Below are 57,671 nucleotides of genomic sequence, written 5' to 3' on the forward strand. Positions count from 1 at the left end.
TAGACTCGAAGAGATTCGGGTCTTTTTATGTTATAAAAGAATGCATCTAACCAAAAACTAAATAAAATCATTTGCACTGATTTGTTGGAGGAAGAAGAGATGCCATATATAACAGGTACGAATCAGACCCAAATCTACTATGAAACCCATGGTGAAGGGAAACCAATTGTTTTCATTCACCCTCCTGGAATGGGACATGTAACCTTTAAACTGCAACAACCCCTTTCAAAAAAATTTCAAGTTATTACATTTGATCTACGTGGAAATGGGAATAGTGCTCCAGGAACTGAGGATATCACCATTTCATTATTAGCAACTGATATTCTGCAACTGATAGATCAACTAGCTCTCGAAAAAGTCGTTGTATGCGGTTATTCCAATGGCGGATCCATTGCATTGGAATTTGCCCTTTCCAATCCCGAACGTGTTGAAGGCATCATATTAATTGGTGGTTTTTCAGAGGTGAACACATTTTTATTACGGTCTGAATTCAAGCTTGGAATTTCCACCGTTAAAATGAAAGGATTATCTGTTTTAGCAAAGGTATTAGGGAAGGCACATGGTACAACAAAAGAATATAAAAAGGAAATTGAACAATATGTAAAAAAAGCAAATGTAAATATTCTCTATCAAATGTACATAAGAGGACTCGAATATAATTGTTCACATCGATTAAAAGATATAAAAGTCCCTGTTCTATTAGTTGATGGTTCCTTCGATTTCTACATGCACTCCTATCAACGTTTTTTAGAGAAGGAAATTCCAAATGCAGAGAGAGTCTTTGTTAATAAAGCTAGACATCAAGTACCGACGAGACATGCACATACATTCAATCAATTAATTGAGACATTCATAGAAAAACTATAATCGTTCGTTCATTTTATACCGTAAGATAACACATACTAATAATCGAACAAAAATTTAAATAAGGGGGTCAACATAATGGCTAAAAAAGGAAGACAAAATAAGGTAAGCCAAGAAGTGGCAAACCCAACTGTCTCACATAACGAAGAATTTGGCGAAGAAATTAGCGGAACACCTAAAAAACAGAAAAAGAAGAAAAAATAAGCAACATGAAAAAAGAACCTGGACACCCAGGTTCTTCTTCTTTCATTTCAACTTCTTTAACGATTTAATCTTCTCTTTTAGGTTCTGGACGATCTCCTCACAAGCCTTGTTTTCCTCATCGGTTAATACTTCATCCCCGTAACGTACTCTCTCATAGAGTTCAACAAGTCGGAAGTCAAGGAAATGGGTTCTTCCTAACCATTCTGATACACTTTCATGATGGTATCGTCCAAATCCATGCTTTGCTGAGAGCACCTCAAGTTCAAGGATAAGCTTTCGTACCTTTACTTGTGGTGTCTGTCGTTTTGAACGTCTCCATTTTGCAGTAGGGCTTGTAACCCCTTCTGTAATCGTTGCATATTGGTATACGTCGCCAACCACAGCAGCTTCTTTTACAAATCTCTTTTTTGCTAGTAAGAAAAGAATCACTGCTAATAGGAGTAGACCAAGAATGGATAAATATAACCAAATATCAAAGCTGCCAAGCAACTCAAAGAATGTATTTTTCTTTTCTGTTTCTTCCCAGTTCAAAGTTCCAACACTTTCACCTTGAGAACTTCTATAGGAATCGATATTTTCGACAGCATTAAAAAGTGGCTTTGAAACCCAGTAAAAGCCCGTTCCGATAATGGATGTAATCAAAGACAAACCCTTAACAAGAACGATTGGAAAAATAACCGCGACACCAATAGCACCCACAAACAAGCCACTAAACAGCCCGACAACGGACCAGGAGTTCTGTTTTGTAGCGATTGTTTTCTTCACGAGTGAACTTGTACTTACACTGTTTAGTATTTTTCCAATCATAAAGAAAAGCAATTGAGTCACAAGTAAATATAAGATAAGGTCACTGTGGACATACCCTTGGACCTTTGCAGCAAAATAAGTTAACCCACCAAATACTAAACTACCATTTAAAATCATAGCTTCCGTCAGCTTAGGATTCTTGTGATAATGGATAATGATTCGATAACAAACAACAGCCGCAATCACAATGCTTTGACCAAACGATAGCCTTATTTCACTGCTAACAAGTGCAAGCAATGGAACGATTAACATAATGAAAAAATACGGGGTATTTGATTTCATCAGTGATAACAGGAATGCAATGATGACTGCTCCGACGCCCGTTAGAAACAGAAATGGTATAATGGGCGGCAAATAGTCTGTGTGAATATAGAACAACATTAGTAAAATATAGAGAAGGATCATCTCCATTACGTATTGATACGACTTCAGTAAAGACTGACTATATCGCATGGGATTTCCCCCTCCTCATTGCCAAGGATGCCTTCTGTAATAAGATGGAGTCATTATTCTCAATTAGTTTAAAACAATCGACACCTTTTCTTGCAAACCTACTGAGAATCAGTTCCTCATTTTCTTCTATTTCACCTATCATAATGACGTAAGGTGAAAGTTGTTGCTGTCTTTCGATAGCGTGAATCATAAAATGAAATGGTATTGTTACACTATGCTTACTGAGACGAGCAATTAATTCCAGTGCTTTCGCTAAATGTTCCTTTCCTTTTCCTACTGGTAGGTGGATAAAAGGGGTTCTCCCTGCCCTTCTGACATTTACATACACTTCAAATGGAATGTTTTTTAACGTAGCTGCTTCAAGCATATACGTTAACCCGCTTAAATACTCTTCTAGTTTTCGTTCGCGCACATTAATGATAATAGTCCAAGAGAATTGAGCTGTTTTATCATAAATCTTCGTTTGTAATTGATTCGTACGAGCACTCGCTTTCCAATGCACCCGGTTAAATGGATCTGTTGGCACATAACCTCTCGTTCCGATTATTTGTGTCATGTTTTCAAAAAACGAACTCCGAATTGGGTACTCTCCTTGATTTTTCGGAACAATTTTTTCAATCCCTCCAACCGTTTCCGGGGAAGAATAAATAATCGTTTCAAAGGCAACCGGTTTCGTATATTGAAGATATGCCTCACCAATGCCAAATAAATGAGGAATTCTTAGCTCAAGCGTACGGATTTTCGCAACTCCCCTTTGCTTCCCTTCAAAAGGCAACATTGTGGTTTGAGCCTGTCTTCCTATTAGAGTAAGTGGTAGTGATAGTTCGATTTGTTCTGTCTCTAGTATTTTTCTTTCATTCTGAAATCCTACTACGTGATCCACAGTTAGCCGAATTTGGCCATTTATGATTGGTAAACGACCTTCTTGCTTTAATGTTAGTGAAAAATCACCATCTTCCCCTTTAAAGAGCTTTACGGTTTCTTTATCGATCGAAACGTTGATTTTATTTCCTACATGTTTTAAATAATATTTGTTCACAAATACATATAAAAGAAACAATACCCCTACAAAAAGAAGCAAAAACACCTGTGAAAGAATCCCTACAAATATAAAAACAGAAGAAAGAAAAGACATATACGACAATTCATTTCCAATGGATATTTGTCGTTTCCAGTCCATTACTTCACTGCTCCGGCTTCCACCGGGACAGAAACCGTTGATAACAGTTCATGTATAACCTGGCGATTCGTTTTCTTAAGTGACCCCTCCATCGTAAGCACAAGGCGATGGGAAATAACATATGGAGCTATATATTTAATATCCTCTGGGGTTACAAACATACGCCCATCCAAATACGCTTTTCCTTGAGCAGCCTTCATAAGTGCTAGAGTCCCCCTTGGACTGACTCCAACTTCAACATCCGTATGCTTTCTTGTTGCGTGTACGATTCTAAGTAAATAGTCTTCTACTTCATCGGAAAGCTTCACTTGCCCGACCTCAGCTTGCATCGATATAATCTCTTCTTTTGTAAGGACCTCCAAAATTTCCTCAATCGGATTATTTTGACGATAGGTTCTCATAATTTGCTTTTCCTCTTCAAAGCTTGGATAACCCAAATCAATTTGGACAAAGAAACGGTCCATTTGCGCCTCTGGTAATGGAAAAGTCCCCTGTTGTGACTCAATTGGATTTTGAGTTGCGATTACTACAAACGGTGATGGAAGTTTTAAAGTTTCTCCATCGATCGTCACCTGACGCTCCTCCATGACCTCAAGCAAACTCGATTGAGTCCTAGGAGTTGCACGGTTAATTTCATCGGCTAATAGAATATGAGTCATTACCGGACCCGGGCGCAGTTGAAATTCCTGCTCTTTCGGATTAAAAAATTGAATCCCAGTAATATCACTAGGTAGCACGTCCGGTGTAAATTGAATGCGCTTAAAATTACCACTAATAGACTTTGCAAAACTCTTAGCAAGCATCGTTTTCCCCGTACCAGGCACACTTTCTAGTAAAATATGACCTTTATTAATAAGGGAATTTAGGACAAGTTCTATCACCTCGTCCTTCCCGATGATGACTTTCCCAATATTCTCTTTGATTTTTAAAACATTCTCTTTTGCAGACATAATTGCCCCCTGTTTTTATTGAATTGGTAATCATGTGACAATTTAAATTTATCAAATAAATAGATGTTTTCCAACATAAATAATTATTTTGGACTATAAATAAAAACAGACAGACCCCTAGAATTAACAATGGTCTGCCTGTTGCATTCATTATCCTTTTGTAATCTCGATGATATTTTCTTCAGAAAGATTAATGTTACCTTGCTTTTTAAGAACGATTTCTTCTCCCTCTGCAAGGTTTGTAAAGACAATCGGTGTAATAATGGACGTTGCATTTTTCTTAATAAAGTCTAAATCAACTTTTAAAAGTTGTTGACCTTTTTCGACCTTATCATTTTCACTCACAAACGTTTCAAACCCTTGTCCTTTAAGATTAACTGTATCAATCCCAACATGAATCAGAATTTCTCGGCCTGAATCAGATAGAATACCAATCGCATGTTTTGTGGGGAACAAGTTGATTACTTTTCCATCAACAGGTGAAACAATGACACCTTCAGATGGTACAATTGCAAACCCATCACCCATCATTTTACCAGAAAACACAGCATCAGGAACTTCCGTAATTGGCTTTATTTCACCTTTAATAGGCGAATTAAAATGATCAGCACCTTGTTGTTCATTACTTACTATATTTGGATTTGTTTTTTCAATTTGGTTCGTTTCTAATTCACGGGGTTTTTTCCCGCTCATTACGTCTTGCATTTGGCTTTTAATGGTTTCAGAACGTGGTCCAAAGATGGCTTGAATATTATTTCCAACTTCTAGTACACCAGCTGCACCTAGTTTTTTCAATTCATCTTTATCGACATTTTTAATATCGTTCACAGAAACACGTAGTCGGGTGATACATGCATCAAGATGGGCAATATTTTCTTGTCCGCCCATTGCATTTAGAATGTTATAAGCGAGATCTCCAGCCTGCCCTTTCTTTTCCTCTTCACCTTTTACTTCGCGTCCAGGTGTCATGAGATTAAACTTCTTTATTGCAAAACGGAAAACAAAATAATAAATAACTGCAAAAACGAGACCTAATAATATTGCGATCCACCAAGGCTCTCTACCTGGCAATATACCAAATAAGAAAAAGTCAATTCCTCCACCGGAGAAAGTGTAGCCTATATTAACACTCAACGCTGTCATTAAAACAAATGATAATCCATCTAGCACTGCATGGATTAAGAAAAGAATAGGTGACACAAACATAAATGAAAATTCAAGTGGCTCTGTGATACCCGTTAAGAACGATGTTAGGGCACCTGAACCTAATAAACCGGCTACAAGTTTTTTATTTTCCGGACGTGCAGCATGATACATAGCAAGCGCAGCAGCCGGTAAACCAAACATCATAATTGGAAATTCACCAGCCATAAAGTTACCAGCGGTAATTTCCACTCCATCTTTCAATTGTGAAAAAAAGATCGTCATATCTCCCCGGACGACTTGGCCAGATGCGGTTGTATAAGAACCGAATTCATACCAGAACGGCGCATGGAAAATATGATGTAAACCAAACGGAATTAATAATCTCTTTATAAATCCAAAGAAAAACACAGCAAAATACGTACCTTCTTCTATCAGCCAAAGTGATGCACTATTCATTGCATCTTGTACTGGTGGCCATACGAACAATAATAAAAGACCGGCTATAAAAGAAAACGCGGCAGTTGCAATCGGAACAAATCGTTTCCCTGCAAAAAATCCAAGAAACGAAGGCATTTCAATGTCATGAAAGCGGTTATAAGCAAAAGCAGCTATAAGACCAACTATAATTCCGCCAAATACACCTGTTTGTAATGTAGGAATTCCTAATACAGATGCAAAAGCAGGATTATCAGTAAGCATATCAGGAGTAACTCCCTGCCATGAACTCATTACCTGATTTAGAACTAAATATCCGACTAAAGCAGCTAGTGCTGCTGCACCGTCTCCAGCTAAACCAATCGCTACCCCAACTGCAAAGAGAAGGGCTAGATTACTAAATATAATCCCCCCAGCATCCTCCATCACCGAAGCAATAAGTTGAATCCAATCTGCTTCCAGGAATGGAAGATATTGAAGCATCGTTTCTTGCTGCATCGCATTTCCTATTCCAAGTAAAAGACCTGCTGCTGGTAAAAGAGCTACAGGTAACATAAGCGCTTTACCAATCTTTTGCAGGACACCAAAAACTTTTTTAAACACGGTTCAAAACCCCCTACTAATTTTTCATTCTCATGAGGTAATCGCATAAACATAAAAAAGGCATGAGAAAGAGGATAATCGAAAGAAGTTACATGAATAATATTCTCCCAATAAAGGGCGCAATATATCCTGTTAAACTTACTTCAATCATTCTCTTTACTCATGCCTGATCGAATCAGTAACACGTTAAAAACAATGTATACTATTTAATTTTCTTCTGAAGCCTTTGCAGATGCATCGTTATATAGACTGCTTCTGCGTCAAAAACTGGTTTCTTCAGCGCTTGCTGTATTACCTTAATGAGTTTCCACGAGAGATTATAACATAATGGATATTCTTCTTTCAAGAGTGAAGTGATTTTTTCTGGTTCTTCTACTTTCTCTCCCACTTTTACACGTTCAATAACGAATCTCAGATGTCGTACAAGTCTCATATAATCAATGCTCTGTTTGTCAATCACCATTTTCAACTGTTCCTCTACCAATTGAACTAATTTTGTCATTAGTTGAGAATGCTGATTTACTTCAGATAAATCTTTATTGGTTATTGCACTGTGGATGTGAAGAGCAATAAAACCAGCTTCTCCCTCTGGCAAGTGTATATTACATTCTACTTTAAATAAATTCATTACTTCCTTTGCTAAATCGTATTCCCTAGGATACATGGTTTTCGTTTCTATTAAAAAGGGATTTCGGATTTCTAACCCTTGTGAAACCCTGGCAACAGTAGTCATCAAGTGATCGGTCAAGGCTACATGGATATGTTCATTCAACGAAGCATCTGTCCTGCTTTTGATTAACTCAATGGCAGAAATAATCACTCTCTGTAAGTCATCTTCTAAATATGGTAGAAGCTTAATATAGTTAGTTTGTATTTTTTCATTTTTAAGGACGAACACCTTTTCTACGCTAGTCGCATCGAGCACTTCTTTCTGCCTTCGGTTAAAGCCGATGCCCTTTCCTATTAAAACGACCTCCCCATAATCGGAGTGATCTGCAATGACGACATTATTATTCAACACTTTAGATATAGTAATGACAGGCATCTTAATTCCCCACTTTTTATCTTAGACATACAATTCATATCGTATATGAGCAAGAAAAAGAAATCAATAATTTTACCTTTTAATGAATTGTGTAAGTCATAAGAAGACAAAGTGTACGAATAAAAAAAGGAGTTTAATTCAACTATCCTTTTTGTGATGTCTGACAGGTAAAGTAATGACGACTTTTGTTCCGAACCCAACCTTACTTTTAATTTCAAATATTCCTTTATGGTCTTGGATAATTTTGTTACTCATCGTGAGCCCAAGTCCCATTCCTTTTTCTTTTAATGTGAAAAATGGTTCTCCAATTTTTTCAAGGCGCTCTTTAGGGATACCTACCCCTGTGTCGATTACTTCAATTTGAACTTTGTCCTCTATTCTTTTAGTACGAATTTTTGTTCTTCCTCCATTTGGCATCGCATCAATTGAATTTTTAATGACATTGACAAACACTTGGATTAGTTCATTCATATCTCCATAAAGAACTGCATGATCTGCATCATTTTCAATGATAATCTTGACATTATAAAGGGTAGCTTCGTGTGATGTGAGCTTGATGACATAATCGAGTAATTCTTTTAATTCAAATTCCTTTAAAATTTTACTTTGCGGCTTGGAAAATACGAGTAATTCACTAACAATCTGATTAATCCGATCAAGTTCAGAAAGGATAATATTAGAAATTTGAGATGTTGATTCATTCTTTTCCTTTTGCAATTGAACAAAGCCTTTAATCGTTGTCAGTGGATTGCGGATTTCATGGGCTATTCCTGCTGCCAATTCCCCCACTACAGAAAGTTTTTCCCTTCTAAGCGCAAGCTCTTCAGCGGCTTTTAAGTTCGAAATATCCCTTCCAATTAGCACTAGCCCCGTTCTTTGTCCCTCTTCAAATAAAGGTACTCGTATGACATCAAAAGTCTTATGTTCCTCACTTGGGATCATGATGGTTTGCTCTACCCTGGTCTTTATCCCTTTTTGCCAAGCCTCTTCATCTAATTGTGCATTCTCAATTAGATATTTCTCAAACCTTGGATACATTTTAGCCATTTCAAAATCCGTTTTGTTTTTATAAATTTCAAAGTCAAGTTGGAATAGTTCTTTTGCATACCGATTCACTCGAATCCATCTGCCCTTCCCATCTTTGAAACAGACAAAATCAGGCATCGCATTAATAAGTGTCGACAATTCATTCTGTTCTTCTAATGCATGAACATATGCATCATTCTTCTCAATAATAAGATGAATTAGTATGGTCGTGAAAGCGACAAAAATTAACCCCTTCCCAATTTGATAGTAATTAGCATATTCAGAGGGAAAACGATCAATTACGTATTCAGAGAAAGTTATCCATATTAGGCTTGCCAAGAAATAGATAAGCAACAATCTCTTCTTGAAAAGTGTTTTTACAGACATGACAAGCACCCCATTATCATTTGACAACAAGAATATTTTTCTGTATAATAAAAATTTGTTCCCTATTAACTTTAACATAATTATTATATATAGATATAGATAAATTTAATTTTACGTTTTATCTTTTACATTTGAGAAAGACTTATTCACACTGGACCGGCTTCGGAGCCGAAAGGACGAAAGAGAGGTAGGGCTTTCGTTGTTTAAGATTTTCAAATCTACCGCGGCATGTATGTATCATCAATTATGTATCTAAAGTTTTATTACGCCCAAAAAGTGAGAACCAACCCGTGTATTTATGGTTGGTTCTTTTTATTTTACATTAAATACTTAGCGCCATGTAGAATAATCGCCCTTGTTGCTTTTGGTTCTATCCCAACTAGAAAAGGGCGTTCCCCTCTCGGATGGTCCTTAAAGCTAAAATACACATCAATTGTGTCAAAATGGACCTTAAATGCTTTTTGTTCAGTGCCAGGTAGTGTTGAAATGTGGACTTTACCATTTAATACTTTCGCCCATATGTCTGCGAGATTTTCCGGTTGTTTCACAGCGTATGCAATGAAGGAAATGGATTTTGAGTCTGGAACATAAACCCCTATTTCATTAAGCTCTTGTTCCCTAATTCTATCAACACCTTTCCACTCAATAAAAAATGGCATTGGTCGGGTATGATCAATGAAGAGCATCGACCATTTGAGAATAGTCCCATCTGGACGTTTTCTGGAGCCTGGTAAGGGTCCAATTGTTTTGATTCCTTTTTGTGTAAGCTCTTGGTTGGTTTTATCGATTGAGTTGGTCCGGAAGGCAATTTGTGATAGTCCTTCTCCTCGTTTGTAATCCTCATATAAATGACGACTAAATGGGTGGCTACCTTCTTTTGTAACCTCTAGATTGTTAATCCCAATCCACTCGATATAAGTAAGATTCTTAAAATAACATAACGTATTATAGGTACCCCAATTCTCGTGATTACCACCTTTTGCCGTATGGAAACCAAGAAGTTTAAACGCTGTCATTGCCTCAAATGGATCATTTACATAATGGACAACATGGTCAAAACGTATATCCAACAAATCTTCCCCCTAGCGGATTTTTATTATATTTTACCAAAAAAATAAGACCCTTATAATCAGGGTCTTATTTTCGTTTCTGTTATGCACCTAGTTGTTGAGTTGGGTTTGTATAGGTTTCAGTGTCAAGTTCTTTTGTTACTTTACTTGTAAGAACACCTGCTGTCATACTACCGCTAACGTTAAGTGCTGTACGTCCCATGTCAATTAAAGGTTCAACAGATATTAATAAACCTGCTAATGCTACTGGAAGGTCAAGTGCTGATAATACGAGGATGGCAGCAAAAGTTGCTCCTCCTCCAACACCAGCAACACCGAAGGAACTAATCGCTACAATCACTACCACTGTTAAGATAAAACTTGGATCCAACGGATTAATACCCACTGTTGGTGCAATCATTATCGCGAGCATCGCAGGGTACACACCTGCACATCCGTTTTGTCCAATGGAAAGTCCAAATGAACCTGCGAAGTTTGCAATTCCTTCTGGAACACCTAAATCATTTGTTTGTGCTTTAATGTTAAGTGGCAATGTACCTGCACTACTACGAGATGTAAACGCGAAAGTTAATACAGGAAAAGCCTTTTTAACATACGTAATTGGATTCAATCCGGCTAATGTAATTAACAATAAGTGAATCGCAAACACAATCAATAACGCAACATATGATGCTACAACAAATTTACCAAGCTTATAAATCGCACCATAATCACTCGTAGCTGTCACTCGTGTCATAATCGCAAGAACTCCATATGGAGTTAAACGTAAAATTAACGTTACAACGCGCATGATAACCGAGTAAAGTGCATCAATAATTTTCGCAAACAATTCTGCATTCTCAGGATCTTTACGACGAACTCCAAGGAATGCAATTCCTATGAAAGCTGCAAAGATAACAATAGCAATAGTCGATGTGGAACGTGCACCAGTAAAATCTAAGAATGGATTTGCAGGCAATAAGTCAACAATCTGTTCTGGGAATGTTTTATCTTGAATACCCGCATATCGTTCCTCCAACGATGCTCCTCTATCTTGTTCTGCTTCTCCAGCTTCAATTTGAATAGCTTCTAAGTCAAATGCAACCGTTGTTCCAATTGCAACAAGTGCTGAAAGTGCAGTTGTTCCCACTAAAATTCCAAGGATTAAAACACTAATTTTTCCGATGTTATTTGCCATCTTCATTTTTGTAAAAGCTGATACGATGGAAATAAACACTAGTGGCATAACTATCATTTGTAAAAACTTCACATAACCATTTCCGACGATATTAAACCAACTAATTGACTCGGAAATAATTTCTGAATCAACACCATAAATGAGTTGTAGGACGAGACCAAAGACAATCCCTAGTCCTAGTGCTGCAAATACACGTTTTGAAAATGAGACATGTTTTTTCTGCATATAAAACAATAATAGTAATAATAAGACCATCAAAACGATATTTACAATACCAAGTAAACTCATATGTATTACCCCCTTTTTATTTACTAATGTATTAAAATATAATTGCTTACTCACGATACGTCAAGTACAAAATTGCCTAAGTAAAAATATAAAAGGATTTTCTCTCAAAAACTAATACGTCTAGAATCAATTGATGATTCTAGACGCCATCCAATCTTTATGCAACTTTTATAGCCTTTCCAAACGGGACTTTTGGTACATAATCATCCGGAACAAGCCAAAGCACTTCAGCTTTTACATCTAACTCATCGTAAAAATAACCGGTAACATCGGTTATATAAAAAAGAGTATCAATTTTCTCTTCGTCCGCCCATTCCAGCACTTCAGTATAGGAGGACTTGCCATGCGTATAATATTTAATGGTAGGGTTTTGAATCGGTGTGATGGTTCTTATTTTAAAATCAGCTTGGACAAGCTGAGTTTCCGGGATCATTTCACCAAAAAACTTTATGATATTGTTAATTAAAACTGAACGGACCTGATTTGTTGATGTATCAATTGCTAATGCTATTTTTTTACCTTTACGGTCCTTAAGTAAACCCATAAGTGACCTTTGCCATCTCACGCATCCTCAACTCCTCATGCATAATAACCAAAGGATGATTACTTGTCTAGTTTAAGCGACTAGAAACTAAAGAAATTTTAACTCCTCGAAAAGAGGCAAAAGGCGCCTCTCTGTCGGGATCTCCGACGCACAGGAATGTTAGTGCCGAATTTGCTACAGGACCTGGAGCCTTTATCGGCCAATTTTCTCATTTCTGGGCGAGTCGCTTTCAGTTTTCTTCCTTGGCTCCACTATTTTGTCACGTTTTTCGACTAAATATGAACAGTTTAAATAACAATACTTGGATTGGTTATAGGCGTACATAAAGGTAAAACTATCAATAATTGGGGGAATGAAAAATGAAAACTTCGAAACAAGAGTTAGTCCAAAAACTTGAATTAAATAATGGATATGGATTTGTTGAATTAAATGGGGTACTTCATGAAATTAGACTCCTTGCTGGAAATCAAATCGCTTTTTCAGGTGCATGTTGGAGATGGGAACAAACAGAGATGCCATCAGCCAATGGGGACTATAACGTGGTAACAGATGTACTTATAGAAGGGGAACCGGTTATACCAAGTTTTCCTACTAAGGATTCCTATGAATTCTACGAAACGGTTTCAGACTTTTCATAAGCATCTTTGTGGTTAGATTTTCCTTTTTCATTTATAGTAAATTTAAACAAATCATATTTGGAGGAGGAGCACATAATGACAAACTTAAAACCATGGTTTGAAAAAGGCATGAACCAATACGAATACATTAACAGCATGCAAGTTCACAAGGAGAACCTATTAAAAGTATATAATGGGTTTCAATTAGACGAAGCTGACAAGGAATTACTGCATCTGCTTCAAGAAAAAGAGTTAAAAGCAATCATTTTAGCAGCTGATTGGTGCGGAGATGCAATGGTCAATCTCCCAATTTTAATGAGAATTGCGGACGAGGCTTTACTTGAAACTCGCTATCTAATCCGTGATGAGAATTTAGAGTTGATGGATCAATACCTTACAAATGGAAAAGCCCGTTCGATTCCAATCATCATTTTCGTTAATAAAGAGTTTGAAGAGGTTGGTAAATGGGGACCTAGATCTCCAGAGGCACAAGCTGTTGCTGATGAATTAAAGGCAAATATACCTGATAAAGATTCTCCTCAATACGACGCGGCTTTCAAAGCATTTATTAAATCGTTCACAGAACGTATCACTACAGACGAAGTGCTTTGGAGAGATATTAAAAATAGCATAATTGCTACAATAAAAAACGCATAATTATTGAACACTAAAACATATACTATATTTGAGACCGTCCACCACTTCCAACTTCGCATCGTTGCGGGACTAACCAGAACGGAAATGCGGGCGGTCTCTTTATGTGTTTAAATGGGTAAAAATAAATGCACCATAAAGAGAATAGTAAAAAGAAAAGCCGATGTATAATGAAACTTCCGGCGAAAACCGGAGGATTTTTTATGACGTAGATATCCCGCAAAAAGAGTAATTGCTAATAATAGAATAGCTAACATCCCGCTCATAATCTTTGGATTTACATACCCTATTAGCTCCCCTAACTTTACGAGCATGATTCCTCCATGAAACAGTATTAATATCGTACCGATGATTGCAAGCTTGATATGAGATTTCATCATTTGTCGTGACATTTTCGCAAGTGTTATTTTGAATTTCCGTACCTTCGTCCTGCGGATGACAAGAAAGATAAAATACATATTCACATTTATGATAAATAGGATGATTGCGATTTGAGCGAAAACCTGCCCTAGTGTGATGATTTGCGAGTCATGCAACCTAAAAATCCATATATATATAATTGTACTAATCACAAGTAGCGCATTTATAATAATCCAAATATAATAGGCCATTTCTTACCTCCCCTTCTATCTAGTTCCCATTTTATCAGATAGTAAGAAAACTAGTTGTGTGTGATGTCACTAGATGTACTTGTAGTACAGGAGCAAATTCTTCTATTTTTTTGCATCTGTGGGGGATTATAGATTTGGTTTGATGGTTAATCTCCCCTAAATTCTTTCGAGTGCTAGGATGTTAACCAGGTTTGCTGGTTCGCTCTCTCCTAATTTCATCCCAGTGGCTACTCATTTGCTGTATATTAGTTTCTATCATCCTAATCTACTTTCATACGTGCTAAAATTAATATAGAAATAAGTAAAATGGAGGGAATTTGATGTCTACATGTAATATCGATCATTCAAAAGATGACGTTGTTAAAAAGCTCCAGAGCCAGGAAAGCTTTTTGCCCAAAGAGCTCTATCACAAGGCTGCTCAGTTTTTAGAGCATGGGCAAACACAACTAACATTAAATGAATTGTTTCACCTATTAAAGAAATATGATTTAATGTCTGAAGAAGAACAACAAAAGCGTAATCTTGCAATGGTGGAACTATTCCAAGCATAATGAAAGGCACCACAACTTACTGTGGTGCCTTTTGTCTATATTTTATTTAACCACTGCACTTTTCTCCTCAACGTACTTGCGAATCACAGAAAGGAAATCCTCCCCGTAACGTTCCAGTTTTGTCTTAGCAACGCCTTTAATTTCAAGCAACTCTTTTTCATCAATCGGCGCCACTTCACTCATTTCACGTAATGTACTATCCGAAAAGACGATATATGGTGGCACTTGATCTCGACTAGAGATTTCTTTTCTGACCTCTCGAAGAATTTCAAATAATGTATTATCAGTAACAATCTGTTTTTTCGTCACCTGTTCCTTCTTATAAATTTTTACTTCCCCTTTAAGGACAGGAAGTGCTTTTGCATCAAGAATCAGCACTGGATACTGAGAGTTTGTCAATTTGACATATCCTTCGGCAGCTAAATAGTCGATTAAACCCACAATTTGTTTTTCGGAATACTGCTTGAGCAGGCCATATGTGGTTAATGTTGTAAATCCTAATTCAAGGATTTTTTTGTTTCTTGATCCTTTCAGCACCTGAGCAACTAACGTCTTTCCAAATCGTTCTTTCATTCGTTTAATACAGGAAAACACCATTAGCGCTTCTGTGGTTACATCTATTTTTTCACGGTTATCGGTACAGTTAAAACATCTACCACATTCGGGACTTTCGTTCTCTCCGAAGTATTCTAAAATATAGGTTTGTAGGCATTTTTCTGTATGACAATAATCAATCATTTGCTGTAGCTTGTAATATTCTTGCTCTTTTTTACCTTCATCCATTGTTGATTGCTCAATCAGGAACTTTTGTAGTTGGATATCCTGTGAAGCAAATAATAGATAACAATCACTTTTTTCACCATCACGCCCGGCTCGTCCCGCTTCCTGGTAATACGCTTCAATATTCTTCGGAAGGTTATAGTGAATGACAAATCTTACGTTGCTTTTGTCAATCCCCATCCCAAACGCATTTGTTGCAATCATAACATTAACAGTATCAAATAAGAAATCCTCTTGAGCCCTTTTTCGCTCTTCATCGGAAAGGCCTGCATGGTATTTTCCTACTGAATGTCCTTCTTTTTCTAAAAACGAATGAAGTTCATTAACTTCACGACGCGTTGCAGCATACACAATTCCGGATTGGTTATTATTTTCTTTTAAAAAACTTTTGACAAAATCTCTCTTATTTTCACCTTTTAGGATATTAAATGTTAAATTTTCTCTTGCAAACCCGGTAATAAAAACAGCAGATGGGGTAATTTGCAATTGGCTGCAAATATCATCCTTAACTTCAACAGTAGCGGTTGCAGTCAATGCCGCAACAACGGGCTTTTTCGGTAATTCTGCAATCATATATTGGATGTTTCGATAACTAGGCCTGAAATCATGTCCCCACTGAGAAATACAATGCGCTTCATCAACAGCAATCATTGAAATTGGGATAGAAGATAATAGGGATCGAAATTGAGAGGATTCGAGTCGTTCAGGAGCAATATAAATAATTTTAAAACGGCCAAGCCTTGCATCCTGCAGTCTTTCCTGTATTTCCTGCAAAGAAATACTACTATTGATATAAGTTGCAGCAATTCCAACTCCGAGCAAAGTGTCTACCTGGTCCTTCATCAATGAGATCAAAGGAGAAATGACGATTGTTACTCCATCAAAAATCAAGGCTGGAATTTGATAGCATAAAGACTTCCCGCCTCCAGTTGGCATAATCGCAAGCGTATCGTTTCCTTCTAAAATGTTCTCTATAATGGATTCCTGCCCAGGTCTAAAGGAAGAATATCCAAAATACGACTGTAATACCTGTTTTGCTTGTTCAATCATAAAAAAACACCTTTTTAATTTTATTTTTCTAATTTCTGCAAAAATGTGCGTTTGACGTAGTGTACTACCCCACATGTCCGCATGACCTTGTGCATACTATACAGTGTGGTGTTAGCTCCTTATTCTTTATCTGTTCGTGTTAGGAAGTGAGTATTCACTTCCTCTTTTTTGTTCCAACGATATGGGTCACAAAGAAGTTGTATTATTAGACATTCATCTTATCTAAATTATAAAGGAAGAACTTTAAGGTGTGAAGGGTGTCCACGATATGGTAAGATAAAACTTATTATATATATTGAGGGATGGAACACGTGGGTAATGCAAATCTACAAGTATCACAAACTTACGAAAAAAGATCTTTTTTGTTAGAGCACACACAATCACTCCGAAATAAGCTTCCTGGTGTAGCTCTCGTTTTTATTATAGGCGTTTTGGCGAACTCATTAGGTAAGGATTTTCCGTTGATTGGTGGAGCTGTAATTGCAATCATCATCGGAATCATGATCCGAAACTTTTTGGGAATACCGACTGTTTTTTTGGAAGGAATTTCCTATACGTTAAAAATGTTACTTAAGACTGCGATTGTTCTTCTTGGTTTTGGTCTTAGTTATGCCAGTATTTTTCAACTAGGGTATGAAGCAATTCTATTAGTTGTTGTAGCGGTTTTAGCAGGAATTCTTTTTACATTTTTATTGGCCAAACTCTTTAAGTTGAGTGGAAATATTCCAATTCTGGTTTCTCTAGGAACAGCAATATGCGGTGCAACAGCTATTGTTACATCAAGCCCAATTGTTCGTGCAAAAGAGGAAGAAACAGCTTATGCGATTAATACCATCTTTGCTTTTAATGTATTGGCGGTGTTATTCTACCCATTAATAGGACAACTTTTTTCCATGCCAGACCATATTTTTGGAATATGGGCAGGGGTCGCAATACACGATACATCATCGGTAGTAGCTGCTGGATATAGCTATAGCAATGCTGCTGGCGATACTTCTGTCATCATCAAGTTGATCCGAACACTCATGCTAGTGCCTGTTACTCTCATTCTATCTATCATTATTTCTATAAAATCAAAGGGAGCCGCGGGCAGCAAAGTGAAGATAAGTAAGGTATTTCCGATTTTTATCTTATTTTTCGCTGGAGCGGTGGCGGTCAATACCATCTTCTCGCTTCCAACATCGATTACAAGCATAACAGATGGGGTTGCCAAATTTCTAATCCTTATGGTCATGGCAAGTGTGGGTCTTGGTACTGATTTCAAAAAAATCAAATCAGTTGGCCTTCGTCCATTATTTCTAGGTTTACTATCATCTGTCATGATGGGACTGTTAACTCTAACCATAATTCAACTTCTCTATTAGGAAAGAAAGTGAGGTTTTCCTTCGGAGGAGTACGTTAATAAGTGATATTCTGGTTAAAAAAATGCGTGTCACCTTTTAATTAGGTTGACATGCTTTTTTATGTTCTTTACGAAGCATTTTAATTAAACCCAGTTTCTATTATTACTTTATCGTAGGGATTGTGGGGTAATTTTGCCTTATATAGAATAGTTTCGATGTTGGTTGTCAGAGTTCCTCCCTGATATCGACTCTACTTGATTAATTCAGACGTTGACTGTCAGAATAACTTGCTGATTCGGACTCTACTCGATTAATTCAGACGTTGGTTGTCAGAATTCCTCCCTGATATCGACTCTACTTGATTAATTCAGGCGTTGGCTGTCAGAATCACTCGCTGATTCGGACTATACTTGATTAATTCAGACGTTGGTTGTCAGAATTCCTCCCTGATATCGACTCTACTTGATTAATTCAGGCGTTGGCTGTCAGAATCCATGGCTGATTCAGACTCTACTTCATAAGTTCCGGGGATTGTTGTCAGAATCCCTAGCCAATTCAGACTCTACTTGATTAATTCAAACGTTGACTGTTCGAATCACTCGCTGATTCAACTCTACTTGTTAATTTCCTGCAACGACTGTCAAAATCTATAGACTTTTTGACTTACCCTTCTGAATTTCGTGTTAGATCTTATCTATTTGTTCCTGATAAAAATAACCAAGCATCGTGTATTACCAAATTTTTTATCTAGTCTGTTTCCCAACTTCTTTTCGTTCCTCCAAGATGTCACTAATCATTTGGATGTGAAAGGAAGCCCATGCTTTTTCACGAAAATGAAGAATTACACTAAAGAAAAGCAAAGCAAAATAAATGATACTAAATAGGATTAAATACAAGTAGCCTTTTCCAAACAAAAACTTTTGCAATTGGCTTGCAAAAAGAAACAAAAACCAAGGGATTGCCGTAATTAAAATGGGAATGATGCCAGAACCATTTTGCTCTTTTAACATGCGGTAATGAATGATTTGTAACGTGTTTGAATCAATTTTTTCATAAAAGGACTTAATATCTCGAACTTCTACCATTTCTTTAACATGGTGGAAGGTGGAATCATGATTAATATTCTTTTTTAGCCTAAGGTAAATTTTATGTGCATCTCCACGAAACGAAATCAACTGTAACATCCCTTCATTTAATCAGAATATATTGTTAGCCATTCCCAGTTTTGCACATGAAAATGCCCCCAATTTTGGCTTGGGGGCAACAGTTTTATGCTGGAGGATCAATATTTAAATCATCCGCGATTTCTTTTTCTTGATATTCTGTATCTTTTCGTGCATTGAAACGCTCTGCTTTTTCAACATACACCGCAATATTGTAATCGGGAATACCGGCAAATTTTTCATAACGTCCTCGTGGTAATAAAAAGTTCCCTTCTGGGAAGTGAACGCCTAGATTTTTTCTGGCGATATCAGCAAATTTGGCTTTTCCTTGGAAGACTCCAAAACCATTGTGGACAACGATTGCTTCCCCGTCTGTAACACGAAGCTCCTTCGCATCCATTGGATTGATCAGCACATCATAACGGCCGGCACCATTGAATGGATCAACTTCTTTATAAATCATAGAATTAAATTGCTTTCCACGGCGAGTCGTGAGTACGAATTGTTCTTCTTTCTTACCGAAATCAGGGATATCAACAGGAATTAAATTACCCCTTCCATCCGGGGTCGGGCATACTCCACCTTCGCAAAGCCATGCACCTCCCCATTGGAATACATCCCCTTTTTTCTTAAGGAGCTGTATACCGTTATAGTTCGGATTGGCAATGGCAATTTCATCGCGGATTTCCTGCCCGCTTTTAAAATCAATTAAATGTGCGTGTTCAGGTTTCACCCGCTTGGCCAAGTCTACATAGATTTTCCACTCAGCGCGAGCTTCAGCAATTTCATTTTTATTTCCTCCAATTTCAGGTGAAAAATAAACCATACGTTCTGTTGATGTTGATGTTCCTCCACCCTCTTGTTCATAACGTGTCTTAGCCGGTAAAACAATGACCGCTTCTTTTGCATCCACAAGTGTTGATGTATTTAAAATAATATCTTGGTGCACACGAATATCGAGTTCAGACAATGCTTTCTCGACAAACTTAGGGTCTGGCATCGTTTCAAGGAAATTGCCACCAGACATATAATAGAGCTTTACCTTTCGTTCATGGTCCTCTGGGAGCACGATATTTTCAAGAGTAACCCCCACAATATCTCCTTGCCATTTTTGAATTTCAAAACCCCAAATTTCTTCCAGGCGCTTCCTATTTTTTTCATCAAATTCGCCACCTGGCAGCACGAATGGATCTGCTCCCATTTCACCAGAACCTTGTACAGAAGAGTGCCCTCGGAATGGCATAAGACCATTATACTTGCGACCTAAGTGGCCACGAAGCAAGGCAAGATTGGCGACTTGTGAAATATTATCTGTTGCAAATGAATGCATTGTTAATCCCATTGCCCATGTGTACACGGCATTTTTACTCTTAGCTAAAAGTTCTGCAAGTCCTCCGATTCTCTCCTTTGATACACCGGATGATTTTTCAATTTCATCCCAACTTTGCGCTTTGGCGTGCGCTTTCAGTTCTTCATACCCATTTACATGTTCCTTCACGAACTTATGATTAATTGCAGAACCTTGTTGCTTTTCCTCCATTTCAAACCAGTGCTTCATAATACCAAACATGAAGGCAATGTCTCCACCAATACTAACTTGGTAAAAATCATCTGCGAGCTTTGTTCCAAATAGGGCAGATTCCATATTTGATGGGATCCAGTATTTATCCATTGCAGGTTCTCTGTGTGGGTTAATTACAATAATTTTTGTACCACGCTTTTTAGCTTCAAGCATGTACTTCGTTGAAACAGGTGAACTGTTTGATGCAACACTTCCCCAGAATACCAATACGTCTGTACCAATCCAATCCTGATAGTTGGCAGTCGATGCCCCAACACCGATAGAACGCTTCATCGCTGTTTTACTAGGCGAATGACAAATACGGGAAGCGTTATCAATATGGTTCGTCCCTAAGAAACGAGAAACCTTAGCAGCCACATAATAAGATTCATTCGTAATCCCTCGGGAAGTCAGGTAAAATGCATACTGCTTCGGGTTCAACTTCTTCATTCTATTTGCAATCGTGTCCATCGCTTCATCCCAGGAGATTCTAGAAAACTTTCTTTCTCCTTTACGACGAATCATCGGATATGGAATTCTGCCAAGCTTTCTTAGTTCCGTGCTATTAAGCTTTCGAAGCTCATCGATATCTGCATGTAGAATATCTGATTGAATCGCCGGCATTGTACTTAAACGCAGTACATTTAATCGTGTCGTACACATATGTGGACCTGTCAATGTTTGATCATAAAGACCTGAAACACCAAGTGCACATCCGTCACAAACACCTTGAGTTAAAATACGTGTCGCATACCCTAGATTGTCCTTGTTTTCCCAAGCAACTTTCATTGTATCTCGTATGTGTTTTGGCTTCACTTTTCCTAAACCAAATGGAATCGGACTTACCCAATGCTTTGGTTGTGGCATTTTTGTTGATTTAATAGGTCCCTGATGCTTTGTTTCTCCCAAATTTAACTCCTCCTTATACACATTCAGTTATAACTATGTCTATGGTCAAAGTTAACATATATTAACTATGCTTTCGGCATTAAACTGCTTAATCCTTCTAAAACTCTAAAATTATAGAAAAAACCACCGAAACATGATTCTACGTTGTTAGAATAATGAACGGTGGTTAGTCTTTAGCAGGGTCGCTACCAAGTGCCAACACATAAGGTTGTTCAAAAATTCGACCTAAAATGACGCATCAAATTTCTGCGTACATTGCTCCGAGAACAGGGTGAATAACCAAGTTATGCGCTTGCGTCTACTCGTTTATTCACGAAGTAAATTCCTCAGCGCAAGGCTGCAATGTAGTTAACTCAAGCAGTTGCCTCGCTCTGGTACTCGGGAGCTCGCGCACCTTGAATTCTCGGTCCTTTTTAACCTTCTTTTGAACACATTATATTGTTATTTAATTTTAAATTTCTTCTCTAGATCTTGATCAAATACAAAGACTGACATTCCGAAGTCTCGATCAATATCAATATCAACAAATAAATCTACTAGATTTGAACCTAAAAATTCTTCCATTTCAACTGGTCTATTTTTTCGGTACATTTCTTTTACCATTTCGGTTCTTGCCGCACGAAGCATTTGTTTTCCTTCATCTGCACCGGCAATAAACTTTTCAACTGGAGATAGATTTCCTTCCATCTCACATATGGCCCAATTTTTACAAAAGGTTGTTGTGATTTTGCTTGGTCCTTTCCCCATGTGCTTTTTACGGAACGACCTTACTAGATTACTAAACTCAGCTTCGTATTTATTCATTTTATGTCTACCCTTTACTAGTAACTTCATTAACCTTAAGTTAATCAAACTACCAATGATTGTCAACTAGCAAGCTCAGACCCTTTTCCGGATTGCTGCTTACGTAGTTTTTTTATATCCAAACGAATTAAAAGGGAAACCGCTAGTGCCACCGCAAAGAGCGCAGTAAATACCGTTAAGCTTTGTGTATAGCTTCCAGTTGTGTCCCGAATCCAAGATGCAAACATTGGACCAGCAAGACCTGCTGCTGCCCATGCTGTTAAAATATAGCCGTGGATTGCACCTAGTTGTTTTGTTCCAAACAAGTCCCCAATGTATGCTGGGATTGCAGAGAAACCACCACCGTAACATGTATAAATAAGGGCTAGTAATACTTGGAATAACACTGGGTTCGACACATGTGGCAGTAATGGAAACGCAATTAATTGGATAACAAAAAATACTGTATATGTATTGGGCCTTCCTAAATAATCAGACACCGACGCCCAACCAATACGACCAAGCCCGTTAAAAGCACCTAAAACTCCTACTAACGCAGCAGCTGCAACTGGAGATAAGCCTACACTCTCCTGTGCAAGTGGAGAAGCAGCAGAAATAATTGCTATTCCGCACGTAACGTTGATAAAGAGCATCAGCCATAAATAATAAAAACGTTTTGTCTTTATCGCTTGGTTTGCCGTTAATTGTGATAAATCCTGTTTTACCTTTTTAGCTCCACTCGAGACCTTCTCTTTAAATCCTGCTGGCATCCAACCTGCTTCAGGTGGGGCAAGATATAGTGATGAAATTATCATAATGGCAAAATAAGAAACTCCTAAAATAAAAAACGTATTTGCTATTCCAACAGAAACGATGAGTTTTTGCATGATAGGACTACTGATTAATGACGCAAATCCAAAACCCATGATTGCAAGGCCCGTTGCCATGCCACGTCTGTCAGGAAACCATTTTACAAGTGTCGATACTGGAGCAATGTATCCAACACCTAAACCAATTCCACCTAACGCACCATAGAATAAATACAATAATGGCAATGATTCTAGGTTAATCGCAAGACCAGATCCTGTGATACCGACGCCAAAGAATATGGCAGCAAGAATTCCAGATGCTCGAGGGCCATATTTTTCAACGAAATGCCCCAGGAAAGCTGCCGATAATCCTAAGAAAAGAATCGCGATACTAAACGTCATGCTGATGTCAGTTAAATCCCATCCGAATTCTGATTGTAGTGGTTTTGTAAATACACTCCAAGCGTAAACAGAACCGATTGATAAGTGAATTCCAACGGCAGAGGCAGCAATGAGCCAACGATTTTTTGTTTTTTCCATTTCTTCTCTCCTTTATTATGAAATGATAGGTTATATTTTGCAGTAGTTGTAAAAACAAAAAACCGCCAGCAGCCCAATGCTTAAATAAGCATAAAAAGGGTGATGACGGTTAATTTACCTAGCAGGATCGCTACTACAAAATTAACAGTTATCGTTTCCAATACTGCACCTTTAGCAGCAGAGACAGGTACGCTATCCTGTGACAAAAGTGTGTCAATATTGTGAACTATATAATAAAATATTACCAAAGCTAGCAAAATAAAACAATAACTTTTATTTAACTATTTCGAGTAGTGAAAAATTTTTATTGTTGTCCTTCCAATAAAAGTATGATTATATATTTAGTAACTAGATGCGTTATATAGATTTTTTAGGAGAGTGAGGTGTATAGATGGTGGATTCCATTACTGTTAGAAAAGGGATTATCAAATTTGAAGATGGTCAGCTTTTTGACGAGGAAGATCAAATTGTGACCGAATTTCCTTTGACGATTGTCTTGAACCAACAGGAATTTGCAACGATGGTTTGTACCCCTTCAGAGCTTGATGAACTGGTAATTGGCTTTTTAGCTTCAGAAGGAGTCATCCGTTTTAGAGACGAAATTAAAAGTCTCCATATCGACGAAGGCCAGGGCTATGCGTATGTCGATACGATGACTGAAGTAACAACTAGCCAGGAATATTATTCAAAGCGTTTTATCGGTTCGTGTTGTGGAAAAGGCAGGCAATTCTATTTTGTGAATGACTCGAAAACAGCCAAAACCTCAACATCAACCATTACCCTCACACCTGAAGAATGCATTGCCTTAATGAACGAAATGCAGCAAAAAAGTATTGTCTTTAAAGATACAGGCGGTGTGCACAATGCAGCACTTTGCACACCAAACGATATGATTATCAATCGGACCGATATTGGCCGACATAATGCCCTCGATAAAATCTATGGATACTGCTTAAATCATAAAATTCCTGTTCGTGATAAAGTGATTGTGTTTAGTGGTAGGATTTCTTCAGAGGTATTGTTAAAGGCGGCGAAAATTGGAGTTGGGATTGTTTTATCAAAATCTGCACCAACTGATTTGGCCATTAAGATGGCTGAAGAACTGAATATAACGGCCGTTGGTTTCATCCGTGGAGGTAAGCTGAATGTCTATTCACATCCAGAAAGAATTGTTCAGGAATCGTTTGAAGCTACTAGATAAACAGAAAAGAGATTAGTAGGTTTCCTCCTACTAATCTTTTTTCGTTACTAATTTTACCTATTGGCTATATTTTTTGAGTATCAGCCATATTTTTACGATATCAGCCATAAATTTAAATTATTAGCCATATTTTTCAATTATCGGAAAGACCACTCATTTACGTGTGTTGAAACAGCTCTTTTACGTTTTTCATGAACTCCTCAGACTGTTTATTGCTTGACCCTTTCATCAAAAGCTCCCCAATTGAGGCTAATTTACCGGTCATCTCAAAATCCATTTCGTATTCAACAAGGGTTTGATTCGGTTCGATTGTTTTTAAGTTTGCCGTAAGGGTATTTGTAAATGAACCCGAAAGCGAAACTGGTTTCCCTTTCATTTCTACGACAATCTTTTCATTTTCAATTGTTTCTTTTAACTCTCCAATTCCTTGAATTTTGATTGGGACAAACTGTACCTTGACCTCTACCAATGTTTCATATTTTGTTGGACTTAATTGTTTAATTTTTTTGCAACCAGGAAAACAGGGGCCTAATTTCATTGGGTCAATAAATACAGAATAGACACTTTCTCGGTCTGCATGTACGATAAATTTGTCAGCTTTTTTCAAAATCCCACTCCTAACGATTTTTTCTAAGATGATGTTACAATTTTATTAGCAAAAATTTGTTATAGAACTAAAATGATAAATCGTAAGACAACTGTCATAGTCTATTGGTAAAATTTCTTTTTGGTATAATGGGTAAAATAAAAATAGATGTTTGTATAGAGGAGAGACTTTTTATGGCTTTTGGAATTAGACGCAAGGAACTTCTCGAGTGGAAAAGTAAAGTTTCACAGGGAGAAATTGCATTTTTGACACATTATTGGATTGATGACCGTTTTCCGGGGATGAAGACCGTGACAAAAGTAGGCTGTGCTGACCTTAAAAAACTTAAAAGCTGGGGCGAACAATACGGCATTCCTTCAAAATACATTCATAACCGGACCGGATTTCCTCACTTTGATTTATTAGGTGAGAGACAAATTGAAATTTTAAGAACTGAAAACATGCTGCATCAGCTAGAAAGATTTAAGGGATAAGCCTTATGTACTATTTTCTTTTCCAATGATTTATGTAAAATAAGAAATGGTTTGAAAGGAGAATTTACTCATGATTAATGAATTTAAAAAATTTGCCCTCAAAGGTAACGTGATTGATCTTGCTGTTGGGGTTATCATCGGTGGAGCATTTGGAAAAATCGTTTCATCACTAGTGAATGATATCATAATGCCACTATTTGGTTTCTTATTAGGCGGGATTGATATTTCCAAAGCTTCTATCCCTTTTAATGGTGAAGAAATTATGTACGGTGCTTTTCTACAAACAGTCGTGGACTTTATCATTATTTCATTTTCTATTTTTCTCTTTATTCGCTTTTTCCAGCGCTTTAAGAAAAAAGAAGAAGAAAAGCCTGCTGCACCAACTCCATCAAAAGAGGAGCAATTACTTACTGAGATTCGTGATTTATTAAAAGAGCAACGCAGCTAATTTAAAAAAGGTTGTCCGAGTCGTGATTGACTCCGGACAACCTTTTTTATACTTCCCATGGTAATGCAATACTAAATTTAGACGCCATTTTTTCGTTTTCTTTTTTACGTCTTTTCCGATTCTCTGCACGATCTTTTGCTGATTCGTGTAGCATCTTTTCTTCCTCAGACTTTGGAATGACCTTTGGAACGGGTTTGGGTTTCCCATTCTCATCTAAGGCAACAAAGGTTAGAAACGACAATGCGCAAATATGTCGTTCTCCCGTATATAAGTTCTCAGCAATCACCTTCACAAAAACCTCCATAGATGATCGCCCTGTGTAGGTAACAAAAGCCTCTAAACAAACAGAGCTTCCTTCATTAATCGGATGAAGAAAATCCACTGAATCTGTTGATGCTGTTACAACAGGTGAACGTGAATGACGCACTGCTGAAATAGAAGCAACATCATCAATATAAGCCATCAATTTACCACCAAACATGGTACCATGATAATTTGTATCAGGCGGAAAAACATTACTTGTTTTCACAACAAAGGATTCTCTGCAATACTTTGCCTCTTCCATATGTAAGCCCTCCTTCGTTTTTTTTATATTCTTCACGTTTTAGATCAATTTCAAACTAACTAGTTTTTCTCCCCAAGGATCTAACCCATTTGATTGGAAGCCTGCACGTAAATACGTTCTTTCTGCTTCAATATTATCTGGGATATACCCGATTATGATTTCTTTGGCATCTGGTTTAAGTTTGATATTTTCAATTACCTGTAATAGAGCTTTAGTGCCGTAGCCATTCCCCTGGTATTTTTCATCAATCATAATACGATAAATCCAGTAATTATGATCATCCTCATCTAAACCGTACATCGTAAAACCAACCATTTTCTTATCGGCATAAATAGCGAGCGCTCCAAAGTTTGGCAAAAACTGTACCTCTGCAAGTGAATAAAGATTTGACGCGATAAAACCTTGTTGGTCCTTACTTACTTTTAAATCAATACATTCTTCCCAATTATCACGTGTGATTTTTTGTAAGGTCACTGTCAAGTGAGTATCCCCCGATACATTAGCATAAGGAGGTTTTATGACCTCCCAACATATAATCGTATGCTTTCGGACTAAATTTTTCAATCTTTTTAAACAAAAAACGTTAGCCAAATGACTAACGTTTGTTATGCGGTGAATTTTTGTTCAACACGTTCAAATGAATATACGCGATCAATGAAGAATGCATATATCGAAGCTAGTATTTGCTGGAAGAGCATTCCTACAACGACAGGAACAGCAACCTCGGCTGGGAAGAATGCAATGGCAATGACGGCACCTGCGCTAATATTACGCATACCTCCCGTAAAAATAAGGGCGATAATGACATCAGATTCTAGCTTTAGAAGGCGACCAATCCCCCATGAAATCATATAACCACAAAACGCAATAAAAAATACAACTGCGCCAGTCATGATTAGTTTCAAGTCCACATTTTTTAAATAAGGAGCAATATCTGCACTATTAATCATCACAACGACACCGAGACTAATCTTTGAAAATGGAGCCAAAGCCGGACTAAGTGTTTTAGTGCATTTGCCTTTAGTAAAATGATTGACAAGCATACCAAGGATAGAGGGTAACACGACCATAAAAAGGAGACCTTGCATAATGCTAAGAATATCCATTTCAACATTACTGCCGACAAACAAAGTTAAACTATATGGCACTACAAATGGGGAAATTAATGTGTCAATTAATATAATAGAAAGCGTCAATGCAATATTGCCATGCTTCATCGCCACCCAGATAAAGCTCGATATTCCCGTTGGTATCACAACTGCTAAAATCATTCCGGTGATCGTAAAACTGTCACCCAGAAAGGATAAATGCCCGACAACCCAAGCCCACGCAGGCATAATTAAATGTAAAGTAATAAGTGCAATCAAGATTGGAAATGGATGAGTGAGAGCTCTCTTTAAAGAACTAAAACTTGAACTTAACGCTCCGGAAAAAGTAATAAATGCAAAAATCCATGGTACTAAATATGAAAACGGCGCTAAGTATGCAGTTAATAAGACACCAAGTACTACACTTGTAGGTGTAATGAGCGGCATAAGTTTTTCTAGTTTTTTATTAAGTTTCTGTAACATTATCATTCTCCTAAGGACTGAGTATCGTTTCACAAGACCGTTATTTTAGTATACTACAATTTTAGCACGACAGTAGTTGTCCAACATAAATTTGGGTAAAATTAACATAAAAAAAGAAACACCTTAAATGAGTGCTTCAATTCCTTAAAGTTTTGCTAGCCGATCATAAACATCCCTTAATGTCCGGCATCCTAACGCTTGGATTTTTTTTATATAAAGTGACCAAAGCTTAGCTGTTAAAACAGCATCTCCTAACGCATGATGTCTATCAGTTACAGCGATTTGGTGATATTCACATAAATCTTCTAATCTAGTCAATCGTAAATCAGGTTCTGCTAACCTGTATAAAAAGGAGGTATCGATAATTCGATGTTTAAATGGGGTACGAAATTGCTTCCAACTTGCTGTATGCATGAAAGCTTTTTCATGATTTGCATGGTGTGCCACGAGGGGATTCCCTTTCGCAAATTCAAAAAATTGAATGAGAACCTCCGAAAGTAGTGGGGCATTTTTTAACATTTCAGAGTTGATTCCCGTTAATTCTTGAATCTTCTCAGGGACCTCATTTTTAGTGAATACAAGCGAATAAAATAGTTCATTTTCACGAATTGTGCCGCCCTCCACTTTAATTGCACCAAGTGAAATAATTTCATCCCCTTGGTCTGGGTAGAAGCCCGTTGTTTCGATATCAAACACGACAACAGATAGCTCATCTAACGGAACTGTCAACTTATCCTCTTGCTGAAGATCTCTATGAATTTGACGTAGAAAAGCAACCTGTTGAAAGCTAAGGCCTTGATTTCCACCCATTCCACTTGTATTTACTTTTCCATGAAGCCCCCGTACAAATTGAACAAATGGTTCAAATGCCATACTTCAACCACTCCTCTACACGATAATTGAACGAACATACTGATGTAGTTTGTAACCACTCTTCAAAATGTCGCGGAGTTCTTTTTTTCGTCTTTTATCTAAACTCTTAATTGGAATAAAATGACTCGCTTCGTAAGACTGAGTATGGTTGTAAAGATTATTCCTAAGTTCAAGTAAAAGCTTGAAATGTTCAAGATACCCCTTAAATTCAGGGGGATACCCTCGCTTTAGTAAAGCTTCAATACGATCGATCGTAGATGTCTCTAATAAGCCTTCCTTTATCGCAAGCACTCGAATTGCGTTTACATAAGGTAGAAAAGCGGTCTGCTTTAAATCGACAGATCCTTCATATTCTCCTTTTTCTTCTCCCACAAGTTGACCGAGTGGACCAATCGCTTTTTTGACAAACATAATGTTTTCCATATGCCTTCTTAACAGGTTAGTATTGGCCTCCTGATTGGCAAGAATATGGAACTTAAGTTCACTTAATAATTGACTACTTCCTACAAGAACTCGTGAATCATAAAAAATTTGCAAATATCGCATGGCCTCCCAGCTTTCCTCTTCCATCCATAATGATATCTGATGTTGCCAACCCTCTACCGAGCTACACCATAAAGGATTGGACGGCATGATTTTACCCTCACAATATGGATATCCAATTTTGTATAAACCATAAGAAAGCTCTTTTCCTAATTCATAAAAAAAATGAGAAGCTTCTATTGAATTTTCGGCGAATATAATTCCATGATCCTGGTCGCTTACATACCCTTGCTCCAACCTACCTCCACTACCAGTAATAAACCATACAAATTCACAGGGAGGAATTTTTGTTTTTTGCACCTGTTGCTCTAGCGCCAAATGAAAAACATATTTCATCACCTTATCATGAAAATGGTTTAGGGAATCTGCATCAATCTGATATTGGAAAATCAACTTCTCCCTTAAATTTTTAATTGAATCATATGTTTGCATGTTCTTATTCATCGATACACCCCCTAAACCATAATGATAGCAAGCTCCTCTATTACTAGAGGGCTTGCATATTAGATTACGAACTTAACTTATCTTCCTTAGCTAAGAAAACTTCTGGATAACCATAGCTGCCATGCTCGCTAATGTCTAAGCCCATAATTTCTTCTTCTTCAGTTACGCGTAGACCACCCATAACCTTTTTCAGAACAGCAAGAATGATAAAAGAAACAATAAATGCATAGAGACCTGATGTTGCAACTCCTAAGAACTGTACGCCTAATTGCGTGAATCCACCACCATAAAACAATCCCGCCTGCCCAACTGTAGCAAGCTCTGGTGTTGCAAAAAATCCAGTCGATAATGTACCCCAAATACCAGCTGCTCCGTGAACTGATAAGGCAAAAATCGGGTCATCAATCTTTCTCTTTTCAAAGAATCGTGCACTATAAAAAACAAGGATTCCAGCTACAAAACCAATCACCACAGCTGCCCATGTATCAACAAATGCACAAGATGCTGTAATCGCAACCAACCCCGCTAATGCGCCATTTAACATGGTCGGAATATCTGATTTACCTAATACAATCCATGAAATGAATAATGCCGCTACCACTCCAGCCCCTGCTGCCAAATTCGTATTTAGTGCAACGAAACCAAAGAATCCTGCATCAACAGATACCGTACTGCCTGCATTAAATCCAAACCAACCGATCCAAAGAATTAATACCCCTAACGCTGTATACACTTGGTTATGTCCAAAAAGAGTATTCGATGACCCGTCTTTATTGTATTTTCCAATACGCGGTTTCAATAAAATTGTGGCTGCAAAAGCTGCCATTGCACCTGTTAAATGAACAACCGTCGATCCTGCAAAGTCTTGCTTTCCATGCTCTGCTAACCAGCCGCCACCCCAAATCCAGTGAGCAACCACAGGATAAACAATTGCTGCAAAAAGAATGGTAAATACAACGTACACTGATAATTTCGCTCTTTCGGCAAAACCCCCTGTTGCAATCGTAATCGCTATTCCCGCAAAAGCTAATTGAAATAAAAAGAAGACAGATGAATTAAGACCTAAATCGAGTTCTTTTCCAGAATAAAAGAATTCTGATAACCCTACAAAAAAGTTTGCGTTGCCACCGAAGATAAATCCAAATCCGACTGCCCAAAACACTAATGACGAAAGACCGAATGTAAAAATCGTTTTACCTGCGATATGTCCTGCATTTTTCATTCGGGTTGAACCTGCTTCAAGTAGTATGAATCCACCTAACATAAAAATAACTAAAATTGCTCCAACCATTACCCATAGACTGTTCATTAAATAAGAAACGTCCATTTTCATCTTCCCCCTTTTACGCAAATTGTTATTTTACATTACATTAGATGTTATAAAACATAACATCATGTATATGATTATTAATAATAATCTAAAATATAGATTAAAATCAACTACTTTTTGAAATTATTAGATTAATTATGTAAGAAAATATAACATTAATTAAATCGAGTAGGAGGCGCGTTACCGCGCCGACCTCTCACACCACCGTACGTACCGTTCGGTATACGGCGGTTCGAAAGTTTATGTAATAATTTGATTCAATTGTTTCAGTCCTTGTTTCAACCAGTATTCTTTATTCATAGCTGAATCCAAGACAGGATTATTAGACGTTCTCCAATATCCCTTTCGGGAGTTTGCACATTTCCAAGCAGTTCTTGAGTAGATGCCTAATTTCTTTAGGTTTCGGTATTTGGTTCTCGTTTTCTTCCATTCTTTCCATCGGCAGGCTCTCAATCTTCTTCTGATATGTGCGTCTAATAGATATGTATATCTCTTTATATCAGCGATTTTGAAATAGTTTCCCCACCCTTGAATTAGTCGGTTTATCTTTTGAATGCGATACTCCATACTTACTCCCCAATTGCGGTTTGTAAGTTTCTTTAGCTTACCTTCAAACCTTTGTTTAGATTTCTTTGGCACGTACACCCTGACTTTTCCCTTACTTCGGTAGAAACTCATCCCTAAGAATATACGTGCTAAGGGCTTTCCCACCGCACTTTTCTCTTCATTCACCTTGAGTTTTAGCTTCTTTTCTATGAAGTCGGTTATTCCGCTTTTAACTCGTTCACCAGCTTTTTGACTCTTCACGTATATGTTGCAGTCATCGGCGTAACGGACAAATTTATGCCCTCGTTTTTCAAGTTCTTTATCCAACTCATTTAAGATGACATTGCTAAGTAGTGGACTAAGTGGTCCTCCTTGTGGAGTACCTTCTTTATTTACAGACACAACACCATGTTCCAAGACTCCTGCTTGTAAGTACCGACGTATAAGTTTTAATGTCGGTTTATCAGTAATGGTCTTAGCTACGATAGACATTAATTTATCGTGTTGTACTTTATCAAAGAATTTTTCTAGGTCCATATCTACAACATATTGGTACCCATCTTCGATGTATAATCTAGCTTGCTCAATAGCCTGATGAGCACTCTTATTAGGCCTAAATCCATAGCTATGAGGGCTAAATTGTTTCTCGAAAATTGGGGTCAGCACCTGAATAATTCCTTGCTGGATAACTCGATCGGTTACTGTAGGGATTCCTAAATTACGCTTACCACCGTTAGGTTTTGGGATTTCTACCCTTCTAACTGCTCGAGGTTTGTATTGCCCATCCCGTATAAGTCGAATGATTTCTTGTCCGTGTTCTTTCAAATAAAGGCGAGTAGCTTCTATATCTTTCTCATCGACTCCTGCTGCTCCTTTGTTTCTCTTTACCTTCTGAAAGGCTCGATTCATGTTCTCTCGGCTTATGATTCTCTCAATTAATTCGTTATTATATTCCATATCGTTCCCATGTTCTTGACTTTGCACAAAGAGAACTCCACTCTACAATAGAGTTCGTCGGTTTCCGCCCTTCTAGCTCTAATGTAGTCTTACGATTGGCTGTGTCTTCGTTCCTTTGTAAAGTAGTCTAACATGGCCACTCCTTTCGTTCCGTCCTTCTCAACCGCAAGGTTGATACTATGACATCAGCTGACTTCTCTTGATTCAGCTACTTATCACTAAGTGGGTTCCTTTCCAGGATACCAAGAGACCTCCCAGGGTAAGTTCATTCACTTTCTCCTCATATATCTGCCACATTTATTTACGGTTCATCTGGGGATATTTTGGACTTTGTTTTGTTTTGCAAACTCGTCCTGAAACGTAAACCTCAAATGTGATTCGTGTACCTCAGACCGAGGATTTGCCTTGGGCTTCCTTCAGATTCCGCGTCGCCACGGACACCCTTGCCTTTGGCTAATGGTTCGCATATCCCAACGCCCATAGCGGACTCTCACCGCCAAGTTAATGAACATGCCTGGCACACAAAAGAAGCATATTCACCTCAGTGATATGCTTCTTAACGACTTCTTCAACTAGGATCATTTTCGTCATAAGACAGGGTCGTAACTTGTGTGTAATCGCCTTTTTCTATCTCTTCTGATGTCGCTTCCTCTTGTAAATCATTTTCTGTGTCCATTCCGACTGCAATGGTTGCATCGCCCTTCTGTTGGCGTTTCTTCATCAGGATCCACTCCTTTCTTTTTAATGTCCCCATATATGTTTTAGTTTGAGTTGGGAATGCTACAAAAAAAGCTGGTAGATATAACCGTTTTCAGAATAGTATTTTTATACGTTTGGAAGCATTTTTATTTAAAAATCACTCGCATTTTTATAAAAATTGTTATAAAGTAATCATTGTGACTTTTTCTGAATAGTATTTGAGGTGATACAACATGGCAATCCAAAAACAACAAGAAAAAACTGCAGTAACAGAATATTTAAGGTTCCTAATCCCTTCTTTAATCGGTATTATTTTATTTATTGTACCATTTCAATATAAAGATTCATTCACGATCCCTGTTGCGATTTTGGCGGGCATTGTTCAAGATTTATTAGGCGGTTCAATTCCTTATATTATGACGGCATTAATTACAATCACAGGGATTTTTTCTATTTTGACAGTATTCTTTAAACCATCATTCATTACAAAATCTCCCTTTTTATCTGGACTTTTTTATGTATCTCCAATATGGGTGATTGCACGGATTCTTGGAATGATTTTCTCTATCATGACATTATACAAGGTTGGTCCCTCCGCGATTTGGTCAGATACAACTGGTGGAACTTTGCTATTTGATTTGATTCCCGTGTTATTTTCCGTATTTTTATTTGCAGGACTTTTTTTACCATTGTTACTTGATTTTGGCTTATTAGAGCTTTTTGGAGCATTGTTAACAAAGGTAATGCGTCCTCTTTTCAGATTACCTGGACGTTCATCTGTTGACGCCATCGCTTCATGGTTAGGTGATGGAACCGTTGGGGTCCTTCTTACCAATAAACAATACGAAGATGGCTATTATACAAAACGGGAAGCAGCTATTATTGGTACGACATTCTCTGTAGTTTCCATCACGTTTACAGTCGTTATTTTAGCCCAAATGCGTTTAGAGCATATGTTTGTACCATTTTATTTCACAATCTTATTTGCAGGCTTGGTTGCGGCCATCATCATGCCGAGAATCCCACCATTATCTAGGAAGTCGGATACGTACTATGAAGGCACTACTCAAAAGGCGGACGAAGCCATTCCGGCAAATGTAGGACGACTTCAGTGGGGCGTGGAGCAAGCAGTTATACAAGCGAGAAAAAGTGGAGACTTTTCAAAAGTGTTAAAAGGTGGGGTTCAAAATGTGTTGGATATGTGGCTGGGCGTTGTTCCAGTCGTAATGGCAATCGGAACAATCGCACTTATTATTGCGGAATTCACGCCGTTCTTCACCTATTTAGGGGCTCCATTTGTACCGATTCTTTCGCTTCTTCAAGTACCAGAAGCTGCTGCTGCAGCCCAAACTATGGTCATTGGATTTGCAGATATGTTCTTACCTTCTATTATTGGTGCGGATATTGAAAATGATTTGACACGATTTGTGATTGCAGGAGTATCTATCACTCAGTTAATTTACATGTCAGAGGTTGGTGGATTGTTACTTGGTTCAAAATTACCGGTTTCTTTTTTGGACTTAGTATTCATTTTTTTACTTCGTACGTTAATTACCTTACCAATCATTGTAGGCATGGCATATTTGTTTTTTTAAAATAATAGGTTAAACCCCGAAGCTGATTCGGGGCTTTTTTATGTATTAACCATAAATCACGATTATTGGCCAAAAATATGAAATATCAGCCATAAATTCTGATTAACAGCCATAAATTCTGATTAACAGCCATAACACAAATTTATCGACCATGATATAAAAATAAGCCCCACGAAGTAATCCTCTGTAGGGCTGAAACACGTCAAAAATATCAAACTTTCACAGGAACCTCTTCTTTCGTAAATCCTTCTTGATATATTCTGCTGATAATCGACTCAATTTCCGGCTCTTCCACTGTTAAATCAGTAATATTATGGGTTTGCGTAATTTGCGAAATCACGTCCGAAGCGGAAAAATCATCACGGTTGAAACGGATCCACTTTCTGTTCCCTTCCTCTTTCATGAGCTCACCATTTGAAACGTGTAAATCGACGCCATTTTCCTCAACATCAACAATCAAAGTCCGCATTTTTCCGAAACGAGACTTAACTGCTGCTATATCACCGTCATACACCTTTTGGCCATGATCAATTAAAATCATTCGTTTACAAAGCTTTTCAATATCCTCCATATCATGTGTCGTTAAGATCACCGTCACATCGCGAAGTTTATTAATTTCCTGTATAAATTCACGCATTTTCTCTTTTGCAACAACATCCAGTCCTATCGTTGGTTCATCTAAAAATAAAATCTCAGGGTCATGTAAAAGTGACGCTGCAATATCCGCTCTCATACGTTGACCTAATGATAGCTGTCGAACTGGCGTGTTCAAAAACTCGCCTAAGCCAAGAATATCCGAGAATGTATTCATGTTCTCTTTATAACGCGCATCAGGAACGCGGTATATTTCCTTTAATAATTCAAATGACTCAATTGTCGGGAGATCCCACCACAGCTGTGTCCGTTGACCAAACACAACACCAATGTTTTTCGCATTCTCCTTACGTTTTTCATACGGCACAATCCCATTTACAATAATGGAACCGTTTGATGGAACAAGAATACCTGTAAGCATTTTGATCGTAGTTGATTTCCCTGCTCCATTTGGTCCAATATATCCAACCATTTCCCCTTTTTCGATGGAAAAGGAAATATCTTTTACTGCTTCTTTCGTGACAAACTGGCGGTTTACGACGCTTTTTAAGGCCCCTACAAAACCTGTTTCTCTTTTTGCAATTTTAAATTCTTTGTTTAAATGTTCTACTTCAATTATGGCCAAGACACATTCACCCCTTTAATCACGATCCAGCACTCTTATATCGACTTAAGCCGAGCATCCAAACATAATATGCAATGACAAAAAACACGATACCCACAAGCGGTGTAAAATATCCAATATAGGAAGAAAAATAAGGTGTATCCTTATCTAATATAACCGCTGCTGGGAAGTAATTCACAAATCCAAAAGGAACAACAAATGCTGTTACCCATTGAACAAACTTAGGATAGATAGCAAGTGGATAATTCGTTAGATTTCGAGCTGGATACATCACAACCCAGTAGAAGCGCTCTGACTTAGTCGTCCAGAAGGCAATGGCTGAAATGAAGACAAGCAGTCCTCCTTGAACTAAAATCCCACCAATAATCGCCCCAAGTAAAAAGAGGATTTTTCCAAATTGCCAATGAATATCAATAGCATTGCTAACCCATATAAATACAAGAATACTAAAAATAAATTGACCGGCAGCTCCAATATCAAATTTCATTGCCATAAAATGAAAAAATGGGTTGATTGGACGAACAAGAAAACGGTCAAAGGTCCCATTCACAATATAAGTGTCCAAACTTCTAAAATGGAAAAAGAGGATAATACAGAATCCCCACGATAGAACAGCTAACGCAAAAAGAAATAACAACTCATAAAAATTCCATTTTCCAAGTTCTTTAAATTGATAGAGCATAATCCACATAGTTACCGCGGTTCCCGTATAGGCCGCGACCATACCAACAATTCGCATGATGAACGCAAACCGATATTGCATTTGGGCACGTACTCCCGCTCCGACTAGTCGGAAATACAAACGAACATATTCAATAATCTTAGTCATCCTTTACCCTCCCTGTACTATCACTTTGTTTGATGCTTTTCGCCAAACAAAACGGAGGATTGTATAGGACACAGCTACCCAAAAAAACTGAATCCCAATTGAAATAAACACATCTTTGCCACTAATTTCTTCGATAAAAATCGCATTTGGAATAAAATAAATCCCTTGAAATGGTAAATATGTCGCAAACGTTTGTAACCATCCAGGAAAAAACCACAACGGAATGACTGAGCCTGATAAAAGGGATACAGAAAAATAGAAGATATCCTCTATTCCTCCTGTTTCAATAAGCCAAAATGTAAATAATCCAAATGTCAGCTCAATACAGTATCGTATTAAAAACCCTAAAAACCCGGAAATAATAAATAAAATCCATGTCATCCATGATGTCGGCAGGCTTAAATCAACAAAGAAAAACAAGAGAACATATAAAGGGACAAGTGCAGTCAGCATATAAAAAGCTACACTTCCAAAGTCAGCAAATAAATAACGTAACGGTACATCAAATGGCCTCATAAGTTCGAGTGCAATGTCTCCAGTTCGTACCTTTTCTTGCAGTTCCCACAGCGGCGTTCCGGCACCATTGACTGCCGTTAAAAACTGACTGACAACAACATATGTAAGCATTGCAGTTAGGGAGATTCCACTCGCCTCTTCTTTGCCAGCATAAAGCGCAAACCAAATTGACATCCACATTAACAAAAATATGATATTTGAAACCAGCCTTGTCCATACGTCAAAGCGATATGCAGCTGATCTCATAAAGGCTTTCTTCGTAAAAGCCGTATACATTTTTACCGTATCCATTCATTCACCTCTAGTAAACTATGAAACACAAGATAAAAGTAGAGTATGACGAACTCCCTTACCTTTTTTAACTGATTTTTCTTTATAGTAGCATAATTCTACTACTTCCGACTAGACTCTTTCTTTCTTTTTAGACCCAAGTCTTGAAACGGTTTGTTCAATCAAGACTGCCACAACAGTTCCAAGGACGAGACCATTATTCAAGATTGAAGTTAAAATGGGTGGTACATCCGTAAACGCTTCTGAAGGAACAAACATTGCACCTACCCCAACGAATAATGAAAAAACGATTATCAGTCTGGATTGATATTTGTTTTCTAGAGTTTCAAACATTGCTAAAGACGGAAGCATAAGGTTAGCAAAAATGATAAAAACCGTTGCATATCCCACTGGTGCAGGCAAACCTGAAACGAAGTTCATAACTTTCGGAAGGAAACTTATACCGACCAAGATGAAACTTCCAACAATGAATGGGAGTCTTGTATTAACTTTCGTAGTGGCAATGAAGCCGGCAGCCCCTGATATCGGAACAGGTGCAACCGCAGAGAAGAGTCCAGCTATCATCTGGTTTATTCCTGCCATAAAACCTGCAGGACGAAATCTAGTTTTTTCTAATGATACATTTTGTGACTGAAGCACTTGTTCAACGACCTTTACACTAGCTATAAGGTTGGTTAAAAGCAACAGTGTCACAAGGATTGAGGTCGTAATCATTCCACTATCAAAGATCGGCTGACCGAAAGGAAAGATCTTAGGTACCTCTATCCATTTATATGACGCAACATTGGTTGGTTCGATTAATCCAAGTACAGCAAAAATAATCCAACCAAGGGCCAAGCTGATTAAAACGGAGTATTGTCTTAAAGCACGAGGTCCTTTTTCGGCAAAAACAAAGGTAAATAGAATAATAAATAAACAAATACCTGCGATTTTTAAGTTAACCGTTTCTGCACCACGGTACCCAACACCGAAAATGCCATTTAGAAAGGAACCACTCAATTGTAGTGAAAGTAAAATTAAATAAGTGCCTGTTACAACTGGCGTGAATAATTTCGATAGTCGATCAATAATCCCGAAAATACTTAAGAGCATAAAAAGAACCCCGCTCACTAAAATACCTGCTTCAATTGCCCGAAGTGTTCCTTCACCTGAACCATATAATGTCGGACCTAAGCTTGCATAGATAATAAATACACCCCACCATAAACCAGCAGGTCCTTCATTAATCGGCAAACGGTGTCCAAAATACACTTGTATTAAACAGGATAATCCCAATACGAGGAAGGTCCTTTGGACAAAACTCGCTGTCTCAACTGGGTCCATTCCATATAGGGCCGCAATTGCAATTGGGGCTACTATAGAACTAGCAATGATAAAGGCTAGCCATTGTAATGAACTAAAAAAAACTTTCAAATTTCTCATCCCTATCCTACTATCAAATGCGCCTTGGCGTATTTGCGCCCGATTTTTAGTCCCACAGGAAGTGGGTCATAAAGACGTTGCCACATGATGTGGCGTTCTTAGTCTTTGGATTTACTGCTCGAAAAATTACCGCGAAAAATCGTGGCATCCGCCGGAGGCCATAACTTTATTCTCTATCGGTTTGACCACCTTGTAACTCTTTCTGCATTAATCCCAGCAAATTGTGGACTTCCGCTGAATAAAGTTATGTGCTCTCCCATTTTACCATTATTTTATAAATTTGCATGTTTGCTATAATGAATATATATACTTTATTTTTGGAGGAAAATTTATGATTCGTTTTGGAGTTATCGGAACTAACTGGATTACAGATTCATTTTTAGGAGCAGCAAATACAATTGAGGATTTTTCATTAACAGCTGTCTATTCACGAACGGAGGAGCGAGCAAAGGTATTTGCTAATAAACACCATGCACCTTATACCTTTACTTCGATTGAGGAAATGGCGAAATCTGACTTACTAGACGCTGTATACATTGCAAGCCCCACTTCCTTTCACGCCTCTTATGCAATTAGTCTTTTGAAACACGGAAAACATGTTCTTTGTGAAAAGCCAATTGCCTCAAATACGAGTGAGCTAATGGAAATGATTAAGGCCGCAAAAGAAAATAATGTGTTGTTAATGGAGGCACTCAAGTCAGGCTTTCTCCCATCCTATTCAAGCATTCGGGAGAACTTACATAAAATCGGACCTGTACGTCGTTATTTCGCAAGCTATTGCCAATATTCATCCCGCTACGATGCTTATAAGGAAGGAAATGTATTAAATGCTTTTAAACCTGAATTTTCAAATGGCTCATTAATGGATATTGGCGTGTATTGTATTTATCCGATGGTACAATTATTCGGAAAGCCAGATTCAATTAAAGCAAGTGGGTTTATGCTCAATTCTGGTGTCGATGGGGAAGGAGCCATACTTGCCCATTATAAAGACATGGAAGGTACGGTAATGTTTTCAAAAATTACAAATTCCTATATCCCTTCTGAAATACAGGGTGAACAGGGTAGTATTCTCATCGATAAAATTTCAGAACCTGAAAAAGTAGAAATCCGCTATCGTGACGGTCGAGTTGAAGATATCTCTAAGCTCCCAGAACAGCACACCATGTATTACGAAACAAAAGAATTTATCGACCTTATTAAAAATGGTTCCTTAGAGTCCAATGTAAACACGTATGTAAATTCGATTGCAGTTATGGAAATATTAGATGAAGCTCGTAAGCAAATTGGGTTAGTATTTCCTGCTGATAAATGATAAAAGTACAGAGCCCGAGCTTGTTGGCGACAAATATAAGGTATGACAAGTGCTGACAAAAGGTTCTTGTTACCCTCCGAAGCAATTATCTTAGACTAGAGAGCTGGTGGAGCCTAAAATTAGAAATAAAAAACGAACGCTTGCGACCGAACCGTCGCAAGCGTCTCTTTTAATCACCTTTTACATTTTTCAATGCATCTTCGATCGGAATATCTCCACTTACAAGATCAAATGATTGATAATATGTATTTTCCTCAGATAAGGAAGCTACAATCACTTTTGCTACGTCCGCACGAGGAATTGTATTTCTTGTCAAATTCTCCCCAATTGAAATCTTCCCAGTGCCTTCTTCATTCAGCAAACCACCAGGTCGAACGATTGTATAGGTTAAATCACTTTGTTCAAGTATTCGATCGGCATAGTGCTTTGCTACATAATATGGACGAATTGCCTCATTCCATTTTTCACGTTGATTCGCACCTAATGCACTTACCATCACAAAGCGGTTAACGCCAGCCTTTTCTGCTGCTTCAACAGTCTTCACAGCACCATCAAGGTCGATTAGCAGGGTTTGATCAGGACCTGTATGTCCACCTGAGCCTGCAGTAAACACAATCGCATCAGAGCCTGAAATGGCCTCTGCTATTTTATCAACACTATCTGCAATACTTGCTAAAACATTTTCAATACCTAAGTTATCAAAATGGGCTTCTTGCTCTTGTTTACGCACCATCGCAATGGGGGTATGCTCACTACTTTCCTTTAAAAGCTCCACCACTTGTTTTCCAATTTGACCATTAGCACCAACTACACAAACTTTCATCAATCTAGCCCCTTTCATATTCATTTCCTTTATTATTACAAGTTAGGAAATAGATAGCAAATGAAAGGGCTTCTGATTTCAATGGACGGTTTCCCCGGTTATTTAGATACCGTTTGGTTGCTACTTTGTTCTTCAACAAGATCAACATCTTCCCGACGCTTTAAGTACCATTCTTCAAATGCTTGAGCAAACGGTAATGGAATATCTTTAATGGTCTCAATATGTGTTGGGATTGAACGATTCATCGTTGTAATGGAAGCAACTTGGAAAAGTTTTTGTAATCTAGATTGAGAGTAGGACATTTCAATCAAATGTCTTCTTTTGGTTATAAACATGCGACTTGTTAGTCCACCTTGCCACCATTGTACTTGGGTCTCATTTACAGCATATCTCGTATGATGATAATCAAGAAACCTTTGCAAGACAATGATGCATAGGAAGACAACAGACAAGATCCACCAGAATTGCTTAATATCAAAAAGTTCAGGTTTAAAGTAAAATAATCCAATTGTTACTATAAGCCATAACCAGCTTGGTTTCAGTAATTTTACCCATAACGATTTACGAGGTAACCTTTCTAATTTACTTAATTTCACCTGATAGATTGGTAGCAATTCTTCAATTAATTCATATGCTTTTTGGAGAGGTAAAAATGGATAAAGTGAATTCACATTGATGGATTCATCGCCTTTATTTGGATTCGCAGAACTGATTAATTTTACTTCCGCTAACCCAAATATTCGCTTCAACAACGTTTGCCTTATCTCTAGACCCTGAATTTTCTTTTTTTCAATCGCAAAATAACTTTCATCAAGTACCCCTCGGTCTATAAAGATATATCGTGCATCTGAAGAAATTTCATATTTTCCATACCGGATAAATGTTCGTGCCACACCAAATGTAACGGCAATAATGATAGCAATAATCAGAACAATAACAAATAGCCATTTACTTGCAAGCAAGACCTCAAGTACTCCTTCCAGCTGATTGGTATCAGGTAAGAATGTACTTAACGTATCCAGTCCAGCAAAAATAATCGGAATAATAGCTAGGAAGCTTAGGGATGTAAAACTAGCCTTCCATAGGTCCTTCCTTTCTGGCGAAAAATGAACATGACGGCTTATTTCCAAGTCATTTTGTTGTCCACTTTCTACGAATGCTTGTACAACATCATCGTATTTTTCTACTAACTTTTCATCTTTAGCATCTAGTGCATGATTTTCATGAATTGACTTTACATTTTTAAATTGTGGCGCTCCCGCCTGCTCCTTACCAGTCTGAACGAGGTCAATTAGAAAATCGGCATGTTTCTTTGATATAACGTCAAAATGGATTGAATCATCTTCTCCGTCCATTGCGGTTTCAAAAGTAAGAGATGTCAAACCAGCAATTTTATGAAAGAAGGTGGTTTTTCGAGTGACGTTTTGGATTCTCGAAAACGGAATAGTGCTTGTATTCTTCACAAAAAGTCCTTTATGGATTAGGAAAGTACGGTCTTTCCACTCATATTTTTCCACAAACCAACTAGCTACTATGTAAAGCAATCGCAAGAAAACAAATACTAAAAACGCATACCTTCCATATACAAAGTACCAAGACTCTGAATCTCTTTGAATAATAAACAATAGTACCAACAAGATGAAGTTGTTCTTTATTAGTTGATAGATCTTGAAACCAATACCGAGTGGGTGGTATTTCATTATTCATCAACTTCCTTTAACTTTGCATAATCTGCTAATCTCTCTCTTAATTCGAGAGCAATCCCCTCTTCCAAAGCAGGTATTGTATGAGATGAACCCATTGTTTCGATTTTAATGGAACTTGCATGATATTTTTTCAGAATGGGACCTTGAATTGTCGAAACGGACTGGATTTTCGTCATTGGCACGGTCACCCATTCTTTCGTTAGAACTCCATAACGCATTTGAAGGTATTCATCATCAAATTGATAACTCCAGTTTCGATAATTCAAGTGGGGTTCAATAAATGACCAAATCGCTCCGAGGATGGCAAACGCGAACAAAGCAATCAAAATCCAAAAAGCCCAATTTGGCCAGGAAAAATAATAATTCAACCAGAACAATAATCCCAGCACCAAAAATCCGATAATATTCGAAATCGATTCAGATATTATTCTAATTTTGGGAAAAGCGGGGGATAATTGATTTTCTAATTTTATATCACTCACTTCTAGCAGCTCCTTATGAAAAATCGTATTCAACATATTTACGATAACAATATCAATAAAGTTTCATTATTTCCTATTTTTATAGAAGTTGAATCAATAAACAAAAATAGCATATTTTTGGTGACCAGTGGGGTATCAGTTTGGAAATTGGAGTTAAATTTATTGAAAACCGACATCTTTTGAGTCAGTTTTCATACAATTTTTGTAGAGGTGATGGAAAATGGCAAGAGTAAAACATACAAACAAAGACGTTGATTTAGTAGCAAGGATGATGAGGGCAGAAGCTGAAGGCGAAGGTCGCCAAGGCATGCTTATGGTTGGTAACGTCATTGTCAATCGAGCTGTAGCGGATTGTTTAGATTTTAAAGATGTAAGAACAATTAGGGACGTGATTTATCAAGTACAAGGAGGAAACTTTTCCTTTGAAGCGGTACAAAAAGGGAATCTATTCTATAACCCCGCAAGAGAGGTTGAAAGAAAATTGGCAAGGCAAACCTTAACTTTTTGGCGAGAGCATCCTTCAAAGTATTCACTTTGGTATTTTAATCCATATGCTCCATGTCCACCTACCTGGTACGGTCAACCATTTGCAGGACAATTCAAAGACCATTGTTATTACGAACCACAGGCAAATACATGTGATAGTGTTTATCGCGGTTAACCCCCATTTATCGTGGGGGTTTTTTTATGTATAGGAAATAATTTTCACATTTTCTATTATGCTTTTAATCTAGCAATGATCTCGGTTGTAACCTCAGACGTCAAATGAGTCCCACCGATATCCGCGGTGTAAATGCCATCACTTGTTACACTCTCAATAACACTTAACAACTGCGAACCAAGTTCCTCTTCACCAAAATGGTCTAACATCATTTTCGCTGTCCAAATTTGACCGATTGGATTTGCGATCCCTTTCCCAATGATATCTGGAGCAGACCCGTGCACAGGCTCAAACATCGAAGGATATTTTCCATTCACATTAATATTCGCAGCTGGCGCAACACCAATACTCCCCATAATGGCAGCACCTAGATCTGTTAAAACATCTCCGAAAAGATTACTTGCAACAATAACATCAAACCGTTCTGGACGCGTCACAAAGAAGGCCGCTAAAGCGTCAATATGCTGTGAGTCTGTCCTAATTTCAGGATAATCCTTCGCTACGTCCTGAAATATTTCATCCCAAAATGGCATTGAATAGATAATTCCATTTGATTTGGTCGCACTGGTTACATGTTGTTTGCGCTTCTTCGCCAATTCAAACGCATAGCGCATCGCCCGTTCTGTTGCCTTTCTTGAAAAAATTGCATTTTGAATCGCTATTTCTTCTTCTCCTTGAAAAATTCTGCCTCCAACAGAACTATATTCCCCTTCACTATTTTCTCGAACGACAAGTAAATCAAAGTCCTTCGGGTTAAATAGGGGTGAACGAATTCCTTTTAAAAGTTTTGCAGGTCGAATGTTAATCACTTGCTCAAATTCACGACGAAGCTTTATTAATAGCCCCCAAAGGGAAATATGATCGGGAACAAGCTTCACATTTCCAACCGCCCCAAGGAATATGGCATCAAAATCCTTTAATCGTTCAAGACCATCTGGTGCCATCATATCACCATGCTCTAAATAATATTCGCAGCTATATGGAAACTCGATAAAATCAAATTTCAAACCACCATGTATGCCTGCTACTGTATGTAAAACCTCTATCGCTGCAGGAACTACTTCTTTCCCTATCCCATCCCCAGGTATTGACGCAATCTTCAAATTTTTCAAAGCGTAAAACCTCCCTTAAGCTAATTTCTTTTGTTCAAATCGTATCATATTGAACTGTATTCGGCCATCATAAAAAAATCGACAAGTGCACACTTGTCGATTAATAAAATTTCGCATCCATATTACGTAAATGTTCGAGGTCTTTTTCCTTCACCAGTAAGCTCACACCAATGTACGAAATGAGGGAGAATAGTACTGGCAGGACAACTGAATGCATACCAAATGGTTCTGGTGAGATTGTATGAATTAGAATATAACTTCCCACTCCTACAAGAATGGAAGAAATAGCCCCATATTTATTACCTTTTCTCCAATATAAACCAAGTACAACTGGCCAGATAAAAGCTGCTTCAAGACCACCAAACGCAAACAAATTCAACCAAATGAGTAGATCAGGAGGGTTGATTGCTAATAAAAAGACAAGAATTCCAATCAACCCTGTGACCGACATACTCAGTCTTTTAACTGTTATATCTGATGCATCAGGTTTTATGTAGTTCAGGTAGATATCTTTTACAATCGATGAACCAACGATTAATAATAAGGAGTTAACGGTAGACATAATCGCTGCCATCGGTGCAGAAAGAACAACTCCAGCTAACCAAGCCGGTAATACCTCCATTGCAAGCAATGGCATAACCGTATCAGGAACGTCAACCCCCGGAATAATGGCTCTTGCGAATACCCCTGATAAATGCATACCAAGCATAATAAATCCAACAACTATGGTCCCAATTATCTTCGCTTGGTGCATTGCCTTTGAATGCCTGTACGACATAGCTCGGACAGCTATTTGTGGCAATCCAACAACTCCAATCCCTACAAGAATCCAAAAGGATGATAAATATAAGGGAGTAAGGGAGCCATCATGGCCGAACGGTGATACGAGACTTGGATTTTCAGATACCAGCTCTTTCATTATCGCTGGTACACCACCGCCAGCGATAATTGTTCCAATTAGGATGATTAAAGTCCCAATAAACATGATGATCCCTTGTATCGTCTCTGTTAAAGCTACAGCTCGAAATCCACCAATCGTTACATAAATTAAAATGGAAAGTGCAAAAATGAACAAAGAACTCGTATAGGACAAACCTGTTAACGATTCAATTAATCTTCCCCCACCTACCCATTGGGCGGACATTGACGCAAACAAAAAGATAATTATACTGCCTGCTGATAGCAAAACCACCCATTTTGATTTGTATCGCTCCTTTAAAAAATCAATGAGTGTAACAGCATGTATTTTTCGTGCAACAATCGCAAATTTTTTCCCTAAAACCGCAAGAACAAAATAACCGGTAACTACTTGTATCATCGCCAGTAGTACCCATCCTAGCCCCATCGTGTAAGCAGCGCCAGGGCCGCCAATAAAGCTACTGGCACTTCCATAGGTAGCGACCATTGTCATTGCAAGTACAAATCCACCTAACTCCCGACTCCCAAGAAAATAATCTTGGAGAAATCCAGTACTCTCTTTTAAACGGCCTGCTGCATATATACCCACAATAAAAATAATCACTAATAAAGCTATGAAAGGTATCAATACTCCCCAATTCATAAGGAGTCACCTCCCTCGTTTTCATCAAACGGTACCTCTTTAAATACCATTTTTACAAGAATGATGACTAACATAACAACAACTAAAAAACCAACCACACAACTGTAAAAAAACCAGCTAGGCAAACCCAAAATATATGTATACTCTTTAACAGGCTTTGACCCTAGACCATATGCAAAGCCAAACCACCATAGGAAGTTAAAAACCGCTAGTCCTATCCCAATAACTGCCTCTTTTTTAGCAACCTTGTATCTACTGTCACCTGAATGTTTACTCTTATTCATCACGACTTCTCCTTACGATTATCAATACATTGACATATTCTCATATCCGTTATACTGCCCCAAAATCCCCTTTTGCCATCAAAAAAGCTACCTAAGAACTCCTTAGGTAGCTTCTACTTATTATTCAGCTGATTCTTCATCAATTAAATAATTGTAATCTGAACGATCAACAGGTTCAAAACCTGGTGGTGTATAGAAACGTAACAAGTCTCCATTTACAACTTTATCAGAAGTGGCTAATTTTTCTTCAACGATGTCTTGAAGTTTCTTTGCAGAATCTAATTGATCTTCTGCAACTTCAACTCCAGTCGTAGAATCATAAAACTTACCATCGACTGATGAAATAGTTGGACTTACGAAATCACCATTACGGAATGGTACTACTTGATCATGCTGTTCAGATAATAAATCAGTTCCAAATTGAACATACTCTTTTGTATCAATTCCAAGCAAGTGTAGAAGTGTTGGAAGAAGGTCGATTTGACCACCGTATTGATGCTTAACCCCACCTTCCATTCCTGGAACACGAATAAACAATGGTACTCGCTGTAGAGATGCATTATCAAAAGCAGTTATTTCTTCTTTTTCTAATACTTGCTTCATGGCTTTATTATGGTTTTCCGAAATACCATAGTGATCACCATACATAATGATTATCGAATTATCGTATAATCCTTTTTCTTTTAAGTCATTGAAGAATTGCTCTAAAGCTTCATCTGCATAACGTGCAGTTTGGAAATATCCATCAACAGAACGATCACCTGTTGTATGAGGCGCAATAGTTGCATCCTCTTCACTGATTTTGTACGGATAGTGATGCGTTACTGTAATAAATTTTGAGTAAAATGGTTGCGGTAATGTATCTATTAAATCCGCAGACTGTTCATAAAATGGCTTATCCATAAGTCCATATTCAGCAAGATCTTCTGAATTCATTTGATAAAAGCTTGAATCAAAGAAGTGATTATAGCCAAAAGACTTATAAATTTCATTACGGTTCCAGAAGCTTCCTGAGTTACCGTGGAACACAGCTGACGTATAGCCTTGCTGACCAAGAATTGCTGGTGCCGCTTGATATGTGTTCATACCTTTTGTTGTAAAGGCTGAACCCTGCGGTAGACCATACATTGAGTTTTCAAGAATAAACTCCGCATCTGCAGTCTTACCTTGAGCAGTTTGATGGAAGAAATTATCAAAATACATTGTATTTTCTTCTTTAGTTAGTGAGTTAAGAAATGGCGTTACTTCTTCCCCGTTCACCTTGTAGTCAATTAAAAAGTTCTGCATGGATTCAAGGTGAAGGTAAATAACGTTCATCCCTTTACCTACTCCAAAATACTCCGGATTCGGTTCAGCATAGTTTGCCTTCGTATAGTTAATCACTTCAATACTGTCATTGCTGTCTGCTAACGCTCTTTGCGTTGAAGCTTTTGTGCTTTGAACAGCATCATAAATGGTATAGTTGTACATACCAAGATATTTCACAATGTAGTGGCGGTCAAATCCACGTGTTAAAAGTTGTGGACGATCAGCCTCTGCAAGAGTAAGGTTTACAGCTGAAATCAAAATCGCAAAAGCGAATAATGCAGCCACTTTAATTCCTCTCAAGCTTGTTGTTGTTTCAACCTTGATAACTTTGAAGACCATAAGTGCTACCAATACAAAAAAGTCAACAAAGAACAAGAAATCATATGGTTTTAAAAGAGAAGTAATACTTCCACTTACATCTCCAAAGTTTTGAGTTTGAAACAATGTTGGCAATGTAATAAAGTCACTAAAGAATCGGTAATACATAATATTAGCGTATAAAAGGAATGACATTAGAAAATAGATAATAAGAAGTCTTCTATATCTTTTCTTCCCTTTACCCAAAAATGAAAAACCTAAGAAAAATAAAGCCGATCCAAGTGGATTTAATAATAATAGAAATGTCTGTAAAGAGTTATCAATATTTAAGTTAAATTCAGTTGATTGTGAAATAAATGTTTTCATCCATAGGAGAAAAACTGCTAATAAATAAAAGCCAAAAAAGCTAGTGAAGATATTTTGACCACGTTTTAGAATGTTCTTTTTCATGATTGCACCTACCTTCGATATAAACAAAAAAATTATTATCTCTTCTACGAAAACTCAAAAACCATTCTATCAAGTAAATATGAACAAATTATTAACATACGTAATAAAATTTACATTTGCGGTACATTCACTTACTTTACTACGTTTCTTTAAAATGTCAAGAGTCCTAAAAAACCCCGAAATTTTCTTGCAACTTATGTATCCCCTTACAATCCAGCCTGTACACCATTTTTACAAACTTTTATAAAATACGTTAGATCCTTCAAAATTATGACCACTTTTCCTTTACAAAAAAGAGCAAATTGAAAGACGAAACAATCTCTTTCAATTATACTACTGTAATAGAAATTACTTTTTTTGGAAAGGGCTATTCGAACTATGTTTTTTCTTGCAATTTTCCTATTTCTCTTAGTTTATTGTGGTATGTGCTTCTTTTTTGGGTATATGGGATGGAACTGGCTTGAACACTCATTTTCATTTCGACATAAAAAGACATACATATTGGTTATACTTGTTTTATCATTAAGCATTTTTGTGGGTTACTCAACTTCCTCTGCAGTCTTACAGACAATTGGTTATTATTGGTTAACATTAACAGGCTATGGACTCGTCCTTTTGCCCATTGCAATTCTATTATTCTTCCTATTTAAAAAGAAAGGTATTCGCATAATTGGCTTTGGTGTAATTTTTACGTATGTCCTTATTTTGAGTGTCGGAACTTACTATGCATGGAGTCCAGTTGAGAGGAACTATGAAGTTACGATTAACAAAAGCTCTGAACGGGACAATTTGAAAATCTTAATGGCTTCAGATTTTCACCTGGGTAGTATTGTTGGTGAAAACCATCTTAAAAAGTTCGCCCATTTAGTAGAAGAAACTAGTCCAGATATCGTGTTAATCCCTGGTGATCTAATCGACGATCATATTGAACCATTTTTACAGAAGAATATGGGTAAAATCATGACGGAAATCAAGGCACCGCTTGGAGTATATGCTACACTTGGAAATCATGATTATTACGGTAATGATGATGAAAAAATTGTCGAAGAAATGGAAAAGCACGGGATTGAGGTTTTAACAGATGAAGTTACCATGATAGAAAATGATTTTTATCTAATAGGAAGAAATGATGATACTGATGATGATCGCGCTGGAATAAACGAGCTTATTGCACACCTTGAACATTCAAAACCATTGATTATGTTAGACCATCAACCAAATGAACTTGATGAAGCCATGAAAAGCGGAATCGACTTAATTCTGTCTGGTCATACTCATCGAGGACAACTATTTCCTGGAAATCTACTAACCAACCTGCTTTATGAAAATGATTACGGCTTGTTGAAAAAAGAAGAGTTAAATTCAATTGTGTCATCTGGATTCGGTACATGGGGTCCTCCCCTCAGGCTTGGAACAAGATCTGAAGTTGTCGTAATCAATGTAAAGTTTAAGTAAGAAGCATTACCTCACAGGAGGTAATGCTTCTTTTAATTAGTTTACTGAAGTTGTCTTATTCTCTTTCCCTTTACCAATAAATTGGTCAAGAGCAAGTGCCTTAGAACCAGTTATTGCGAGCATCATAGCCATTGCAAGAAACGCTAGGTCTAATTCATAACCTGCCATCTGACCGTTTCCTAGAAACCCTATTGCAAGTTTTACTTTCACAATGGCTCCAACCATGACTACAGCAAAAAGAATAGAAACGATTCGACTAAATAAGCCAAGAACTAACATAAGTCCTCCAACAAATTCAATAATTGCTACACCATAAGCCACAACACCAGGAATTCCTATGCTCTCAAACCAACCAGCAGTATTTTCAACTCCTCCTTGGAACTTATCTAGCCCATGAATAAAAAACGTAATACCTAAAACCACTCTAATAATTAATTGACCTAATTCAAATTTATTTTCCATTTGTATTTCCCCCATTTTTTAGAATGTTAGTGATCCATTCAATTAAATCACGATAATTTTGTAATGAAACGGTATGTCCTTCTGGATAAGAATGAAAACTTACAATTGCCATTTGCTTTTCAAAAAACTCCTTACTCTCCACTCCCCATTCAAAAGGAAGAACAGGATCATTTTCCCCATGAGAAATGAAGATAGAAAGGTTTTCGACGGGTTGTGTATCATAGTCCTTTTTAACGAAGGCAGGAATATACCCACTCAATGCAACAATACCCTTAATACGATTTCCTAAGGCGAGCCCTAAAGTCATTGAAACAATGGCACCTTGGCTAAATCCTAATAAATATATATTTTCTTGATCAATCGAATAATTTTTCGAAGCATAGTCAAGAAAATTCTTCAGTTGACCAATGCTTTTGTCGAATACCTCTCTGTGCGGTTTGCCATACCCCTCAATTGTAAAGAATGCATAACCCGGTGGCTGTGCTAATGGCCCACGAATACTAAATATATAAAAAATATCCTCCAACCCTTTTACTAACGAAAGAAGATCTTGTTCATTGCTCCCCATACCGTGCATTAAAAATAGAGCAGGATATTTTTTATCGGGATCAATTGTTGTAGGATGGCGAAGTTCATAGGTAAATGGTGAATTCAAGTAATGTCCCCCTCCTTGGATGTTATTTACTAATTAGTAATCTAATCGAGTAATATTTTTATAGAAATAAAATATTCATATTAGTGAACCGAGAGACCAAAAAAAGAAAAACCTTAAACGGTTCTTGTTGTTTTCTAATATGAATATTTGTTGTTTATAAGATAACAATATACTTAGTAGCTTGTCAACACTTTTTTTGCTACTATTAAATTAAGTTTCATACTAGAAAACATGTGAGGTACAGATATGGATATTGGTACAAAAATTCGTGCGATACGAAACCGAAAAAAGATCACAATCGCCCAAATGTGTGAAGGCACTGGTCTATCAAAAGGATTCATTAGTAATGTAGAAAACAATAATACATCTCCATCCATAAATACACTAAAAACAATCGCTGATTTTCTTGAGATTCCACTTCCCTACTTGTTATTGGAAAAGAAAGAACATATGCGTGTCATCCGTAAAGATGATAGAACAACTACCTCCTTTAACAATTTAAAAGTGGAACACCTCACCTCTAAGGGTGGGCTACGTATGATGATTGTAGAATGTCCACCTGGTGCTTCAATGGGAGAACCTAACGCCCATGAAGGGGAGGAATGCCACTTGGTCTTACAAGGGAAAATTCTTGCTGAACAAGGGGAAGATTCAGTTATAGTTGAAGAGGGAGATTCTTTCAGCTGGAATGCAAGCGTCCCTCATTTCGTTAAAAACATTGGAGATACAAAGGCTGTAATCTTAATCTCCGTTTATTCTGATTCAGAATTGAATGATATTTTATAGTGCAAGCTTGCGAACAACGCAGGCTTTTTTTCTTGGTTATTCCTTATTTCGTAGGTCAATACTAAAAATGCTTTGACAACGGTTTAAAAATCATGTAAATTATCTAATGTACGAACATTATTAAACAACCAAGAAAATAATATTCGGTTTTAGGAGTGTTTTTTGAATGGAAAATGTATTTGATTATGAAGATATTCAGTTAATCCCTGCAAAATGTATTGTTAACAGTCGTTCAGAGTGTGACACTACAGTCGAATTTGGCGGCCACACATTTAAACTTCCGGTTGTCCCTGCAAACATGCAGACTATTATAGACGAGAACATTGCACTATTTTTAGCTGAAAATGGCTATTTCTATATCATGCACCGTTTCAACCCAGAAAAACGTGTTGATTTTATTAAGGATATGCAATCTCGCGGTTTAATTGCTTCTATCAGTGTTGGAGTAAAGCCTGAGGAATACACTTTCGTGGAACAACTTGCTGAAGAAAATCTTGTACCTGAATTTATTACAATTGACATTGCACATGGACATTCAAATTCAGTTATCGAAATGATTAAACATATTAAAGCACATTTACCAAAAAGCTTCGTAATTGCGGGTAACGTTGGTACACCAGAAGCAGTAAGAGAACTAGAGAATGCTGGAGCTGATGCTACAAAGGTTGGAATCGGGCCTGGTAAAGTGTGTATCACAAAAATTAAAACTGGATTTGGAACTGGCGGCTGGCAACTAGCTGCACTTCGTTGGTGTGCGAAGGCTGCAACTAAGCCAATTATTGCTGACGGTGGTATCCGTACTCATGGTGATATCGCAAAATCAATACGTTTCGGTGCAAAAATGGTGATGATTGGATCCCTTTTCGCAGGACATGAAGAGTCCCCAGGTGAAACAACAGAAGTCGAAGGTAAGTTAGTTAAGGAATACTTCGGTTCAGCTTCTGAATTCCAAAAAGGTGAAAAGAAAAATGTTGAAGGTAAGAAAATCTATGTGGAGCACAAAGGTTCATTAAAGGATACACTAAAAGAAATGGAACAAGACCTTCAGTCCTCTATCTCTTATGCTGGTGGAACGAAACTAGATTCCATCCGCCACGTTGATTATGTGATCGTTAAGAACTCAATCTTTAATGGTGACCGAATCTACTAATTTTAAAAGGATGAGCTAAGGGTTCCGCTCCAAGGTTCCAAACAGTAAATCACAGTACATTTTTAGCGTGAATTCACATATGAATTCACGCTTTTATTTGATAAATTAACGCCTAATACGGATTTCATCTTATAAAAAATTCAAATTACTAGACTTCGGACTCAACCACGATGTTTTTTATGTCCCGTGTCCGAAGATACCTCATCTTCAGACTCAACGTTGTTCATTCTACCTTCCCTTGTCCAAAGATACCTCATCTTCAGACTCAACCTTGTTCATTCTACCTTTCCTTGTCCGAAGATACTTCATCTTCGGACTCAACCTCGTTCATTCTACCTTTCTTTGTCCGAAGATACCTCATCTTCGGACTCAACCTTGTTCATTCACCCTTTCCTTGTCCGAAGATACCTCATCTTCAGACTCAACCTTGTTCATTCTACCTTTCCTTGTCTGAAGATATCTCTTCTTCGGACTCAACCTCGTTCATTCTACCTTTCCTTGTCCGAAGATACCTCATCTTCAGACTCAACCTTGTTCATTCTACCTTTCCTTGTCCGAAGATACCTCATCTTCGGACTCGACCCTGTTCATTCTACCTTTCCTTGTCCGAAGATACTTCATCTTCGGACTCAACCTCGTTCATTCTACCTTTCCTTGTCCGAAGATACCTCATCTTCGGACTCAACCTTGTTCATTCTACCTTTCCTTGTCTGAAGATATCTCTTCTTCGGACTCAACCTCGTTCATTCTACCTTTCCTTGTCCGAAATTATTTTGTTATTATTTTATATTAGATTTTGTAACTTTAATTTTTTTCATTAAAAATCGTATCGTTTGATATGATAGGTGGTCTGTTTTCAACTCAAAACGAAACTCGAATACCAAAGGCTCATCCTTTTTCGTATTACAACTTAGTTTTGATTTTGATTTTCTTGTTTACTCACTAATTTTTCTACTAGCTCGTCGATGAACTCATATTCAAGTTGCGTACCAGTAGATGTATAAAAGAACCCTTTATACCTAATGGTGTCACTTGAATTAATGATTAACTCCTTCATGGTCTCGCCGTTCGTATCGTAAATCGTTGTGTCAAATCGATATCCCATATAACCAGCCGAAAGCTTTCCTTTCTTAAATGTCACTTCATTTAGACTCGTAATAATACGGTTGATATCTTTTTCGGATGTAATATCCGTTCTGTATCCAGAATTTCCGTCTACAATATGTATTTTTGAAACCTCATCGGGATTAATATCAAAAATCTTGTGAGGTACGTACGTAAAACAGTATAGTAAAACAATAAGAAGTGTTATTAGAATTAAAATTGTTTTTAATTTCATTATGCTTCCACCTTTATTAGATTAGGAGTGTTTTGATTGTTTATAAAGCTATCGAAAGAACAACAGCAAATGATGATTTCGGACATACAATCCTTTTTCTCGCTAGAAAGAGACGAGGAAATCAGTGAGTTTGCTGCTGAACAGGTCTTACATTTTGTAAAAGAAAAACTAGCACCACATATTTATAATGCTGCTGTACATGACGTTAAAGCAGTGGTGGACCAACAGTTCGCCTCACTTGACGACGAAATTTTAACACTTGAACGCCCCATAAGAAGGTAGAGTATTTTTCATTAGATTGCCTACACTACCTTTAAGAGGTGAAGTGTATATGCCAAAAGAGAAACAAAACTCTTTCGATCCAAAAGATACATATGGCATTTTTAATTCTGAGATGGAAGTGGATACAGATGTCAATGAAGATAAGAATCGTGAAAGGCTGCTTGATGACTCAGTTGAAGCATTTTTAGAATTGAAAAAAAGTCTAACTGAATAGTTCGTGGAAAAAAGAGAGAATCCTTCTTAATTTTTGGTATTATTTTGTAACACAATAACAAGCCAACATGCACCAATTGCATGATGGCTTTTTCTTTACCACTGTTCCGTCTTTATTTTTTGATTCGTTACGTAGAGCATTCCAGGTATGATAACAAGTGAAACGGCCAATAATGCGATTGTCATTGAATTTTTGCTACTATCATGTAGTCCAACGGCAAACACAACACCATATATGCTTGAGGCTAAAATATTCCCAATAAACCTTGAGGTCATTAAAAGACCTGATGCGATCCCCGACTGGGCAACGCTGATAAAACTATACAATAGGTTTTGGAGGCTAATGTTCATTAGTCCATTACTGATTCCAAACAACGCTAAAACGATGATTATCCAGAGCAATGAAGAATTTTTCGTTGTCGTAAACAGGAATCCTACTCCCACAATGCCTACTGCAGCCCCTACAAGCAATGGAACTCGGTATCCCACTCTTTCTGCCCACCTTGTTACAATTGGCGTTGTGATCATTGCGCATACGGATAGCGCCAACATCATCAAACCTGTATATTCCGAACCTAAACCGATCACTTCCTGTAAATAAGTTGGTGTGAACAACAAGATAGAAAAGAATATCAAAGTTGAAAGAATGTACTGTGCATAAACAACGGAAATAGTCGGATTCTTTCCCAAAAATACAACATTGATTAACGGATCTGCCTTCTTTTTTTCGTATGTATAAAAAAGAAAGGATAATCCTAGTGCAAGGACGAAGAAACCTATAGTAAATCCGCCTTCCAATGATAGCAAAAAGACCATCCAACTTGTGATGAAGGCACTAAATAACAGCATTCCAATGACGTCCCATTTAAAAACAGTCCCTTTAGTTGGCTCGTCTTTTGGAATATATAATACTGTTAAAAATGCCGAAAGGAAAATGACTGGAAGATTCACATAAAAAATAACCGGCCAGCCCCCATATTGAATAAGCAGTCCACTAATGGTTGGTCCAAATGCTGCGGATGTTGTTGCGAACACCGCTAATGTTCCGATTACCCGATTTTGATTTTGTTTAATATATAAGCGGACCATTCCAATCCCTGCAGGATAGAGAGCTGAAGTGCCAATGGCTTGAATCAATCTCAGGCTAAGTAATGTCATCATATTTTGTGACAACGGAGCTAAAACTGATGATAGTAAAACGAGTAATAAACCGATGAGAAAGATTTTTTTCCTACCATAATGATCGCTGAGTCTACCGATAATTGGTAAAAAAATAGCACTAACAATAAAATAGGAGGCGATCAACCACGAAACCTCCTTTGAAGAAAGCATGAAATCTTGCTGAATCGAAGGTAAGGCAACCGTGATCATCGTGGTATTAAGCGGATTTAAAATCGCACCCAATGCGATTGCAATGATTACTAATGTAGGTTTTTTTATAGTGTCAGACATTTGAATTCCCCTTTTAGCCTATTGCTAACAGTGTATCACACAAACGATTAGGGCGGTTGAAGTCCAATTTAAAGAAAACGGATAATCTCATCTAAGTCGTAAAAACTACAAATAACCTAAACTAATTGGAGGTATGAAATGATTAGTAGAGCAACCAAAATCACAACATTGTTTTATA

57 protein-coding genes (1 of these 57 running past the window's edge) are annotated in these 57,671 nt (G+C 37.5%); 18 read left to right on the forward strand and 39 right to left on the reverse strand.

From position 1 onward, the window contains the following. The first annotated feature begins 99 nt into the window (after nt 1–99). Both NST91_RS16700 and NST91_RS16705 read left to right on the forward strand, forming a co-directional pair. Complete coding sequence (locus tag NST91_RS16700; RefSeq protein WP_341332041.1) at nt 100–867, forward strand: alpha/beta fold hydrolase; 768 nt, start codon at nt 100–102, stop codon at nt 865–867. A 75-nt stretch (nt 868–942) separates the two neighbouring features. After that, a complete protein-coding gene (locus tag NST91_RS16705) occupies nt 943–1,068 on the forward strand; it encodes a hypothetical protein (protein ID WP_341332042.1) in 126 nt (41 codons plus the stop codon). A gap of 42 nt (nt 1,069–1,110) precedes the next feature. On the opposite strand, the gene NST91_RS16710 is transcribed toward NST91_RS16705, so the two are convergent. The 9 genes from NST91_RS16710 to NST91_RS16750 form a co-directional block, all read right to left on the reverse strand. Continuing rightward, entirely contained in the window at nt 1,111–2,328 is a 1,218-nt protein-coding gene (locus NST91_RS16710) for a hypothetical protein (protein ID WP_341332043.1), read from the reverse strand. Beyond that, nucleotides 2,318–3,508 carry a DUF58 domain-containing protein gene (locus NST91_RS16715; RefSeq protein WP_341332044.1) on the reverse strand — a complete coding sequence of 397 codons (1,191 nt, stop codon included), beginning with the start codon at nt 3,506–3,508 and terminating at the stop codon, nt 2,318–2,320. The genes NST91_RS16710 and NST91_RS16715 overlap by 11 nt, the downstream gene beginning before the upstream one ends. Beyond that, the gene (locus NST91_RS16720) at nt 3,508–4,458 is read right to left on the reverse strand and encodes an AAA family ATPase (RefSeq protein WP_341332045.1); all 951 of its coding nucleotides are present in this window, start codon (nt 4,456–4,458) and stop codon (nt 3,508–3,510) included. The genes NST91_RS16715 and NST91_RS16720 overlap by 1 nt, the downstream gene beginning before the upstream one ends. A 150-nt stretch (nt 4,459–4,608) precedes the next feature. After that, nucleotides 4,609–6,642 carry a glucose-specific PTS transporter subunit IIBC gene (gene ptsG / locus NST91_RS16725; RefSeq protein WP_341332046.1) on the reverse strand — a complete coding sequence of 678 codons (2,034 nt, stop codon included), beginning with the start codon at nt 6,640–6,642 and terminating at the stop codon, nt 4,609–4,611. A gap of 202 nt (nt 6,643–6,844) precedes the next feature. Further along, the gene (glcT, locus tag NST91_RS16730; RefSeq protein WP_341332047.1) at nt 6,845–7,687 is read right to left on the reverse strand and encodes a glucose PTS transporter transcription antiterminator GlcT; all 843 of its coding nucleotides are present in this window, start codon (nt 7,685–7,687) and stop codon (nt 6,845–6,847) included. A gap of 138 nt (nt 7,688–7,825) precedes the next feature. Next, on the reverse strand, nt 7,826–9,100 hold the full coding sequence (locus NST91_RS16735) for an ATP-binding protein (protein WP_341332048.1): 1,275 nt from the start codon (nt 9,098–9,100) through the stop codon (nt 7,826–7,828). Between the two features lie 317 nt (nt 9,101–9,417). Then, nucleotides 9,418–10,170, reverse strand: a complete 753-nt coding sequence (locus tag NST91_RS16740) for a VOC family protein (RefSeq protein ID WP_341332049.1) — start codon at nt 10,168–10,170, stop codon at nt 9,418–9,420. 82 nt (nt 10,171–10,252) lie between these two features. After that, nucleotides 10,253–11,635, reverse strand: a complete 1,383-nt coding sequence (locus NST91_RS16745) for an L-cystine transporter (RefSeq protein ID WP_341332050.1) — start codon at nt 11,633–11,635, stop codon at nt 10,253–10,255. 157 nt (nt 11,636–11,792) lie between these two features. Continuing rightward, entirely contained in the window at nt 11,793–12,200 is a 408-nt protein-coding gene (locus NST91_RS16750; protein WP_341332051.1) for a VWA-like domain-containing protein, read from the reverse strand. 338 nt (nt 12,201–12,538) lie between these two features. Between NST91_RS16750 and NST91_RS16755 the strand changes: the two genes are divergently transcribed. Continuing rightward, nucleotides 12,539–12,817, forward strand: coding sequence for a hypothetical protein (locus tag NST91_RS16755; RefSeq protein ID WP_341332052.1), 279 nt, complete (start codon nt 12,539–12,541; stop codon nt 12,815–12,817). 75 nt (nt 12,818–12,892) lie between these two features. Continuing rightward, nucleotides 12,893–13,453: a thioredoxin family protein gene (locus NST91_RS16760; protein WP_341332053.1), complete on the forward strand. Its 561-nt coding sequence runs from the start codon at nt 12,893–12,895 to the stop codon at nt 13,451–13,453. 107 nt (nt 13,454–13,560) lie between these two features. Here the strand turns inward: NST91_RS16760 and NST91_RS16765 are convergent, their stop codons facing one another. Beyond that, entirely contained in the window at nt 13,561–14,061 is a 501-nt protein-coding gene (locus tag NST91_RS16765) for a hypothetical protein (RefSeq protein ID WP_341332054.1), read from the reverse strand. Nucleotides 14,062–14,381: 320 nt separating this feature from the next. On the opposite strand from NST91_RS16765, the gene NST91_RS16770 reads away from it, so the two are divergent. Further along, nucleotides 14,382–14,612, forward strand: a complete 231-nt coding sequence (locus NST91_RS16770; protein WP_341332055.1) for a hypothetical protein — start codon at nt 14,382–14,384, stop codon at nt 14,610–14,612. 42 nt (nt 14,613–14,654) lie between these two features. Here the strand turns inward: NST91_RS16770 and recQ are convergent, their stop codons facing one another. Then, nucleotides 14,655–16,442 (reverse strand): DNA helicase RecQ, encoded by a 1,788-nt coding sequence (gene recQ, locus NST91_RS16775; RefSeq protein ID WP_341332056.1) that lies wholly within the window; start codon nt 16,440–16,442, stop codon nt 14,655–14,657. Between the two features lie 311 nt (nt 16,443–16,753). Between recQ and NST91_RS16780 the strand changes: the two genes are divergently transcribed. After that, the gene (locus NST91_RS16780) at nt 16,754–17,806 is read left to right on the forward strand and encodes a YeiH family protein (RefSeq protein ID WP_341332057.1); all 1,053 of its coding nucleotides are present in this window, start codon (nt 16,754–16,756) and stop codon (nt 17,804–17,806) included. A gap of 722 nt (nt 17,807–18,528) precedes the next feature. On the opposite strand, the gene NST91_RS16785 is transcribed toward NST91_RS16780, so the two are convergent. From NST91_RS16785 to NST91_RS16800, 4 genes are all read right to left on the reverse strand, one after another. Further along, nucleotides 18,529–18,960, reverse strand: coding sequence for a hypothetical protein (locus NST91_RS16785; protein WP_341332058.1), 432 nt, complete (start codon nt 18,958–18,960; stop codon nt 18,529–18,531). Nucleotides 18,961–19,054: 94 nt separating this feature from the next. Next, nucleotides 19,055–21,418 carry an FdhF/YdeP family oxidoreductase gene (locus tag NST91_RS16790; protein WP_341332059.1) on the reverse strand — a complete coding sequence of 788 codons (2,364 nt, stop codon included), beginning with the start codon at nt 21,416–21,418 and terminating at the stop codon, nt 19,055–19,057. A 441-nt stretch (nt 21,419–21,859) separates the two neighbouring features. Further along, on the reverse strand, nt 21,860–22,222 hold the full coding sequence (locus NST91_RS16795) for a Na-translocating system protein MpsC family protein (RefSeq protein ID WP_341332060.1): 363 nt from the start codon (nt 22,220–22,222) through the stop codon (nt 21,860–21,862). 62 nt (nt 22,223–22,284) lie between these two features. Beyond that, nucleotides 22,285–23,550 carry an L-lactate MFS transporter gene (locus NST91_RS16800; protein ID WP_341332061.1) on the reverse strand — a complete coding sequence of 422 codons (1,266 nt, stop codon included), beginning with the start codon at nt 23,548–23,550 and terminating at the stop codon, nt 22,285–22,287. A gap of 391 nt (nt 23,551–23,941) precedes the next feature. Between NST91_RS16800 and fdhD the strand changes: the two genes are divergently transcribed. Further along, nucleotides 23,942–24,751 carry a formate dehydrogenase accessory sulfurtransferase FdhD gene (gene fdhD, locus NST91_RS16805; protein WP_341332062.1) on the forward strand — a complete coding sequence of 270 codons (810 nt, stop codon included), beginning with the start codon at nt 23,942–23,944 and terminating at the stop codon, nt 24,749–24,751. Between the two features lie 157 nt (nt 24,752–24,908). Here the strand turns inward: fdhD and NST91_RS16810 are convergent, their stop codons facing one another. Further along, a complete protein-coding gene (locus tag NST91_RS16810) occupies nt 24,909–25,358 on the reverse strand; it encodes an SRPBCC family protein (RefSeq protein ID WP_341332063.1) in 450 nt (149 codons plus the stop codon). A gap of 173 nt (nt 25,359–25,531) precedes the next feature. Here NST91_RS16810 and NST91_RS16815 point away from each other — a divergent pair, with 173 nt between their 5' ends. Both NST91_RS16815 and mscL read left to right on the forward strand, forming a co-directional pair. Further along, nucleotides 25,532–25,831 carry a hypothetical protein gene (locus NST91_RS16815; protein ID WP_341332064.1) on the forward strand — a complete coding sequence of 100 codons (300 nt, stop codon included), beginning with the start codon at nt 25,532–25,534 and terminating at the stop codon, nt 25,829–25,831. 70 nt (nt 25,832–25,901) lie between these two features. After that, nucleotides 25,902–26,279, forward strand: a complete 378-nt coding sequence (mscL, locus tag NST91_RS16820; protein WP_121445080.1) for a large conductance mechanosensitive channel protein MscL — start codon at nt 25,902–25,904, stop codon at nt 26,277–26,279. 46 nt (nt 26,280–26,325) lie between these two features. On the opposite strand, the gene NST91_RS16825 is transcribed toward mscL, so the two are convergent. The 8 genes from NST91_RS16825 to NST91_RS16860 all read right to left on the reverse strand — a co-directional run bounded on the left by NST91_RS16825 (nt 26,326) and on the right by NST91_RS16860 (nt 33,829). Continuing rightward, complete coding sequence (locus tag NST91_RS16825) at nt 26,326–26,844, reverse strand: hotdog domain-containing protein (protein ID WP_121445081.1); 519 nt, start codon at nt 26,842–26,844, stop codon at nt 26,326–26,328. A gap of 39 nt (nt 26,845–26,883) precedes the next feature. Then, complete coding sequence (locus NST91_RS16830) at nt 26,884–27,324, reverse strand: GNAT family N-acetyltransferase (protein ID WP_341332065.1); 441 nt, start codon at nt 27,322–27,324, stop codon at nt 26,884–26,886. A 125-nt stretch (nt 27,325–27,449) separates the two neighbouring features. Further along, nucleotides 27,450–28,415 (reverse strand): bile acid:sodium symporter family protein, encoded by a 966-nt coding sequence (locus NST91_RS16835; protein WP_341332066.1) that lies wholly within the window; start codon nt 28,413–28,415, stop codon nt 27,450–27,452. Nucleotides 28,416–28,559: 144 nt separating this feature from the next. Continuing rightward, nucleotides 28,560–29,288, reverse strand: a complete 729-nt coding sequence (locus NST91_RS16840; protein WP_341332067.1) for an exonuclease domain-containing protein — start codon at nt 29,286–29,288, stop codon at nt 28,560–28,562. Between the two features lie 15 nt (nt 29,289–29,303). After that, on the reverse strand, nt 29,304–30,275 hold the full coding sequence (locus NST91_RS16845) for a DUF294 nucleotidyltransferase-like domain-containing protein (protein WP_341332068.1): 972 nt from the start codon (nt 30,273–30,275) through the stop codon (nt 29,304–29,306). A gap of 64 nt (nt 30,276–30,339) precedes the next feature. Next, nucleotides 30,340–31,602, reverse strand: a complete 1,263-nt coding sequence (locus NST91_RS16850) for an ammonium transporter (RefSeq protein ID WP_341332069.1) — start codon at nt 31,600–31,602, stop codon at nt 30,340–30,342. A gap of 243 nt (nt 31,603–31,845) precedes the next feature. Next, the gene (ltrA, locus tag NST91_RS16855; RefSeq protein ID WP_341333456.1) at nt 31,846–33,108 is read right to left on the reverse strand and encodes a group II intron reverse transcriptase/maturase; all 1,263 of its coding nucleotides are present in this window, start codon (nt 33,106–33,108) and stop codon (nt 31,846–31,848) included. Between the two features lie 568 nt (nt 33,109–33,676). After that, the gene (locus NST91_RS16860) at nt 33,677–33,829 is read right to left on the reverse strand and encodes a hypothetical protein (protein WP_341332070.1); all 153 of its coding nucleotides are present in this window, start codon (nt 33,827–33,829) and stop codon (nt 33,677–33,679) included. A gap of 211 nt (nt 33,830–34,040) precedes the next feature. Here NST91_RS16860 and NST91_RS16865 point away from each other — a divergent pair, with 211 nt between their 5' ends. Beyond that, nucleotides 34,041–35,402: a YjiH family protein gene (locus tag NST91_RS16865; RefSeq protein ID WP_341332071.1), complete on the forward strand. Its 1,362-nt coding sequence runs from the start codon at nt 34,041–34,043 to the stop codon at nt 35,400–35,402. Nucleotides 35,403–35,613: 211 nt separating this feature from the next. Here NST91_RS16865 and NST91_RS16870 read toward each other — a convergent pair whose 3' ends face one another. From NST91_RS16870 to NST91_RS16885, 4 genes are all read right to left on the reverse strand, one after another. Continuing rightward, on the reverse strand, nt 35,614–36,621 hold the full coding sequence (locus NST91_RS16870) for an ABC transporter ATP-binding protein (RefSeq protein WP_341332072.1): 1,008 nt from the start codon (nt 36,619–36,621) through the stop codon (nt 35,614–35,616). A 19-nt stretch (nt 36,622–36,640) separates the two neighbouring features. Then, entirely contained in the window at nt 36,641–37,450 is an 810-nt protein-coding gene (locus NST91_RS16875) for an ABC transporter permease (RefSeq protein ID WP_341332073.1), read from the reverse strand. 3 nt (nt 37,451–37,453) lie between these two features. After that, nucleotides 37,454–38,257 carry an ABC transporter permease gene (locus tag NST91_RS16880; RefSeq protein WP_341332074.1) on the reverse strand — a complete coding sequence of 268 codons (804 nt, stop codon included), beginning with the start codon at nt 38,255–38,257 and terminating at the stop codon, nt 37,454–37,456. 111 nt (nt 38,258–38,368) lie between these two features. Next, nucleotides 38,369–39,679 carry a purine/pyrimidine permease gene (locus NST91_RS16885; RefSeq protein WP_341332075.1) on the reverse strand — a complete coding sequence of 437 codons (1,311 nt, stop codon included), beginning with the start codon at nt 39,677–39,679 and terminating at the stop codon, nt 38,369–38,371. A 331-nt stretch (nt 39,680–40,010) separates the two neighbouring features. On the opposite strand from NST91_RS16885, the gene NST91_RS16890 reads away from it, so the two are divergent. Beyond that, nucleotides 40,011–40,994, forward strand: coding sequence for a Gfo/Idh/MocA family protein (locus NST91_RS16890; protein WP_341332076.1), 984 nt, complete (start codon nt 40,011–40,013; stop codon nt 40,992–40,994). A gap of 169 nt (nt 40,995–41,163) precedes the next feature. On the opposite strand, the gene NST91_RS16895 is transcribed toward NST91_RS16890, so the two are convergent. From NST91_RS16895 to NST91_RS16905, 3 genes are all read right to left on the reverse strand, one after another. Next, nucleotides 41,164–41,817: an SDR family oxidoreductase gene (locus tag NST91_RS16895; protein WP_341332077.1), complete on the reverse strand. Its 654-nt coding sequence runs from the start codon at nt 41,815–41,817 to the stop codon at nt 41,164–41,166. 98 nt (nt 41,818–41,915) lie between these two features. Continuing rightward, on the reverse strand, nt 41,916–43,517 hold the full coding sequence (locus NST91_RS16900; RefSeq protein ID WP_341332078.1) for a PH domain-containing protein: 1,602 nt from the start codon (nt 43,515–43,517) through the stop codon (nt 41,916–41,918). Further along, complete coding sequence (locus tag NST91_RS16905) at nt 43,517–44,005, reverse strand: PH domain-containing protein (protein ID WP_341332079.1); 489 nt, start codon at nt 44,003–44,005, stop codon at nt 43,517–43,519. Before NST91_RS16905 ends, NST91_RS16900 begins: the two co-directional genes overlap by 1 nt. 220 nt (nt 44,006–44,225) lie before the next feature. Between NST91_RS16905 and NST91_RS16910 the strand changes: the two genes are divergently transcribed. Further along, nucleotides 44,226–44,666 carry a cell wall hydrolase gene (locus NST91_RS16910; protein WP_121445095.1) on the forward strand — a complete coding sequence of 147 codons (441 nt, stop codon included), beginning with the start codon at nt 44,226–44,228 and terminating at the stop codon, nt 44,664–44,666. Nucleotides 44,667–44,722: 56 nt separating this feature from the next. Here the strand turns inward: NST91_RS16910 and NST91_RS16915 are convergent, their stop codons facing one another. The 4 genes from NST91_RS16915 to ltaS form a co-directional block, all read right to left on the reverse strand. Beyond that, nucleotides 44,723–45,778 carry a tartrate dehydrogenase gene (locus NST91_RS16915; protein WP_341332080.1) on the reverse strand — a complete coding sequence of 352 codons (1,056 nt, stop codon included), beginning with the start codon at nt 45,776–45,778 and terminating at the stop codon, nt 44,723–44,725. A gap of 100 nt (nt 45,779–45,878) precedes the next feature. Next, complete coding sequence (gene panF / locus NST91_RS16920) at nt 45,879–47,339, reverse strand: sodium/pantothenate symporter (protein ID WP_341332081.1); 1,461 nt, start codon at nt 47,337–47,339, stop codon at nt 45,879–45,881. Next, nucleotides 47,336–47,623, reverse strand: a complete 288-nt coding sequence (locus NST91_RS16925; RefSeq protein ID WP_341332082.1) for a YhdT family protein — start codon at nt 47,621–47,623, stop codon at nt 47,336–47,338. Before NST91_RS16925 ends, panF begins: the two co-directional genes overlap by 4 nt. 120 nt (nt 47,624–47,743) lie before the next feature. Beyond that, the gene (gene ltaS, locus NST91_RS16930) at nt 47,744–49,699 is read right to left on the reverse strand and encodes a lipoteichoic acid synthase (RefSeq protein WP_341332083.1); all 1,956 of its coding nucleotides are present in this window, start codon (nt 49,697–49,699) and stop codon (nt 47,744–47,746) included. A gap of 501 nt (nt 49,700–50,200) precedes the next feature. Between ltaS and NST91_RS16935 the strand changes: the two genes are divergently transcribed. After that, a complete protein-coding gene (locus NST91_RS16935) occupies nt 50,201–51,154 on the forward strand; it encodes a metallophosphoesterase (RefSeq protein WP_341332084.1) in 954 nt (317 codons plus the stop codon). A 36-nt stretch (nt 51,155–51,190) separates the two neighbouring features. Here the strand turns inward: NST91_RS16935 and NST91_RS16940 are convergent, their stop codons facing one another. Beyond that, nucleotides 51,191–51,616, reverse strand: a complete 426-nt coding sequence (locus NST91_RS16940; RefSeq protein ID WP_341332085.1) for a DoxX family protein — start codon at nt 51,614–51,616, stop codon at nt 51,191–51,193. Next, nucleotides 51,606–52,271 (reverse strand): alpha/beta hydrolase, encoded by a 666-nt coding sequence (locus NST91_RS16945; RefSeq protein ID WP_341332086.1) that lies wholly within the window; start codon nt 52,269–52,271, stop codon nt 51,606–51,608. Before NST91_RS16945 ends, NST91_RS16940 begins: the two co-directional genes overlap by 11 nt. 246 nt (nt 52,272–52,517) lie before the next feature. Here NST91_RS16945 and NST91_RS16950 point away from each other — a divergent pair, with 246 nt between their 5' ends. Both NST91_RS16950 and guaC read left to right on the forward strand, forming a co-directional pair. Further along, the gene (locus NST91_RS16950; RefSeq protein ID WP_341332087.1) at nt 52,518–53,057 is read left to right on the forward strand and encodes a helix-turn-helix domain-containing protein; all 540 of its coding nucleotides are present in this window, start codon (nt 52,518–52,520) and stop codon (nt 53,055–53,057) included. Between the two features lie 166 nt (nt 53,058–53,223). Beyond that, a complete protein-coding gene (gene guaC, locus NST91_RS16955; protein ID WP_341332088.1) occupies nt 53,224–54,207 on the forward strand; it encodes a GMP reductase in 984 nt (327 codons plus the stop codon). A gap of 910 nt (nt 54,208–55,117) precedes the next feature. Here the strand turns inward: guaC and NST91_RS16960 are convergent. Next, nucleotides 55,118–55,546: a hypothetical protein gene (locus NST91_RS16960; RefSeq protein ID WP_341332089.1), complete on the reverse strand. Its 429-nt coding sequence runs from the start codon at nt 55,544–55,546 to the stop codon at nt 55,118–55,120. Nucleotides 55,547–55,582: 36 nt separating this feature from the next. Between NST91_RS16960 and NST91_RS16965 the strand changes: the two genes are divergently transcribed. Then, the gene (locus NST91_RS16965; RefSeq protein WP_341332090.1) at nt 55,583–55,828 is read left to right on the forward strand and encodes a DUF2164 domain-containing protein; all 246 of its coding nucleotides are present in this window, start codon (nt 55,583–55,585) and stop codon (nt 55,826–55,828) included. A gap of 49 nt (nt 55,829–55,877) precedes the next feature. Continuing rightward, nucleotides 55,878–56,042: a hypothetical protein gene (locus NST91_RS16970; protein WP_165918079.1), complete on the forward strand. Its 165-nt coding sequence runs from the start codon at nt 55,878–55,880 to the stop codon at nt 56,040–56,042. A gap of 95 nt (nt 56,043–56,137) precedes the next feature. On the opposite strand, the gene NST91_RS16975 is transcribed toward NST91_RS16970, so the two are convergent. Further along, entirely contained in the window at nt 56,138–57,493 is a 1,356-nt protein-coding gene (locus NST91_RS16975) for an MFS transporter (RefSeq protein WP_121445107.1), read from the reverse strand. Nucleotides 57,494–57,631: 138 nt separating this feature from the next. Between NST91_RS16975 and NST91_RS16980 the strand changes: the two genes are divergently transcribed. Continuing rightward, on the forward strand, nt 57,632–57,671 hold the 5' end (the start) of the coding sequence (locus tag NST91_RS16980; protein WP_304212292.1) for a hypothetical protein. It continues 137 nt past the right edge of the window; the window shows 40 of its 177 coding nt (coding positions 1–40); it begins with the start codon at nt 57,632–57,634; its stop codon lies beyond the right edge, outside the window.

It is taken from the genome of Ferdinandcohnia sp. FSL W7-1320 (assembly GCF_038050315.1).
Taxonomy (GTDB): Bacteria; Bacillota; Bacilli; order Bacillales; family Bacillaceae_L; genus Ferdinandcohnia; species Ferdinandcohnia aciditolerans.

Bases quoted from the DNA above. Each gene is read 5' to 3' on its own strand.
- glcT (WP_341332047.1), bottom strand. From the start codon at position 7,687: ATGCCTGTCATTACTATATCTAAAGTGTTGAATAATAATGTCGTCATT.
- NST91_RS16865 (WP_341332071.1), top strand. From the start codon at position 34,041: ATGGCAATCCAAAAACAACAAGAAAAAACTGCAGTAACAGAATATTTA.
- NST91_RS16960 (WP_341332089.1), bottom strand. From the start codon at position 55,546: ATGAAATTAAAAACAATTTTAATTCTAATAACACTTCTTATTGTTTTA.
- ltaS (WP_341332083.1), bottom strand. From the start codon at position 49,699: ATGAAAAAGAACATTCTAAAACGTGGTCAAAATATCTTCACTAGCTTT.
- ltrA (WP_341333456.1), bottom strand. From the start codon at position 33,108: ATGGAATATAATAACGAATTAATTGAGAGAATCATAAGCCGAGAGAAC.
- NST91_RS16760 (WP_341332053.1), top strand. From the start codon at position 12,893: ATGACAAACTTAAAACCATGGTTTGAAAAAGGCATGAACCAATACGAA.
- NST91_RS16925 (WP_341332082.1), bottom strand. From the start codon at position 47,623: ATGAATAAGAGTAAACATTCAGGTGACAGTAGATACAAGGTTGCTAAA.
- NST91_RS16890 (WP_341332076.1), top strand. From the start codon at position 40,011: ATGATTCGTTTTGGAGTTATCGGAACTAACTGGATTACAGATTCATTT.
- NST91_RS16700 (WP_341332041.1), top strand. From the start codon at position 100: ATGCCATATATAACAGGTACGAATCAGACCCAAATCTACTATGAAACC.
- mscL (WP_121445080.1), top strand. From the start codon at position 25,902: ATGATTAATGAATTTAAAAAATTTGCCCTCAAAGGTAACGTGATTGAT.
- recQ (WP_341332056.1), bottom strand. From the start codon at position 16,442: ATGATTGAACAAGCAAAACAGGTATTACAGTCGTATTTTGGATATTCT.
- NST91_RS16825 (WP_121445081.1), bottom strand. From the start codon at position 26,844: ATGGAAGAGGCAAAGTATTGCAGAGAATCCTTTGTTGTGAAAACAAGT.
- NST91_RS16705 (WP_341332042.1), top strand. From the start codon at position 943: ATGGCTAAAAAAGGAAGACAAAATAAGGTAAGCCAAGAAGTGGCAAAC.
- NST91_RS16835 (WP_341332066.1), bottom strand. From the start codon at position 28,415: ATGTTACAGAAACTTAATAAAAAACTAGAAAAACTTATGCCGCTCATT.
- NST91_RS16875 (WP_341332073.1), bottom strand. From the start codon at position 37,450: ATGACTAAGATTATTGAATATGTTCGTTTGTATTTCCGACTAGTCGGA.
- fdhD (WP_341332062.1), top strand. From the start codon at position 23,942: ATGGTGGATTCCATTACTGTTAGAAAAGGGATTATCAAATTTGAAGAT.
- NST91_RS16765 (WP_341332054.1), bottom strand. From the start codon at position 14,061: ATGGCCTATTATATTTGGATTATTATAAATGCGCTACTTGTGATTAGT.
- NST91_RS16800 (WP_341332061.1), bottom strand. From the start codon at position 23,550: ATGGAAAAAACAAAAAATCGTTGGCTCATTGCTGCCTCTGCCGTTGGA.
- NST91_RS16745 (WP_341332050.1), bottom strand. From the start codon at position 11,635: ATGAGTTTACTTGGTATTGTAAATATCGTTTTGATGGTCTTATTATTA.
- NST91_RS16710 (WP_341332043.1), bottom strand. From the start codon at position 2,328: ATGCGATATAGTCAGTCTTTACTGAAGTCGTATCAATACGTAATGGAG.
- NST91_RS16860 (WP_341332070.1), bottom strand. From the start codon at position 33,829: ATGAAGAAACGCCAACAGAAGGGCGATGCAACCATTGCAGTCGGAATG.
- NST91_RS16970 (WP_165918079.1), top strand. From the start codon at position 55,878: ATGCCAAAAGAGAAACAAAACTCTTTCGATCCAAAAGATACATATGGC.
- NST91_RS16900 (WP_341332078.1), bottom strand. From the start codon at position 43,517: ATGAAATACCACCCACTCGGTATTGGTTTCAAGATCTATCAACTAATA.
- NST91_RS16950 (WP_341332087.1), top strand. From the start codon at position 52,518: ATGGATATTGGTACAAAAATTCGTGCGATACGAAACCGAAAAAAGATC.
- panF (WP_341332081.1), bottom strand. From the start codon at position 47,339: ATGAATTGGGGAGTATTGATACCTTTCATAGCTTTATTAGTGATTATT.
- NST91_RS16845 (WP_341332068.1), bottom strand. From the start codon at position 30,275: ATGAATAAGAACATGCAAACATATGATTCAATTAAAAATTTAAGGGAG.
- NST91_RS16770 (WP_341332055.1), top strand. From the start codon at position 14,382: ATGTCTACATGTAATATCGATCATTCAAAAGATGACGTTGTTAAAAAG.
- NST91_RS16815 (WP_341332064.1), top strand. From the start codon at position 25,532: ATGGCTTTTGGAATTAGACGCAAGGAACTTCTCGAGTGGAAAAGTAAA.
- NST91_RS16885 (WP_341332075.1), bottom strand. From the start codon at position 39,679: ATGAGAAATTTGAAAGTTTTTTTTAGTTCATTACAATGGCTAGCCTTT.
- NST91_RS16720 (WP_341332045.1), bottom strand. From the start codon at position 4,458: ATGTCTGCAAAAGAGAATGTTTTAAAAATCAAAGAGAATATTGGGAAA.
- NST91_RS16910 (WP_121445095.1), top strand. From the start codon at position 44,226: ATGGCAAGAGTAAAACATACAAACAAAGACGTTGATTTAGTAGCAAGG.
- NST91_RS16840 (WP_341332067.1), bottom strand. From the start codon at position 29,288: ATGGCATTTGAACCATTTGTTCAATTTGTACGGGGGCTTCATGGAAAA.
- NST91_RS16850 (WP_341332069.1), bottom strand. From the start codon at position 31,602: ATGGACGTTTCTTATTTAATGAACAGTCTATGGGTAATGGTTGGAGCA.
- NST91_RS16895 (WP_341332077.1), bottom strand. From the start codon at position 41,817: ATGAAAGTTTGTGTAGTTGGTGCTAATGGTCAAATTGGAAAACAAGTG.
- NST91_RS16715 (WP_341332044.1), bottom strand. From the start codon at position 3,508: ATGGACTGGAAACGACAAATATCCATTGGAAATGAATTGTCGTATATG.
- NST91_RS16735 (WP_341332048.1), bottom strand. From the start codon at position 9,100: ATGTCTGTAAAAACACTTTTCAAGAAGAGATTGTTGCTTATCTATTTC.
- NST91_RS16880 (WP_341332074.1), bottom strand. From the start codon at position 38,257: ATGGATACGGTAAAAATGTATACGGCTTTTACGAAGAAAGCCTTTATG.
- NST91_RS16755 (WP_341332052.1), top strand. From the start codon at position 12,539: ATGAAAACTTCGAAACAAGAGTTAGTCCAAAAACTTGAATTAAATAAT.
- NST91_RS16975 (WP_121445107.1), bottom strand. From the start codon at position 57,493: ATGTCTGACACTATAAAAAAACCTACATTAGTAATCATTGCAATCGCA.
- NST91_RS16940 (WP_341332085.1), bottom strand. From the start codon at position 51,616: ATGGAAAATAAATTTGAATTAGGTCAATTAATTATTAGAGTGGTTTTA.
- guaC (WP_341332088.1), top strand. From the start codon at position 53,224: ATGGAAAATGTATTTGATTATGAAGATATTCAGTTAATCCCTGCAAAA.
- NST91_RS16795 (WP_341332060.1), bottom strand. From the start codon at position 22,222: ATGAATAAATACGAAGCTGAGTTTAGTAATCTAGTAAGGTCGTTCCGT.